At 57.7% G+C, this 57,671-nt stretch carries 46 protein-coding genes and 1 riboswitch (2 of these 47 cut by a window edge); of the genes, 31 read left to right on the forward strand and 15 right to left on the reverse strand.

Going from position 1 to position 57,671, the window contains the following annotated elements; translation table 11 throughout:
• From lnt to cmk, 5 genes are all read left to right on the forward strand, one after another.
• Positions 1 to 1,180: the 3' portion of an apolipoprotein N-acyltransferase gene (gene lnt, locus AC2FEB_RS08620; RefSeq protein ID WP_496676686.1), read on the forward strand. It extends 326 nt beyond the left edge of the window; only the last 1,180 of its 1,506 coding nucleotides appear in the window; the start codon falls outside the window, past its left edge; the stop codon is at positions 1,178 to 1,180.
• Between the two features lie 41 nt (positions 1,181 to 1,221).
• Positions 1,222 to 1,271, forward strand: a riboswitch (SAM-SAH riboswitch).
• Positions 1,272 to 1,276: 5 nt separating this feature from the next.
• Positions 1,277 to 2,458, forward strand: a complete 1,182-nt coding sequence (gene metK / locus AC2FEB_RS08625) for a methionine adenosyltransferase (protein ID WP_117869792.1) — start codon at positions 1,277 to 1,279, stop codon at positions 2,456 to 2,458.
• A gap of 96 nt (positions 2,459 to 2,554) precedes the next feature.
• On the forward strand, positions 2,555 to 3,265 hold the full coding sequence (trmB, locus tag AC2FEB_RS08630) for a tRNA (guanosine(46)-N7)-methyltransferase TrmB (protein ID WP_205511814.1): 711 nt from the start codon (positions 2,555 to 2,557) through the stop codon (positions 3,263 to 3,265).
• Positions 3,266 to 3,333: 68 nt separating this feature from the next.
• Positions 3,334 to 4,680 (forward strand): 3-phosphoshikimate 1-carboxyvinyltransferase, encoded by a 1,347-nt coding sequence (gene aroA / locus AC2FEB_RS08635; RefSeq protein WP_117869790.1) that lies wholly within the window; start codon positions 3,334 to 3,336, stop codon positions 4,678 to 4,680.
• Complete coding sequence (gene cmk, locus AC2FEB_RS08640; RefSeq protein WP_496883999.1) at positions 4,677 to 5,294, forward strand: (d)CMP kinase; 618 nt, start codon at positions 4,677 to 4,679, stop codon at positions 5,292 to 5,294. The genes aroA and cmk overlap by 4 nt, the downstream gene beginning before the upstream one ends.
• A 24-nt stretch (positions 5,295 to 5,318) precedes the next feature.
• Here the strand turns inward: cmk and AC2FEB_RS08645 are convergent, their stop codons facing one another.
• Positions 5,319 to 5,795 (reverse strand): YHS domain-containing (seleno)protein, encoded by a 477-nt coding sequence (locus AC2FEB_RS08645; RefSeq protein WP_496676515.1) that lies wholly within the window; start codon positions 5,793 to 5,795, stop codon positions 5,319 to 5,321.
• Positions 5,796 to 6,012: 217 nt separating this feature from the next.
• Here AC2FEB_RS08645 and AC2FEB_RS08650 point away from each other — a divergent pair, with 217 nt between their 5' ends.
• The 9 genes from AC2FEB_RS08650 (at position 6,013) to AC2FEB_RS08690 (ending at position 16,165) form a co-directional block, all read left to right on the forward strand.
• Complete coding sequence (locus AC2FEB_RS08650) at positions 6,013 to 6,549, forward strand: hypothetical protein (RefSeq protein WP_496676518.1); 537 nt, start codon at positions 6,013 to 6,015, stop codon at positions 6,547 to 6,549.
• 209 nt (positions 6,550 to 6,758) lie between these two features.
• Positions 6,759 to 8,444 (forward strand): tryptophan halogenase family protein, encoded by a 1,686-nt coding sequence (locus tag AC2FEB_RS08655; protein WP_496676521.1) that lies wholly within the window; start codon positions 6,759 to 6,761, stop codon positions 8,442 to 8,444.
• A gap of 128 nt (positions 8,445 to 8,572) precedes the next feature.
• The gene (locus AC2FEB_RS08660; protein WP_256369643.1) at positions 8,573 to 8,872 is read left to right on the forward strand and encodes a DUF6525 family protein; all 300 of its coding nucleotides are present in this window, start codon (positions 8,573 to 8,575) and stop codon (positions 8,870 to 8,872) included.
• 248 nt (positions 8,873 to 9,120) lie between these two features.
• Entirely contained in the window at positions 9,121 to 10,797 is a 1,677-nt protein-coding gene (gene rpsA, locus AC2FEB_RS08665) for a 30S ribosomal protein S1 (protein ID WP_117869783.1), read from the forward strand.
• A gap of 270 nt (positions 10,798 to 11,067) precedes the next feature.
• Positions 11,068 to 11,352 carry an integration host factor subunit beta gene (gene ihfB / locus AC2FEB_RS08670; protein ID WP_050603110.1) on the forward strand — a complete coding sequence of 95 codons (285 nt, stop codon included), beginning with the start codon at positions 11,068 to 11,070 and terminating at the stop codon, positions 11,350 to 11,352.
• Between the two features lie 7 nt (positions 11,353 to 11,359).
• The gene (locus AC2FEB_RS08675) at positions 11,360 to 11,710 is read left to right on the forward strand and encodes a lipopolysaccharide assembly protein LapA domain-containing protein (RefSeq protein ID WP_162896806.1); all 351 of its coding nucleotides are present in this window, start codon (positions 11,360 to 11,362) and stop codon (positions 11,708 to 11,710) included.
• Between the two features lie 11 nt (positions 11,711 to 11,721).
• The gene (locus tag AC2FEB_RS08680; protein ID WP_496676525.1) at positions 11,722 to 12,363 is read left to right on the forward strand and encodes a phosphoribosylanthranilate isomerase; all 642 of its coding nucleotides are present in this window, start codon (positions 11,722 to 11,724) and stop codon (positions 12,361 to 12,363) included.
• A gap of 234 nt (positions 12,364 to 12,597) precedes the next feature.
• Complete coding sequence (trpB, locus tag AC2FEB_RS08685) at positions 12,598 to 13,845, forward strand: tryptophan synthase subunit beta (protein WP_496676528.1); 1,248 nt, start codon at positions 12,598 to 12,600, stop codon at positions 13,843 to 13,845.
• A gap of 667 nt (positions 13,846 to 14,512) precedes the next feature.
• The gene (locus AC2FEB_RS08690) at positions 14,513 to 16,165 is read left to right on the forward strand and encodes an Ig-like domain-containing protein (RefSeq protein WP_496676529.1); all 1,653 of its coding nucleotides are present in this window, start codon (positions 14,513 to 14,515) and stop codon (positions 16,163 to 16,165) included.
• 52 nt (positions 16,166 to 16,217) lie between these two features.
• Here AC2FEB_RS08690 and AC2FEB_RS08695 read toward each other — a convergent pair whose 3' ends face one another.
• The 7 genes from AC2FEB_RS08695 to AC2FEB_RS08725 all read right to left on the reverse strand — a co-directional run bounded on the left by AC2FEB_RS08695 (position 16,218) and on the right by AC2FEB_RS08725 (position 22,245).
• Entirely contained in the window at positions 16,218 to 16,592 is a 375-nt protein-coding gene (locus AC2FEB_RS08695; RefSeq protein WP_496676532.1) for a DUF2237 family protein, read from the reverse strand.
• Between the two features lie 9 nt (positions 16,593 to 16,601).
• Positions 16,602 to 17,765: a serine hydrolase domain-containing protein gene (locus AC2FEB_RS08700; protein WP_496676534.1), complete on the reverse strand. Its 1,164-nt coding sequence runs from the start codon at positions 17,763 to 17,765 to the stop codon at positions 16,602 to 16,604.
• 83 nt (positions 17,766 to 17,848) lie between these two features.
• On the reverse strand, positions 17,849 to 18,529 hold the full coding sequence (gene pth, locus AC2FEB_RS08705) for an aminoacyl-tRNA hydrolase (RefSeq protein WP_496676537.1): 681 nt from the start codon (positions 18,527 to 18,529) through the stop codon (positions 17,849 to 17,851).
• Positions 18,530 to 18,669: 140 nt separating this feature from the next.
• A complete protein-coding gene (locus tag AC2FEB_RS08710) occupies positions 18,670 to 19,323 on the reverse strand; it encodes a 50S ribosomal protein L25/general stress protein Ctc (RefSeq protein WP_117869775.1) in 654 nt (217 codons plus the stop codon).
• A 249-nt stretch (positions 19,324 to 19,572) separates the two neighbouring features.
• A complete protein-coding gene (locus tag AC2FEB_RS08715) occupies positions 19,573 to 20,739 on the reverse strand; it encodes an alpha-hydroxy acid oxidase (protein WP_496676540.1) in 1,167 nt (388 codons plus the stop codon).
• Between the two features lie 147 nt (positions 20,740 to 20,886).
• Positions 20,887 to 21,678, reverse strand: coding sequence for a tryptophan synthase subunit alpha (gene trpA, locus AC2FEB_RS08720; RefSeq protein WP_496676542.1), 792 nt, complete (start codon positions 21,676 to 21,678; stop codon positions 20,887 to 20,889).
• 78 nt (positions 21,679 to 21,756) lie between these two features.
• Positions 21,757 to 22,245 carry an acyloxyacyl hydrolase gene (locus AC2FEB_RS08725; protein ID WP_117869772.1) on the reverse strand — a complete coding sequence of 163 codons (489 nt, stop codon included), beginning with the start codon at positions 22,243 to 22,245 and terminating at the stop codon, positions 21,757 to 21,759.
• Between the two features lie 202 nt (positions 22,246 to 22,447).
• Here AC2FEB_RS08725 and ychF point away from each other — a divergent pair, with 202 nt between their 5' ends.
• The 5 genes from ychF (at position 22,448) to fdhF (ending at position 31,812) form a co-directional block, all read left to right on the forward strand.
• Entirely contained in the window at positions 22,448 to 23,545 is a 1,098-nt protein-coding gene (gene ychF / locus AC2FEB_RS08730; RefSeq protein ID WP_117872830.1) for a redox-regulated ATPase YchF, read from the forward strand.
• Positions 23,546 to 24,187: 642 nt separating this feature from the next.
• Positions 24,188 to 26,092 (forward strand): autotransporter family protein, encoded by a 1,905-nt coding sequence (locus tag AC2FEB_RS08735; RefSeq protein ID WP_496884000.1) that lies wholly within the window; start codon positions 24,188 to 24,190, stop codon positions 26,090 to 26,092.
• Positions 26,093 to 26,344: 252 nt separating this feature from the next.
• Positions 26,345 to 27,226: a LysR family transcriptional regulator gene (locus AC2FEB_RS08740; RefSeq protein ID WP_496676548.1), complete on the forward strand. Its 882-nt coding sequence runs from the start codon at positions 26,345 to 26,347 to the stop codon at positions 27,224 to 27,226.
• Positions 27,227 to 27,311: 85 nt separating this feature from the next.
• Positions 27,312 to 29,015 carry an NAD(P)H-dependent oxidoreductase subunit E gene (locus AC2FEB_RS08745; protein ID WP_496676551.1) on the forward strand — a complete coding sequence of 568 codons (1,704 nt, stop codon included), beginning with the start codon at positions 27,312 to 27,314 and terminating at the stop codon, positions 29,013 to 29,015.
• 13 nt (positions 29,016 to 29,028) lie between these two features.
• Complete coding sequence (gene fdhF, locus AC2FEB_RS08750) at positions 29,029 to 31,812, forward strand: formate dehydrogenase subunit alpha (RefSeq protein WP_496884001.1); 2,784 nt, start codon at positions 29,029 to 29,031, stop codon at positions 31,810 to 31,812.
• Positions 31,813 to 32,387: 575 nt separating this feature from the next.
• Here fdhF and AC2FEB_RS08755 read toward each other — a convergent pair.
• The 4 genes from AC2FEB_RS08755 to AC2FEB_RS08770 all read right to left on the reverse strand — a co-directional run bounded on the left by AC2FEB_RS08755 (position 32,388) and on the right by AC2FEB_RS08770 (position 39,795).
• Positions 32,388 to 36,476: a translocation/assembly module TamB domain-containing protein gene (locus AC2FEB_RS08755; RefSeq protein WP_496676554.1), complete on the reverse strand. Its 4,089-nt coding sequence runs from the start codon at positions 36,474 to 36,476 to the stop codon at positions 32,388 to 32,390.
• Positions 36,473 to 38,236 carry an autotransporter assembly complex protein TamA gene (locus AC2FEB_RS08760; RefSeq protein WP_496676602.1) on the reverse strand — a complete coding sequence of 588 codons (1,764 nt, stop codon included), beginning with the start codon at positions 38,234 to 38,236 and terminating at the stop codon, positions 36,473 to 36,475. Before AC2FEB_RS08760 ends, AC2FEB_RS08755 begins: the two co-directional genes overlap by 4 nt.
• A 194-nt stretch (positions 38,237 to 38,430) precedes the next feature.
• On the reverse strand, positions 38,431 to 39,417 hold the full coding sequence (locus AC2FEB_RS08765) for a type I glyceraldehyde-3-phosphate dehydrogenase (protein ID WP_496676556.1): 987 nt from the start codon (positions 39,415 to 39,417) through the stop codon (positions 38,431 to 38,433).
• Positions 39,418 to 39,471: 54 nt separating this feature from the next.
• Positions 39,472 to 39,795, reverse strand: a complete 324-nt coding sequence (locus AC2FEB_RS08770) for a hypothetical protein (RefSeq protein ID WP_496676559.1) — start codon at positions 39,793 to 39,795, stop codon at positions 39,472 to 39,474.
• A 325-nt stretch (positions 39,796 to 40,120) separates the two neighbouring features.
• Between AC2FEB_RS08770 and AC2FEB_RS08775 the strand changes: the two genes are divergently transcribed.
• Positions 40,121 to 40,477 (forward strand): hypothetical protein, encoded by a 357-nt coding sequence (locus AC2FEB_RS08775; protein ID WP_496676562.1) that lies wholly within the window; start codon positions 40,121 to 40,123, stop codon positions 40,475 to 40,477.
• 15 nt (positions 40,478 to 40,492) lie between these two features.
• Here AC2FEB_RS08775 and AC2FEB_RS08780 read toward each other — a convergent pair whose 3' ends face one another.
• A complete protein-coding gene (locus tag AC2FEB_RS08780) occupies positions 40,493 to 41,428 on the reverse strand; it encodes a 2-hydroxyacid dehydrogenase (RefSeq protein ID WP_496676564.1) in 936 nt (311 codons plus the stop codon).
• 366 nt (positions 41,429 to 41,794) lie between these two features.
• On the opposite strand from AC2FEB_RS08780, the gene AC2FEB_RS08785 reads away from it, so the two are divergent.
• The 3 genes from AC2FEB_RS08785 (at position 41,795) to AC2FEB_RS08795 (ending at position 44,241) form a co-directional block, all read left to right on the forward strand.
• Positions 41,795 to 42,601, forward strand: a complete 807-nt coding sequence (locus tag AC2FEB_RS08785) for a thioesterase family protein (protein WP_496676566.1) — start codon at positions 41,795 to 41,797, stop codon at positions 42,599 to 42,601.
• 72 nt (positions 42,602 to 42,673) lie between these two features.
• On the forward strand, positions 42,674 to 43,321 hold the full coding sequence (locus tag AC2FEB_RS08790; protein ID WP_117869761.1) for a DUF1007 family protein: 648 nt from the start codon (positions 42,674 to 42,676) through the stop codon (positions 43,319 to 43,321).
• Positions 43,306 to 44,241: a nickel/cobalt transporter gene (locus tag AC2FEB_RS08795; protein ID WP_496676568.1), complete on the forward strand. Its 936-nt coding sequence runs from the start codon at positions 43,306 to 43,308 to the stop codon at positions 44,239 to 44,241. Before AC2FEB_RS08790 ends, AC2FEB_RS08795 begins: the two co-directional genes overlap by 16 nt.
• Before the next feature lies 1 nt (position 44,242).
• On the opposite strand, the gene truA is transcribed toward AC2FEB_RS08795, so the two are convergent.
• Positions 44,243 to 45,010 (reverse strand): tRNA pseudouridine(38-40) synthase TruA, encoded by a 768-nt coding sequence (truA, locus tag AC2FEB_RS08800; protein WP_496676570.1) that lies wholly within the window; start codon positions 45,008 to 45,010, stop codon positions 44,243 to 44,245.
• Between the two features lie 107 nt (positions 45,011 to 45,117).
• On the opposite strand from truA, the gene AC2FEB_RS08805 reads away from it, so the two are divergent.
• The 8 genes from AC2FEB_RS08805 (at position 45,118) to ileS (ending at position 56,472) form a co-directional block, all read left to right on the forward strand.
• Positions 45,118 to 46,533 (forward strand): YcjX family GTP-binding protein, encoded by a 1,416-nt coding sequence (locus tag AC2FEB_RS08805; RefSeq protein WP_496676573.1) that lies wholly within the window; start codon positions 45,118 to 45,120, stop codon positions 46,531 to 46,533.
• Positions 46,530 to 46,985: a GNAT family N-acetyltransferase gene (locus AC2FEB_RS08810; protein WP_298849836.1), complete on the forward strand. Its 456-nt coding sequence runs from the start codon at positions 46,530 to 46,532 to the stop codon at positions 46,983 to 46,985. Before AC2FEB_RS08805 ends, AC2FEB_RS08810 begins: the two co-directional genes overlap by 4 nt.
• On the forward strand, positions 46,978 to 47,967 hold the full coding sequence (locus tag AC2FEB_RS08815; RefSeq protein WP_496676576.1) for a YcjF family protein: 990 nt from the start codon (positions 46,978 to 46,980) through the stop codon (positions 47,965 to 47,967). The genes AC2FEB_RS08810 and AC2FEB_RS08815 overlap by 8 nt, the downstream gene beginning before the upstream one ends.
• Positions 47,968 to 48,027: 60 nt before the next feature.
• Positions 48,028 to 48,738 carry a VIT1/CCC1 transporter family protein gene (locus tag AC2FEB_RS08820; RefSeq protein ID WP_117872825.1) on the forward strand — a complete coding sequence of 237 codons (711 nt, stop codon included), beginning with the start codon at positions 48,028 to 48,030 and terminating at the stop codon, positions 48,736 to 48,738.
• Positions 48,739 to 48,813: 75 nt separating this feature from the next.
• Positions 48,814 to 50,130: an SDR family oxidoreductase gene (locus AC2FEB_RS08825; RefSeq protein WP_496676579.1), complete on the forward strand. Its 1,317-nt coding sequence runs from the start codon at positions 48,814 to 48,816 to the stop codon at positions 50,128 to 50,130.
• Positions 50,127 to 50,609: a DUF2269 family protein gene (locus AC2FEB_RS08830; RefSeq protein ID WP_496676582.1), complete on the forward strand. Its 483-nt coding sequence runs from the start codon at positions 50,127 to 50,129 to the stop codon at positions 50,607 to 50,609. The genes AC2FEB_RS08825 and AC2FEB_RS08830 overlap by 4 nt, the downstream gene beginning before the upstream one ends.
• Before the next feature lie 77 nt (positions 50,610 to 50,686).
• Positions 50,687 to 53,395, forward strand: a complete 2,709-nt coding sequence (locus AC2FEB_RS08835; RefSeq protein WP_496676585.1) for a DUF2339 domain-containing protein — start codon at positions 50,687 to 50,689, stop codon at positions 53,393 to 53,395.
• Positions 53,396 to 53,559: 164 nt separating this feature from the next.
• Positions 53,560 to 56,472, forward strand: coding sequence for an isoleucine--tRNA ligase (gene ileS, locus AC2FEB_RS08840; RefSeq protein ID WP_496676587.1), 2,913 nt, complete (start codon positions 53,560 to 53,562; stop codon positions 56,470 to 56,472).
• 42 nt (positions 56,473 to 56,514) lie between these two features.
• On the opposite strand, the gene AC2FEB_RS08845 is transcribed toward ileS, so the two are convergent.
• On the reverse strand, positions 56,515 to 57,671 hold the 3' portion of the coding sequence (locus AC2FEB_RS08845; RefSeq protein ID WP_496676590.1) for a lipase family protein. 802 nt of this gene lie beyond the right edge of the window; 1,157 of the gene's 1,959 nt are visible here — the last part of the coding sequence; its start codon lies beyond the right edge, outside the window; it ends in the stop codon at positions 56,515 to 56,517.

Raw genomic sequence — 57,671 nt, forward strand, 5'->3', positions numbered from 1 at the left:
TCGACTGTCACGACATTTCGGCGCAACGGCCATGCGACAAAGCAATTTTCTGGTTGTGACGCTGTCTCTGGCCGAACTGGCTCGGGGTTACGTACTGACCGGGTTCCCATGGGCCGGTGTGGCGCAAATCTGGGTGGATACACCTATGGCGCAGTTGCTGTCTCTGGTGGGGCCGTATGGCCTGAATGCGCTGACATATGCCGTGGCGTTTCCAATAGGGGCCGCATTGGTTCAGGAAAGACGCTTGCAGGCGCTGGCCCGGCCACTGAGTTTTGCAGCTGTGATGGTGGTCCTGACGATGGGCTATGCGTCGATACGGCCAAGGGTTCAGGACGGCCCGCACACAGTTCGTATTGTTCAGCCTAACGCGCCGCAGCACCAAAAGTGGGACCCGGCGTATGCGCCTTTGTTCTTCGCCCGTCAGATTGAGTATTCCGCCGCTTTGCCCAGACCGGACCTGATCGTCTGGCCCGAGACCGCAGTTCCGGCCTGGCTGGGCAGCGCACAACCGTATTTGGCCTCCATCACGGATGCAGCTCAGGGGACGGCTGTGGTTTTGGGGATCCAGCGCGGAGACGGTCCGAGGATCTTTAACTCGATGGTCTATCTGGATGAAGCCGGGCGGCAGAGCGGTCTGTATGACAAACACCATTTGGCCCCGTTTGGAGAATATGTACCTCTTGGCGATTTGATGGGCCGTTTTGGGATTTATGGGCTGGCGGCCACAGCGGGGCATGGATTCAGCGCGGGGCCAGGGCCCGATCTCTTAGATTTTGGCAAAATGGGAAAGGCGTTGCCTCTGATCTGTTACGAAGCCGTGTTCCCGCAGGGTGTAAACGGGGCGCCGGGTCGGGCGGACTTTCTGTTGCAGATCACCAACGACGCATGGTTCGGAACTCGTTCGGGACCGTTTCAACACTTGGCACAAGCCCGGATGAGGGCGATTGAGCAGGGTCTGCCAATGATCCGCTCGGCCAATACCGGAATATCGGCGATGATTGACCCGCTGGGTCAGGTCACGGCCTCATTGGCTTTGGGCAAGGCGGGATACGTGGATGCGATCCTGCCGCAGCCACAACAGCCAACAGTTTATTCCCGCATCGGGGACAGCCCTGTTCTTGCGGCGCTATTGTTTCTTGCTGCGCTGGTGTGGTTCAGCATCCGTCGCCTGAGCAAATAATTAGAGATTGACCCCATCTTGAAGCGCGCGTATGCGTCTGTGACCTGTCACAACGGCTTCCTGGCGTGACGGAGAAACCCCTAATGGAGCGCATTTATGTCCCGACAGAACTATACATTTACTTCGGAATCCGTTTCCGAAGGGCATCCTGACAAGGTCTGCGACCGTATCTCGGATGCTGTCCTTGATGCATTTCTAAACGAAGAACCAGAAGCCCGTGTGGCCTGCGAAACCTTTGCAACAACCAACCGGGTTGTGATTGGCGGTGAAGTAGGCCTGACTGATCAAGACAAGCTGCACGATTACATGGGGCGCATCGAACAGATCGCTCGTGATTGTGTGAAAGACATCGGTTACGAGCAGGACAAGTTTCACCACGAAACTGTCGAGGTAACCAACCTGCTGCATGAACAATCCGCCCATATCGCTCAGGGCGTTGATGCTGCGGACAACAAGGACGAGGGTGCCGGCGACCAGGGCATCATGTTTGGTTATGCCACGACTGAAACTCCGGAGCTGATGCCTGCACCGATCCAGTATTCGCACGCTATCCTGCGGCGTCTCGCGGAAGTACGCAAGAACGGCACCGAACCCGCTTTGGGCCCCGATGCAAAGTCGCAGCTGTCAGTCGTTTATCGCGACGGCAAGCCGGTCGGCGTTAGCTCGATCGTTCTGTCTACGCAGCACCTGGATGAAGCGTTGTCTTCGGATGATATCCGCGCCATCGTCGAGCCTTATATCCGTGAAACCCTGCCTGACGGCTGGCTGTCGGCTGAAACCGAATGGCACGTCAACCCGACCGGCAAATTCGTTATCGGCGGACCGGATGGTGACGCGGGCCTGACCGGGCGCAAGATCATCGTGGACACCTATGGCGGCGCGGCCCCGCATGGCGGCGGCGCGTTCTCGGGCAAAGACCCGACCAAGGTTGACCGTTCAGCAGCATACGCAGCACGCTATCTGGCCAAAAACGTCGTGGCGGCTGGCATGGCCGAACGCTGCACGATTCAGCTGAGCTATGCGATTGGCGTGTCCAAGCCGCTGTCGATCTATGCCGACACGCATGGTACCGGCCAATTGGCGGATGCGGCAATCGAGAAAGCCGTGGGTGAGGTCATGGATCTGACGCCGCGAGGCATTCGCCAGCATCTTCAGCTGAATAAGCCGATCTACCAACGTACAGCGGCTTATGGCCACTTTGGTCGCCAGCCGAGTGAAGACGGTGGTTTCAGCTGGGAGCGCACCGATCTGGTCGATGCGTTGAAGTCCGCGGTCTGATCTGAACAACACAAAGCGCGCCTTTCAGGGCGCGCTTTTACCTTGTGCGTACCGCGCCCCTTGCAACGTTCTCTGGCGCGCAGTATGGCGACGGCCATGAGCACCGAGACTCCACAACGCCCGCGCAGAAATTTCTATGGCCGCTTCAAGGGCAAGACCCTGAAGCCCAGCCAAAAGACCTATCTGAACGAAGATCTGGCTGCTTTGTCGCCCGGCGCGGTGGACTGGGACACCAACCCTGAGCGCAGGCCGCTGGACTTGAACAAGTTGTTCGGCGGTAAGCCGGTGTGGCTGGAAATCGGCTTTGGCGGCGGCGAACATCTGATTCATCAGGCGCAAAGCAACCCCGACATCGGCATCATCGGGGCGGAGCCCTATATCAACGGCGTTGCCATGCTGCTGGGCAAAATCCGACAGGCCGGGGTTGAGAACCTTGCCGTGCATCCCGGCGATGCCCGCGACCTATTCGACGTGCTGCCAGAGGCCAGTATATCGCGCGCCTTTCTTCTGTATCCCGATCCGTGGCCCAAAACCCGGCATCATCGTCGCCGTTTCGTGACACCGGAACATCTTGAGCCGTTGGCGAAGGTATTGAAACCCGGATCGATCTTCCGGGTCGCTACGGACATCCCCGACTATGTGCGGCAGACACTGGAGGAAGTCCCCCGCGCCGGGTTCGAGTGGTTGGCCGAACGCCCCGCAGATTGGCGCGAGCCGTGGGAGGACTGGATTTCCACGCGCTACGAGCAGAAGGCCTTGCGCGAAGGTCGCACGCCCCATTACCTGACCTTCCGCCGCAAAGACTGATTGCCGCTGGACCAACCGGTGCCAATTCGCTAATCGGCTTGAGCACTGATAGCGCAAAAGGAGCCCCCATGTCCGGACACGGAACGCCCATCCCGATGACCTCGCATCCCTGCGGCCCGCTGACCGGCACGGCAGAGGTGCCCGGGGACAAGTCGATTTCGCACCGGTCGCTGATCCTCGGCGCGATGGCGGTGGGCGAGACCAGGATCTCGGGTTTGCTCGAAGGTGAGGACGTGTTGGACACCGCAAAGGCAATGCGGGCCTTCGGGGCTGAAGTCACAGATCATGGTGGCGGCGAATGGACCGTGCACGGCGTGGGTGTCGGCGGGTTTGCCGAACCGAATCAGGTGATTGACTGCGGCAATTCCGGCACCGGGGTGCGGCTGATCATGGGTGCCATGGCGACCTCGCCGATTGCGGCGACGTTTACCGGGGATGCCAGCCTGAACAAGCGTCCCATGGCGCGGGTGACAGATCCGCTTGAGTTGTTTGGTGCGCAGGCCGTGGGCCGCTCGGGTGGGCGTTTGCCCATGACGATCGTCGGTGCGGCGGACCCGACTCCGGTTCGGTACGAAGTTCCGGTACCCTCAGCTCAGGTGAAATCCGCCGTCCTGCTGGCGGGGCTGAATGCCCCCGGTAAAACCGTGGTTATCGAGAAAGAGGCGACCCGCGATCATTCCGAGCGGATGTTGTCCGGGTTCGGTGCCGAAGTTACGGTGGAAGACACTGATGAAGGCCGGGTCATCACTTTGACTGGGCGCCCCGAATTGAAGCCGCAAGTCATCGCCGTTCCCCGTGACCCGTCCAGCGCGGCCTTCCCGGTTTGTGCGGCGCTGATTACGCCTGGCTCCGATGTGCTGGTGCCCGGCATCGGCCTGAACCCCACACGGGCAGGCCTATTCACGACGCTGCGCGAGATGGGCGCGGATCTGACCTATGAAAACGAGCGCGAAGAGGGCGGCGAGCCGGTTGCCGATCTGCGCGCGAAATACTCGCCAAACATGAAGGGCATTGATGTACCGCCAGAACGCGCGGCCTCGATGATCGACGAATATCCGGTTTTGTCCGTGGTTGCCGCAAACGCCACGGGTACGACGATGATGGGCGGAGTGAAGGAACTCCGGGTGAAAGAAAGCGACCGCATCGATGCCATGGCGCGCGGTCTGCGAGCCAACGGCGTCACGGTCAACGAGGGTGACGACTGGTGGTCGGTCGAAGGGTTGGGTATCGGCAAGGTTTCGGGCGGCGGAACGTGCGAAAGCTTCCTGGATCACCGCATTGCCATGTCGTTCATGGTGATGGGCATGGGCGCGCAGAACCCGGTAAGCGTGGATGATGGTGGCCCGATCGCGACATCCTTCCCGATTTTTGAGCCGTTGATGGCGTCGCTTGGGGCAAAGGTAGAGCGCAGTTGAGCTTCACTGTCGCCATTGACGGACCTGCGGCTGCGGGCAAGGGCACGATCTCCAAGGCCGTGGCGGCGCATTTCGGGTTTTCCCATCTGGACACTGGCTTGCTGTATCGGGCCGTCGGACGGCGTACCCTCGAAGGGGTTGGCGCGCTTGAAGCCGTGCAGTCCCTGACGGCTGAAGAGCTTGAGCAGGGTGATTTGCGCACGGCTGAAATCGCGCAGGCCGCATCCAAAGTGGCGGTGATTCCCGAGGTTCGCGCCGCCTTGGTGGATTTTCAGCGCGCCTTTGCCCGAAGGTCAGGTGGGGCCGTCTTGGATGGGCGCGACATCGGGACGGTGATTTGTCCCAAAGCCGAGGTGAAGCTGTTTGTAACGGCCAGCCCAGAAGTGCGAGCCGAACGCCGGTTTCTGGAGCTTAGTGCAAAAGGTGCTGACGTGACGCGCGAACGGGTTCTGGCGGATGTCAAAGAGCGGGATGCGCGGGACGCAGAGCGCAGCGCTGCGCCGATGAAGCCAGCTGAGGATGCGGTGCAACTGGATACAACAGATCTCAGCATCGAGGCTGCATTGGCCAAAGCGCTTGAAATCATCAGCGTAAAACTGCCCGCGACGCGCTGACGTCGCAGGCAGAGGGGGCAGAACTTACAGCTCGCCTACGGCGATGCTCTTGATATTTGCCCACTGTTCGTCCGCCGTTTTTGCGGTGGCGGGAACGTCCTTCAGGAAGGCGGCGCGGGTTTCGGCGTTCAGGAACAGGTACAGTTTTCCATCTACTACCAGGTACTGATCCGGGTCTCCGTCAAACTTCTTGCCGACCGATACGCCGAACGAGCAGAACCCACCATGCTGCGGCAGGTAGGCCGCCGGGTTCGCCTCGAACGCCTCGAGGTTGGCGGCGGTGGTGAAGTAATAGGATGCACCATCGTAGGTCGCCGAGTGGGTGGCGAAGCCTTCGACCGGATTGCCATCATTGACCAATGCAACCAGATCGACCCCATGTGCGGCAAGCGGGGCACCTGCGGCCGAGATGCCGTTTGACACGTTGATTTCGTCGGCGGCAAAGGCCGGGGTGGACAGGGCGATGGCGGCTGCCAGGGCGGTGAAGACGATAGTTTTCATTACACGCTTCCTTTCGGTTCTGGGTTCGGGTCGACTGGATCGTCGACCGGCAAAACATAGATAGGGGATGAAAGCTGGACGTATAATCGCAGATAGGCCATCAGATATTGCAGATCGTTCAAGTATCTGAATGATAGTAAGGTGCGTTCACTAAGCTTTGTTTGGTCAGTGCGGGTTTTTGTACATATGCTGAAAGAATGCCCGCAGGAGTGTCATCATGATCCGATTAGCCCTCATTCTTGTCTTCACTGCCGGAAGCCTTGCCGCGCAAGAGACAGTGCAAAGCCCACCAGTAGCCGAACCGCCGATGACCTACGAACGCCTGGGCAACATTCTTTTTGCGCTTGACCCCGAAGCAGAGCCGAGCGGTCCCGGGTTCCAATTGGCGGTCGCAGGCGTACAGGTTTTGGTCATCACCGACGTCAATGCGGATCGGATGCGGGCCATGGTCCCGATCCGCAGCGCCGAGGCCCTGTCGGAGGAAGATTTGATCCGAATGATGCAGGCCAATTTCGACAGCACGCTGGATGCACGTTACGCAATCGCCAATGGCACCTTGTGGGCTGCATTTATCCACCCGTTGTCCTTGCTGGAAAAAGACCAATTCATCTCGGGACTGGCCCAGACTGTGAACATCGCCAAGACGTATGGCAGCCTGTATTCCGGAGGTGCAGCAGAGTTCGGAGGCGGCGACAGCACTGATCTGCAACGCGCTCTGATTGAAGAACTGCTGAAGAAAGGCGAGGAAATCTGAACTGCACCGTGAATACGTGTTTGGCGTGACACCAACCGATTGGCAGGCGTTGCAAGACCACGCGTTCATGCGGGTTCGTCATAGACCCTAGATGGATGCAGGAAAGCTGCTATAGTTTCTCCCCAGCGAAAAGGGAAAGCTGCGATACAACCCGGTAAAAAACAGGGACGCAGCTAAAAAATTTCCCAAGCCAACAGGGACAAAACTACATGAGCAATCGTTTGAACAAAATCACCATCGTGGGTGGCGGTACGGCTGGATGGATGACCGCACTGATCCTGGACATGGTGCTTTCACGTACGTCAGGGCCCAAGGATCGACCGAGAATCTGCCTGATCGAAAGCCCGAATATCTCCACCGTAGGGGTGGGTGAGGCTACTGTTCCACGCATGCCTGTCACGCTGCGCCAGGCGGGCATTTCGGAACGGAGTTTCTTTCGCGAGACCAACGCATCCTTCAAGCTGGGTGTGAAATTCTGCAATTGGAACAACGACGCCAAGGGCAATCGCATCGATTACATGAACCCCTTTGCCCACGGCCAGATGCTGGAGGGGCTGGAGGCCGCCGAATTTTTCCTGCGCTTCGGCAACGGAGACCGGGATTTTACACAGTCCATCTCGCCGCATGATGATCTGGCCCGCCTGTGCAAAGGTGCGCGTCAGTTGGGTCAGCCGGAATTCGAGCAACGGTTTGGGTATGCCTATCACCTGGATGCCGTAAAGTTTGCCGGCATGCTGACCAGGGTCTGCACGAAGCGCGGAGTGGAGCATATCCAGGATGAGGTGCAAACGGTTGAACTGGATGAACAGGGCAATGTCAGTCATCTCATGCTGGAGGCAAAAGGCCGCCATGACGTTGAGATGGTCGTGGATTGCACCGGGTTTCGGGGGCTGATCATCAACAAGGCTCTCGGTGAGCCATTTTTGGACTACTCCGACTATCTGCCCAATGATCGAGCCATGGCGTTGCAGATCGAGCATCCGAATCCCGACAAGATCGAAAGCGCCACAAGATCCACCGCTTTGGGCGCAGGTTGGACATGGCGGGTGCCGCTCTATAACCGTGTGGGCACAGGTTATGTGTATTCGTCTGCGCATCGTACGGATGACCAGGCGGCGGACGAATACCTTGAATGGCTGGGTGACAGTGGCAAAGGACTGACACCGCGGGTAATCCCGATGCGCGTTGGTCGCGTGCGCAACGCCTGGGTCAAGAATTGCGTGGCGATAGGTCTGTCCGGCGGGTTTATTGAGCCGCTGGAAAGCACCGCAATCCATATGATTGACCATGCGATACGCTGGTTCGCCGAGCATTTGCCTACGCGAGACATCGAGCCTTCGCTGAGGGACAGATACAATCGGCAGATGGACAAGCTGTATAACGAGGTTCTGGAGTTCATCTGTTTGCACTATAGATTGGGCAACCGTACCGATGACCAATACTGGATCGACGCGCGCACCGAGATGAAGGTACCGGATCGGTTGGCTGAAAATCTTGAGCTGTGGCAGTATCGCCTGCCGATGGATCACGATATCGAGTTCGCCACACTGTTTGACAGCCGCGTTTATCAAACCGTTCTATTGGGCAAACAGGTCTATGATACAGGCTATGGTTCAGGCATCCGCGACCGTCTTCGGCCATTGAAGAAACCTCTTTGGTTCCAGGGTATGAAGAACGCGAAAGTGGATCTGGCGAAGATCATCAAGTCGATGCCGGATCACAAAACACTGTTGCGCGATATCCGGGGGGAACTTGAGCAACCTGCCTTTGGAATGGCGGCGGCAATGAAACCGACAGTGGCGATGCCGGGCGCGGCACCTGCTCCGGTTGTTGTCGAAAACATGCCGAACTTTGCTGAAATCCAAAGCGGTAAGAAGGATCTGCAACTGTTCTGAAGGCTCTCTGCCCGTCGCGCAGGGAGTATTATTAGGAAAGGCGGGGCGCAAAGGTCCCGTCTTTTCTGCTTCCGACCCGCTCATCGCAGTGTAATGTAATCACATATATCTTACGAAGGGCGAATGTGGTGCGACAACAGAAGAAACAAGGGCAAACAAGGGGTCGGAACTTGCAGAGCAACCTCAAACGCCGGAGACGACAGGCGGCACCAATGCAGGTTTACGATTCTTTGCCGTCAGGTTTGCGGCAGTGGTTGGCCACGGCAAGCTTGCCGTGGAGTCCCGTTTCGGCGCAGAAGATCTGGAACCGGGCTGGAGGTGCGCGCAACCCTTCCGCAGCGCTGATGAGACTGGACGCAATCGAACAGGCCATGCTACGGCGCGATGCCGGGGTTTGGACCTTCAAAACCTGCAACGAGCCCAGGTAAAGACCTTCCAAACCTTGAAAACATGGGCTTTGCCCTTGCACATAACGGGGAATCCGCTTATACGCGCGCTGTCTATACAAGGGCGGTCAACGTCCGGAAGACGTTTCTGAGCAGGGCCGGGTTACCTCGGCCCTTTGTGTTTGTTTGCTCAGGGGCGTACCGGGTCACGTCCGAAGACATCATGAATCAAGACCGGCGGAGACAACCGCTCGGCCAGTAAAAACGTATGTAAAGGAAAACACTGCCAGATGGCTGATACAACCATGGAGGAATTCGAAGCCCTCCTGAACGAAAGCTTCGAAATGGACACGCCCGAAGAGGGTTCTGTTGTCAAAGGCAAGGTACTGGCGATCGAAGCCGGCCAGGCCATCATCGACGTTGGCTACAAAATGGAAGGCCGCGTTGATCTGAAAGAATTCGCAAATCCTGGCGAAGCCCCTGAAATCGCTGTTGGTGACGAGGTGGAAGTCTACCTGCGCGCCGCAGAAAACGCCCGTGGCGAAGCCGTCATCTCACGCGAGATGGCCCGCCGTGAAGAGGCATGGGACCGTCTGGAAAAAGCATATGCCGACGACCAGCGCGTCGAAGGTGCAATCTTTGGTCGCGTCAAAGGTGGCTTCACCGTCGATCTGGGTGGTGCAGTTGCGTTCCTGCCCGGCTCGCAGGTTGACGTTCGCCCCGTGCGCGACGCCGGCCCGCTGATGGGTCTGAAGCAGCCGTTCCAGATTCTGAAAATGGACCGTCGTCGTGGAAACATCGTTGTTTCGCGTCGTGCTATCCTGGAGGAATCGCGTGCTGAACAGCGTGCCGAAGTCATTGGCAACCTGACCGAAGGTCAGACCGTCGAGGGTGTCGTCAAGAACATCACCGAATACGGTGCATTCGTTGACCTGGGCGGCGTTGACGGACTGCTGCACGTCACCGACATGGCATGGCGCCGTGTGAACCACCCATCCGAGATCCTGACGATCGGCGAAACCATCAAGGTTCAGGTCATCAAGATCAACAAAGAGACCCATCGCATCAGCCTGGGCATGAAGCAGTTGCAGGAAGATCCATGGGATCTGGTTGCTGCCAAGTACCCGCTGGGCTCGGTCCACCAGGGTCGCGTCACCAACATCACCGATTACGGCGCGTTCGTCGAGCTGGAAGCCGGTGTCGAAGGTCTGGTGCACGTATCCGAGATGTCCTGGACCAAGAAAAACGTCCACCCCGGCAAGATCGTTTCGACCAGCCAGGAAGTCGACGTCATGGTTCTGGAAATCGACGGCGCCAAGCGTCGCGTGTCTCTGGGCCTGAAGCAGACTCAGCGCAACCCATGGGAAGTGTTTGCAGAAACACACCCCGAGGGCACCGAGGTCGAAGGCGAAGTCAAGAACATCACCGAATTCGGTCTGTTCATTGGCCTCGAAGGCGACATCGACGGCATGGTTCACCTGTCGGACCTGTCCTGGGACGAGCGCGGCGAGGATGCCATCCAGAACTACCGTAAAGGCGACGTCGTTCAGGCGGTTGTCTCGGAAGTTGACGTTGAAAAAGAGCGTATCTCGCTTTCGATCAAAGCCCTGGGCGGTGACAAGTTCGCCGAAGCCGTGGGCGGCGTGAAGCGTGGTTCGATCGTGACAGTCGAAGTGACCGCAATCGAGGACGGCGGCATCGAGGTGGAATACGAAGGCATGAAATCCTTCATCCGCCGTTCGGACCTGTCGCGTGACCGTGCCGAACAACGCCCCGAGCGTTTCTCGGTCGGTGACAAGGTCGACGTTCGCGTCACCAATGTCGACAGCAAGACCCGCCGTCTGGGCCTGTCGATCAAGGCACGCGAGATCGCAGAAGAGAAAGAGGCCGTGCAACAGTATGGTTCCTCCGACTCGGGTGCATCTCTGGGTGATATCCTGGGTGCAGCGCTGAAGTCTGGCGACTAAGCCAAGGCCGCATCCCGAGTAAGGTTTTCGGCCTCGCATGACAGTGCGGGGCCGTTTTTGTTGCGAATCAATGTGTTCCGAACCGCGGGGTTAATGAGGGGATTGTTCGCGCAATAAGTGTGGAAATTGGCCTGACAAGCAAAATTTCGCGTGAGAATATGGCAAAATAAAGCCTCAATACGCAGAGTATCCGTTCCCCCTTTCCGGGTTTTTTCCTATACTGTCAAAACAGTAGACCTGTCACACCGGCTGCCTGGGAGGGTATCACGCATGATCCGTTCAGAATTGATTCAGAAAATCGCTGACGAAAACCCACATCTCTATCAGCGTGATGTCGAGCGGATCGTGAACACTGTATTCGAGGAAGTCACAGACGCCATGGCGCGCGGTGACCGTGTCGAGTTGCGGGGATTCGGTGCGTTTTCCGTAAAAAAACGCGACGCGCGAGTTGGACGCAACCCACGCACGGGTGAAACGGTGCAGGTCGAAGAAAAATGTGTGCCGTTTTTCAAAACTGGCAAGTTGCTCAGGGATCGATTGAACGGTAAAGCCTGACACTATGATGAGTTATCTTCGATATGCTTTTTTGGCAGCCCTCGGGATCGTCCTGATCTCAGTGTCTCTTGCCAATGTTCAACCCGTTAAGTTGAAACTGATGCCCGATGCTCTGGCCGAGCTTCTGGGCTTTAACCTCAGTGCGTCACTGCCGCTGTTTCTGGTGGTTTTGGGCGGTGTGGCAGCAGGATTGGTTATAGGCTTCCTGTGGGAATGGCTGCGGGAACACAAGCACCGCCGCGACGCGACCGTGAAGAAAACCGAAGTGCGCAAGCTTGAGCGAGAAGTCAAGAAGCTTAAGAAAAAGCAAAACGAAGGCAAGGACGACGTTCTTGCCCTTCTGGATGAGGCAAGCTGAGCCTAAACGCCATGCCTGACGTTCGGTTCAAAATCTGCGGTCTGACCGCGCCAGAGCATGTGCGTGCTGCGGCCGAAGCCGGGGCGGGTTATGTTGGATTTGTTTTCTTCCCGAAATCGCCACGCAATCTGGACGTTTCGCAGGCAGCAGAACTGGCGCATCTCGTCCCTGTTGGTGTTGCTAAGGTGGCTCTGGTCGTGAATGCCACTGACGAAGAGCTGGACGAGATCGTTTCGACTGTACCGCTTGATATGCTTCAATTGCACGGCAAGGAATCGCCCGAACGGGTGACCGAAGTGCGCGAGCGGTTTGGTTTGCCGGTGATGAAGGCTATCGGTGTGGCCGAAGCCGAGGATCTGGCGGCCATCGATCTTTACTCAGAAGTGGCTGATCAACTGCTGATCGATGCGAAACCGCCCAGAGAATCGGAATTGCCGGGCGGTAACGGGTTGGCTTTTGACTGGCGGCTGCTGGCCGGGCGGAAGTACTGGCGGCGCCCTTGGATGCTGGCCGGTGGCCTGACACCCCAGAATGTTGCCGAAGCTGTCCGGATGACGGGTGCCCGTCAGGTGGATGTCTCGTCCGGTGTTGAAAGCGCGCCGGGTGTAAAAGATGCGGGCTTGATCCGCGACTTTGCAACCGCTCTCGGGTGATCTGATACACAACTTGTTGCGTATCTCTCGAAATGGAGGGATGGAGTATGCTGGCAGCGGACCGCTTGGCCGATGTGAACAGTTTTCACCAATTTCCATGCATCGGCATCGCCAGCTCTGAGCAGGCGATCCAGGTTTGGCGTCAAAGCACGCAGGCGGCAGAATAATGTGTTTTGGCATGGCAAATCCCTTCGCCACCACCTATGAACATCGAATACGACGAGGGAGACACCCATGGCCAACGATCTTTTCAATTCCTTCATGTCCGGCCCTGACGAACAGGGACGTTTCGGCATCTTCGGCGGGCGTTTTGTCAGTGAAACACTGATGCCGCTGATCCTGTCGCTGGAAGAGGAATACAACAAGGCCAAGGATGATCCGACCTTCTGGGCCGAAATGGATGACCTGTGGGCAAACTATGTGGGTCGTCCTTCGCCGCTGTATTTCGCGGAACGCCTGACCGAACATCTGGGTGGGGCGAAGATCTATCTGAAACGTGACGAGCTGAACCACACCGGGGCACACAAGATCAACAACGTGCTGGGCCAGATCATTCTGGCGCGGCGCATGGGCAAGACGCGGATCATTGCTGAAACCGGGGCAGGGCAACACGGCGTGGCGACTGCTACCGTGTGTGCCAAGTTTGGCTTGAAATGCATCGTCTACATGGGCGCACATGACGTACAGCGTCAGGCCCCGAACGTATTCCGTATGCGTCTTCTGGGGGCTGAGGTGATCCCTGTGACCTCGGGTCGTGGGACACTTAAAGACGCTATGAACGACGCATTGCGCGATTGGGTGACTAATGTGCGTGACACGTTCTACTGTATCGGCACTGTGGCTGGTCCGCACCCCTATCCGGCAATGGTCCGCGATTTCCAGTCAATCATAGGCAAGGAAGCGAAAGAGCAGATGATGAAGGCCGAAGGCCGGTTGCCCGACACGATCATTGCGGCCATCGGCGGCGGTTCGAACGCGATGGGTTTGTTCTACCCGTTCCTCGACGACAAGGACGTCAACATCATAGGCGTCGAAGCGGGTGGAAAAGGTGTGAACGAGAAAATGGAACATTGCGCTTCCCTGACAGGCGGTCGGCCGGGCGTGCTGCACGGCAACCGGACCTATCTGCTGCAGGATGACGATGGCCAGATTCTCGAAGGTTATTCGATTTCAGCCGGGCTGGACTATCCGGGCATTGGGCCTGAACATTCCTGGCTGCACGAGATAGGCCGCGCGAATTACGTCTCGATCACAGACAAGGAAGCGCTCGAGGCGTTCCAGCTTTGCTGCGCCACCGAGGGGATCATCCCGGCGCTGGAGCCAAGTCACGCATTGGCACATGTGATGAAGATCGCACCGAAATTGCCCAAAGATCATCTGATCTGCATGAACATGTGTGGTCGCGGAGACAAGGACGTTCAGACCGTGGCCAAATATCTGAACTTCGACATGTCCGATACCGAAGGCCGTTCGGCAGATTGATTGGGAACCGGGGCCATGAGCCCCGGTTGTTCGTTCTCGGGCTCTGTAGCTGGAGAGAACATGAAAGAAATTGTTCCTGGGCGACGGGTCCCGTGCCCCGAAGGTGGGTCGTGCAGAATGGCCAGAGCTGTGACAAGTCCTTCGACAGCGGAATAACCTAAAAAGATTGTCACCAAGGCGCATTGAAGAACGATACAGAAGCCTGAGGATTCGCCGGCTGCCGTGAAATTGGGATCGACTTGCATGAATTTGTTTCCCAAAAAATACCAGTCGCGATCGTTATCTTCGATTGTTGCGATTGTTGCGGTTTTGCCGAGAATTAGTACCCTGCGCACCTTTAGCTTTTGCTTTGTACAGTCCTGGCTCGTTGAAAGGTTTCTCTGAGAAGACGCCTTGAAAACACAGGATTTCAGGATGCTTTCTGACTTGTTCCGCCTGTGCTTTAAGGTTTGTGCACCTCCATGTGACCCGCACGCCAAAGTTGAATCGTTTCCAATTCTATACAGCGTCTCAGAATTGATTTATCTATTTGGTAACTGGCGGTGTTGCGGCCGGTTCAGGGGAGTCTCTGCAGTAGATGGGACAATGGATGACGCTGTTCGGGACATAGTATCTTTGCCCCGGGCACCCTGGTGTTTAGCACCCTCGCGGTGCTGTAGGAGGTAAAATGGTTAGGTTCGCTATTTCGAGGCTGTTGTGCCTCTGTTTTCTGATTTCAGCACTCATGATCGGAAGCGCGAAAGAGGGCGCGGCCCTTGGGGGCGGCTTCATCATAACCTCGATTCCGACACCGAACGGGGGAAGCATCTTTTTTAACAATATCCCGCCTTCAGGCACTGCCTTTGTATCCCTGGGGGGCTCGGGGCAGGTTCCTGGCGGCAGTTTCTACTTTAACAACGGCATTCAGAACCTGACTGCGATCACGCCTGCCGGCCTGGCTTCCCTGGGCTATATCGGTGCGACCATTCTCAGTCAGGATGGCGCGAATTCCACCTATGCGGCAGATGGATATCTGGGGATTACGTTTACAGCGCGTGAATCCGTCGGCGGGCCGCTTTACCGCTACGAGATCGCATTGTCCGGAGTAGCGAATACCCAAATCGTCAACACGCGTGTTCTGGTGGATACCACGCAGCCAACCGCAACGATCGGAGCTTTGACACCGACCGGCAGCGGAACTTTTCAAGCAACCATTACTCTGAGCGAGCCAAGTTCCGACTTCACCGTAGGCGACCTGTCGGTCACGAATGCAACGGCTTCTATGACTGGGTCCGGCACCAGCTTTGTTGCCACTTTGACGCCTCAGAACAACGGAACCATCGAACTCTTCATTCCTGCAGGGGTGTTCTCGGATGCGGCCGGTAATCTGAACCTGGAATCAAACAGGGTCAGCACACTTCAAGCGGTGACAAATGCTCAACGTCAGATTCAGGCATTTCAGAACGCCCGGGCCAACAGCCTTGTGACGAACCAACCGAAACTGACCCAGTTTTTGCAACGTTCCGGGTCGGGTGTTCTGGACAGTTCTGTAACCCAGGGCTCAGGGTATCTGAATTTCGCCAGTGATCCGTCGCGTCCTGTCTGGTTCAGTTTGACCGGCAACTGGAGCTCGCAGGATGATTTTGATAGCTCCTATGCACTGGCTGTTGTCGGGGCTCATCGTCAGGTCAGTTCGAACCTGTTGATCGGTGCTATGCTTCAGTTCGACTATGCCGAAACGGAAAACGGCCCGGCCAGCGTGGATGGCACGGGCTGGCTGGTTGGTCCCTATGTGGTGGCAAAAATGCCCAATCATGCGGTTTTTTTCGAGGGGCGTGTTCTTTATGGACAAGCCGACAACAACATCTCTCCGTTTGGGACCTACGAGGACAGTTTCGACAGTGATCGCTGGCTGATCCAGTCGCGCGTGACCGGTGAGATAAAGCGTGGCGCCCTGACATTGATGCCATTGCTGGACGTGAGCTATGCCAGTGACGATCAGAAAGCTTATACCGATAGTCTGGGCAATCTGATTCCACAGCAGGATTTCAGTTTGACGACGGCACGGCTGGGTATGGATTTCAGCCACCCGCTGCAAGTGTCACGTGGAGAGATGATGCTGACGGGTGGACTGTCAGGGATTTGGAGCACGACTTCTGGAACTGGCACCGCTCCCGGCGTGACGCCGATTGGCGACACCGCCCGTGCCCGCGCGGATCTGGGCCTGGACTATCGGCTGGAAAACAACAGCTTGCTTGCAGCAAACGTGTTCTATGATGGTATCGGTGAAAGCGGTTTTGAAAACTACAGCATCAGCCTGATCTGGCAAATGGCATTCTGAACCGGGGGCGAGACTGGATCGCGGATCAGGTTTCGCCCGGGCGCAATGGCCGTCAGGCATTCGCCTTGTTCTGAAGCAAGATATCAAATGGCACAATCTCAAGCGCTTTTTGGTGTGTTGCTTCCAGGTGAACCTTTGGGGCACATCCTTCGTCATGGGCCTGTAGGAACCGGCTGGCACACAGACACCAGCTGTCACCGGGCTTGAGGCCCGGGAAATCGAATTCGGGCCGAGCCGTGCTCAGATCATTGCCGACGTATTTCGAGAATGCCAGAAACTCGGCCGTCATCACCGCACAAACGGTATGGCTGCCCTGATCCTCGGGGCAGGTATTGCACGCACCATCCCGAAAGAACCCGGTCAGAGGATCGCGTGAGCAGGGCGTCAGAACGCCGCCAAGTACATTGATACTGTCTTGCTTTTGCATGAAGGCACCTTACAGGCTTTCTGCGATCTTGCGGAACATTTCAATATTCTGGTCATTTACGCCAGTGTCGCGGAAATGCCGATCAGCGCCAGTAGACACAATCAGAACGCCGCGAGGTTGGTTGAAATAGATGTATTGCCCATACACGCCCCGGGCCAGAAACTCTCCCTCATGCGCGCCGCGTGGAATCCACCACTGATACCCATACCCAATCTTCCCCTGAGCGGTCGGTGCGCTGGGTTGAGTTGCCTCGAATATCCAGTCGGCGGGCACCACTTGCCGGCCGTTCAATTCCCCATCTTGCAGGATCATTTGCCCGAACCGTGCAAAGTCTCGTGTCGTGAAGTTTAAACCACCCAGAACAAAAGCGACCCCGGCGCCGTCGGTGACATAGTATCCGTCGCGCTCAAGGCCCAGGGGCTGAAGAATTCTTTCTGTCAAAAGATCCGCAACACTGCGACCGGTCGCCCCGCGTATCACCATGCCCAATACATGGGTGTCTATGGAAACGTATTGCCAGGTTTCACCGGGGGGGGCGAAACTGTCCTGCAATGAGGCCGCGAAATCGTCCAATTCACCGCCTAGGGCAATCACACGGCCCATCCTGTTGATGTCAGACTTCGGGTCCAGATAATCCTCGTCGAACGTGACGCCGCTGGCCATATTCAGAACGTTCCGTATTGTCGCCGTGTTATATGCGCTGTCTGCAAGTTTGGGGGCGTAATTGACGACGGGATCATCCAATGAATCGATTACGCCCTCTTGCAGGAGAATGCCGAAAAGCGCCGACAGATAGCTTTTTGCCACTGACCAGGAAATCCGGCGGTCATCGGGACCGGTGCCCAGATAGTATTCCTCGAACCGGATCTTGCCGTCCTGCATGACCAGCAAAGACGTGACAGAGCGTTCATTGATCCAATTGTCAGTGCCTTCAGGAAGATCGAAACCTTCGCCGTAGGGCAGCTCCCATGTTGGGGCGTTTCCACGCGGCAGATCCACGGTCAGAAATGCTTCATCCATGTGCGAAAAGTTGTGAACGATCGTGTCCTCGGAAAACAGAGAGTTCACCGCCATCAGGCGCTGTAACTCTTCGCGTTTCCAAAACCCAATTGCAGCGGCGGCCAGAGCCAACGCCAGCACAATGCGCAGAACCCATTTCAGTATGGATCGCATCGTAAAGCCTCCATTGTTTACAGGTATTTGAACGCGGGCGTCCCGTTTTCGCAACGCCGACGTAACGGAAACAGGGCACCGAGCTATTTGAACTTGTCCAACAGCTTTTGCATGGCGGACCGTTCGTCGACCGGTGGATCAGGAGGTGCCTTAGGCGCGGTTTCGGCTTTCGGCCCGGTCGTCTTGGACGACCGAGGTGGCGCAGTGCGCAGGGCAACCGCGTTCATGAATTTTCCACCATCATCCCGCGCCAGATGGGACGCTCCGTCCGAAACTCCCCGAAGGACGTCATCCAGCCAGTCAGCCTCCGATTTCGCAAAGTCGCTCAGGACATAAGCCGAGACCATTTCTTTGCGGCCCGGATGTCCGATGCCAAGTCGTACACGATCATAGGCAGCGCCAATATGGTCGTGGATCGAGCGCAATCCATTGTGTCCCGCGTGTCCACCGCCCGCCTTGACGCGCACTTTGCCCGGGGCGAGGTCCAACTCGTCGTGAAACACAACAACATCAGTGGAGTCGAGCTTGTAGAAACGCATCGCTTCACCCACGGATTGACCGGACCGGTTCATGAAGGTTTGCGGTTTCAGCAACAAGATTTTTTCAGAGCCCACGCGCCCTTCCGAGATCTCACCCTGAAACTTGGATTTCCATGGACCAAACCCATGGTCCTCTGCAATCCGGTCCACAGCCATAAACCCGATGTTGTGCCGGTTCCGGGCGTATTTCTGCCCAGGGTTTCCCAATCCGACAAAGAGTTTCATGACCATACTCCGCCTCTGTAGCCTTGAGGCTATGTGATGCCCGGAATTGCCAGGGAAATCCAGCCAGCGCCGAGCGTCTTGACCATAAAAAACGGGGCTCGTCAGAACCCCGTTTCAAAATCCAGGCGATTAATCCGGATTTATTCTTCTTCTTTGCCGACGACTTCGACTTCATCGACTGCAACTTCAGCCTCTTCATCTTCGTCGTCGTCGCTTGTTGCCAGACCTGTCGGAGCCGAGACGTTTGCAATCACGAAGTCACGGTCGATGGTCGGCTTGGTGCCTTCGGGCAGGACAACCGATGAAATGGTGACGACGTCGTTGATGTTCATTCCGGCTACATCAACGGTGATCTTCTCAGGAATCTCACCCGCGGTGCACAACAGCTCGACTTCCGGACGGACAACGGTCAGAACGCCGCCCTTCTTGATGCCGGGGGCTTCATCTTCGTTGATGAATTCAACTGGAATGTACAGCGCGATCTTCGTGGTCCGGCGCAGGCGCATCAGGTCCAGGTGGGTCGGCAGGTCTTTGACGATATCACGCTGAACATCGCGGCAGATGACACGAACGTCTTCATGGCCTTCGACCTTCAGGTTCCACAGGGTTGATTTGAAGCGACCGGCTTTCAGGCGCTTGAACAGTTCGTTGAACGGGATCTGAATTGCCAGCGGATCTTTGTCGCCGCCAAATACAACACCCGGAACCATGCCTTCGCGGCGTGTTTTACGAGCGGCGCCCTTGCCTGTCCCCGTCCGTTCCAGAGCTACGAGATCAGGAATCTCTCCAGCCATGATAATTCTCCAATGTTAGGGCGGGTATCCTCCAAGGCTGTATACCCGCGTGAAGCCGCGTCCTTATCTCGATTCACCACGTTTGGAAAGGGGTAATTCATACCTTGTCATTTTGCGGAGCTCAACCTCGCGCTCCGGGGTACTTCTCGCAAGATGAGTGATGGGTCCGCTGCTTCATCTGGCTCCAAATATCCTGGAGGAGGCGCCCGGAACGGGCGGCGGGGGCAGAGCCCCAAAACTCCCGCGGAATCAGCCTTGCCAACGACCGCCAAAACCCTCTGGTACCAGAAGGTTATGCGACCCCAGCGCGTCGACGGTTTTTTCACCGCACAGCGCCATTGTTGTGTCGAGTTCCTTCTGGATCACCTCCAGCGCGGTGGTAACGCCTTTCTGGCCCATGGCGCCCAGGCCATAAACAAATGCGCGGCCGATATACGTCCCCTTGGCCCCCAGCGCCAACACTTTGAGCACGTCCTGACCTGAGCGGATACCACTGTCCAGATGCACTTCGATTTCATTGCCAACAGCGTCCATGATCTCGGGCAATACCCGGATCGAACTAAGCGCGCCGTCCAACTGACGTCCGCCATGGTTCGACACGACAATGGCATCGGCCCCCAGCTTGGCCGCCATTTTGGCATCTTCCGCGTCAAGGATACCTTTCAGGATCACTTTTCCGCCCCACTGTTCCATCAGCTTTTCGACCTTGCTCCAGTCGAGGGTGGGGTCGAACTGTTCAGCGGTCCAGGCCCCCAGTGAAGACGCGTCCGAGATGCCTTGCACATGTCCCACTATATTACCGAACTCGCGCCGCTTGGCCCCCAGCATTTCAATGCCCCATGCCCATTTGGTCATCAGGTTTGCGATGGTCTTTGCGGTCAGCTTGGGTGGTGCGGACAGACCGTTCTTCAGGTCTTTGTGCCGTTGGCCCAGAATCTGCAGATCCAACGTGATCACCAGCGCCGAACACCCGGCGTCCTTGGCCCGCTGGATCAGACGGCTGACATAGTCAGCATCCTTCATCGTGTAGAGCTGAAACCAGAATGGTTTTTCGGTGTGCTCGGCCACGTCTTCGATCGAGTTGATCGACATGGTTGAAAGGGTGAAGGGAACTCCAAAATCTTCGGCAGCTTTTGCGGCTTTCATCTCTCCGTCCGCATGCTGCATCCCCGTTAACCCAACCGGAGCCAGCGCAACCGGCATCGAGACCTGCTGTCCAATCATTTCTGAGGCAGTTGAACGTCCAGACATATCAACGGCAACGCGCTGGCGCAGGCGAATCTTTTCAAAGTCGGAACTGTTTTCGCGGAATGTCTGTTCCGTCCAGCTGCCGCTTTCAGCGTAATCGTAGAACATCCGCGGTACGCGACGCTCATAGATGCGCCTGAGGTCTTCAATGTTGGTTATCACAGGCATGTCTCAGACCTCCGAACTTACTGGTTAGTTTTCCTTACCAATGCAAGTCAAAGGCTGCAATGATCTGGCCTGGTGTCGGGCGGTCAAAAAAGCCTGCCGCAGAGCACTCTGCGGCAGGCTTTTTATCGTATTGATTTATCCGCCGGATCAGGCGCTATGGGCGCCATCCGACAGGGACTTTACAAAATCCAGCACTTCGTCGACCGGCTTGCCTGCACCGATCTGGCTGACGATCGCTGATCCGACTACGGCACCATCTGCCACTGACGCGATATTGCGGGACTTCTCGGGCGTGTTGATGCCAAAGCCCACAATCACCGGCAGCTCGGTCGCGGCCTTGATGCGGGCAACCTCGGGCGCCACATCCGTTGCCTGCGCCTCGGCCGCGCCGGTGATGCCAGTGATCGAGACGTAATATACGAAGCCCGAGGTGCTCTGCAGAACCCGCGGCAGGCGCTGGTCGTCCGTGGTAGGTGTCGCAAGACGAATGAAGTTCAGACCCGCTGCCTGAGCAGGCAGGCAAAGCTCTTCGTCTTCCTCGGGTGGCAGATCCACGATGATCAGCCCGTCAATGCCGGCTTCTTTTGCATCTGCCAGAAATACGTCAACGCCCCGGCTGTAAATCGGGTTGTAATACCCCATCAGGACAATTGGCGTAGTGTCGTTTGTTTCCCTGAAGGCGCGCGCCAAATCCAATGTACGTTGCAACGTCATCCCGCCATCCAGCGCGCGTTGGCCCGCCGCCTGAATCGTAGGGCCATCCGCCATCGGATCTGTAAAGGGCAAACCCAGTTCGATGACGTCCACGCCTGCGCCGGGCAAGCCTTTGACCACGTCGAGCGAGGTGTCATAGTCAGGGTCCCCTGCCATGACATAGGCAACAAAAGCCTTCTTTCCTTCGGCTTTCAGGGCGGCAAACTTAGCGTCGATACGGGTCATCGGATGTCCTTGCACTCGGGTTTGGACCCGTGTGCAGAAACTTTGGCGGAAAATCAATCCCACCGATGCACGAGCAGGTCAGAAGCCCAGATGGTACCGCACCAGAAATGCATTTACGCCCGGGTTTTCGTGGTTTGTACTGGCATTGGACTTGTGTGTGATAGCAACGGACACGCTGTTACCATTGTTCAGGTTGTATCCCAGACCAAAAAGGCTACGGATTTGAAAATCGCCACCCAAGTCATTCAGGTCATTGCCAGCATTGTAGTATCCGGGCATGACACTGCCTTCGACGAACCATCGATCACTAAACGAATACAGCCCGATCAAACCTGCACCGATGTGGGTATCGCCGTCTTCATCTATGGACAAAGCCGCCCCCCAGCCCGCGCTGAACCGCTTGGCTTGGTGAAAGGGCCTGTGTTGATATTCAAGTGAGATCAGTGCCTGATCTTCGGACACGTCTTCGGAAAAATCAGCATACCCCGCGCCAAAAACAATAGTTTGAGCATGGGCTGATACGGAGGCTGTAGAAGCCAAAACAGCTGTAAGAAAAAGCGTTCTCATAGTTTCCCGCCAGTAAAAATTCGATCGTGCAATGCTAAGTGGTTATCGTAGGGCATTTTTTTCAGTTCCCACAAGAACACGTTTTGGGAACGTTTTTGTGATGTTGCGAAAGGGACTCAGCAAAATGCACCTCCAGCATTTGCTTGCGCATTGATGCGGACCTGCATAGAAGCTGCGTTCGTATTCTATGCAGGAGGCCGATATGGGCTTTAAAATGGGAATCGTGGGTCTGCCGAACGTGGGCAAGTCGACCCTGTTCAATGCGTTGACCAAAACCGCTGCCGCGCAAGCCGCGAACTTCCCATTCTGCACCATCGAGCCCAACGTCGGCGATGTGGCCGTGCCAGATGACAGGCTGGACAAATTGGCAGCAATCGCCACGTCAAAACAGATCATCCCGACGCGGATGACATTCGTGGATATCGCCGGTCTGGTGAAGGGGGCCTCGAAAGGCGAGGGGCTGGGCAACCAGTTTCTGGCAAATATTCGCGAGGTCGATGCCATTGCCCATGTCTTGCGCTGTTTCGAAGATGGCGACGTGACCCATGTAGAAGGCCGCATCGATCCGGTGGCCGACGCCGAGACCATTGAAACCGAGTTGATGCTGGCCGATCTGGAAAGCATCGAAAAGCGCCGCGCCAACCTGGTGCGCAAACTGAAAGGCAACGACAAAGAGGCACAACAGCAGGAACGCCTGCTTGCCGAAGCGCAGGAGATGCTGGAGGACGGCAAACCTGCGCGTCTGGTCGAAGTTTCGGACGAAGACGCCAAAGCCTGGAAGATGTTGCAACTGCTGACCACCAAGCCGGTTCTTTATGTCTGTAACGTGTCCGAGGAAGAAGCCGCTGAAGGCAACGAATACTCAGCGAAAGTCGCCGAAATGGCTGCCGCCCAGGGCAATTCTCATGTCATCATCAGCGCCAAGATCGAAGAAGAGATCAGCCTGCTTGAAGCGGACGAGGCACAGATGTTCCTTGAGGAAATGGGTCTGGAAGAGCCCGGCCTCGACCGTCTGATCCGTGCCGGTTACGACCTGCTCAAGCTGGAAACCTATTTCACAGTCGGCCCGAAAGAAGCCCGCGCCTGGACCATCCCTACGGGCACTGCTGCACCGCAGGCGGCTGGTGTCATTCATGGTGATTTCGAAAAGGGTTTCATCCGCGCCGAGACCATCGCCTATAACGACTTTATTGCCTGCAACGGCGAGCAAGGGGCCAAAGAGGCGGGCAAAATGCGGGCCGAGGGAAAAAGCTACATCGTCAAGGATGGCGATGTAATGCACTTCTTGTTCAATACGTAACAGCAGAGTGCTTCCGCTTGGCTGAGCACCTTACGGGTAGTGCTTTGGTGAGGCTAAGGGCCGGTGCGAGCCCAAGGCAGTCAATCGTTCGACTTTTCCGAAATACTCAAAAAAGTACTCTGCCTTAAAAAAAAAAGGGTGTAGCCTCACTTGTGGAGTTGAGGGAGAAAGCTATTGCAATCAAAGGACCCGAAATATTTGGTAAGATACGCTCAGCGTGTAATTGTCTCTAGCTCCACGTTGGGAGCCTTGGCGTATTTCCTACTGCCCGGCGATGCCTGGGCCCAAAGTTCGCAATCTTGCGTTGAAGTTGGTGCTCCCCGTGACGAATACACTGCTGGAACAGAGACTATTCTTAGCGGGCAGACGATATCTTCTACTGTGAAAACCTGCCTACCAATTCCAAACGGGCCTATCACGGCGCTTCTGATTGGTAATTCTTCCATAACGCCTTCTGGGGAAATTGAGCTTTATGTCCCGGGGCAGAGTCAAAATCCAGACAAAGCATCGGTACTGACTTTGTTGAACGTCGATGTCGCGGCTGGGAGCGGCGACTTTGTTTCACGGGAGGCCTTGACGACGCAAATCAACGGCAGACTACGAGTCAATATTGTAGGGACTTCGATTGGATCAGGACGATCCATGACATTTGCGCCCGCAAATGGGGGTGATGTTGACCCAACCGAGGTTTATTTCCAATCAGACACGCCGTTAACTTACGATAACTTGACAGTAACAAACGCAACGGAAATCGCGTTTGGTGTGCTCAATATTCAGACAAGAGTTGCTCAAGCGTCTGATTTTACTCTGACCAACAGTTCGATGTCGGCCACTAGCGATATGGTGATAGGTGGCGGCACAACGCTACGACTCGATGCATCCAGCAGTCTGACCACGGTCGATTTTGATAACTTTGGTACTCTGGCCGGCAACGGCACCGTGAACGCATTCAATTTCAACGTGAGAAATGGCGCTGTTCTTTCACCGGGCTCCTCGATTGGCACGTTGAATATTAATAGTGCAATTTCCTTCGATGCAGGGTCGACGATTTTGTCGGAAGTCGACCCCACAGCGACACAAAACGCGGATCTGGTTTCGTCAACAGACGCAGTCACTGGTATCAACAAAGCTACCATACAAGTCGAAGCTGCTCGGCCCGGCCTGACTGCGCAAGACTATGCTGCTGGCAACAATTACACGGTTTTTCAAGCTTCAAGTTTTGATGGAGACTCACCGACATTAGTTGCCGGGGGAACCCTGCCGGCATTGTCCAGTTTGAGTATTGCAAATACCCCTACCACAGACGGTAGAATTGATATTGCCTTTGCGACTCTTCCCGTCTCGAGTTTGCCGCAGAATCCAGCAGTTGTCGGATCACCCAATGCAAGCAACCTTGCTGGTGCGGTGGCCAACACCACAAACACAGCACCCGGAACCAATCTGACTAATGGCTCAACCTTGGGCAATGCCGTTAACACGCTTACCAATTCAGGTTTGGCTGGATTTAACCGCGTGCATGCGGAACCCTATTCCTCAAACCTGACGGTCGGGCTCGAGCAACTGGATCTAATAACCAACACAGTGCTGAGCCACGCTGACTGCCGCAAGTATCAAGCGGTCGGCTTCAGTAATGAGGATCAACCCGTTGCAGCAGGCGAAATCGGCGCGGCCCAGAGCCCCAGCGGTGCGATAGACTGCTCTGATCGGCGCTGGTGGATCGACACGGCCTATGTGAGCGGGGACGTTGATGGAAGTAACGGTCTGGGGACATTCGGCTATTCGCTCGGCACCATTTTGGTCGGTGCGGATGTCTTCAGTTCGGAAAGAGGGGTCGTTGGCGTGTACGCAGGATTCGGGACGTCCTCCATGGATGAGCACGATCAAGTCGATCAGGACTTTTCGACCGACAGCTATCACGCGGGCGTCTACGGGCGTACTACGACCGGAACATGGGAGTTCTCCGGGCTGATCGGTTACATGTTCGGTGAAACTGACGCCAAGCGGAATAACCCATCTGTAGATGGGTTTACGGGAGGCGAGGCAAAGTCGGATTTGGACCAAGAAGGCATTCACGCCGGTATCCAAGCACGGAAGCTGTTTAACCTGGACAGTGGCGCAAGAGTTTCCACGGTTTTCGGACTAAACTACGGGCGCATCCAACAAGGCTCTGGAACAGAAACCGGAGGCGGCGATTTCAACTATTCAATTGAAAAAGCGGATGCAGAGTCTTTGGTCGCTTCGATTGGCGTCGACTATCAACGGGACTTCTTGAGTGAAAATGGTGTGCTAACCCCAATTGCCTTTGCTCGCTACGAGTACGACTTTTTTGCCAACAAGGATGGTGAGCATGAAGTCACGGTTACAAGCCCGATATTTGGGACATTTACGCAGGTTGGGCAAAACCGAGGAGCCAACGGCTTCGTTCTCGGGGTGGGGCTAGGGTATCAAATATCTGAGCAAGCCAGACTAACAGCAGGATACGGCTATTCGGTGCGTTCAAATGGTCAAGAACATGGTTTGGGGGCAAATCTTAGTGTTCGATTCTGATTTCGTGACACAGTTGTTTCTTTTTTGACATCATACACGTTGACCACAGTTGTTGGGGCAATCATCGATGAGCCCTGTGGACGTCAGCTTTGTCCCGCATACCCGACTGCCGGAATGGTCCCGGAACTGCCCGGATTGGTATTCTGTATATGAGGTTGCAGCTGTTTTTCGACGTGTCAGTTAGCCATTCTTTCCTCTCCTGTCTAATTCCCCTTAATGTGGGTTTCGACCCGTCATTCGAGAAACGTCCAAATGATCGAAATCCGCGACCTGCAACTGCTCAGCGCCCTTGCGCGGCACCGCCATTTTGCCAAGGCGGCCGAAGAGTGCGGGATTTCGCAACCTGCGTTCTCGATGCGCATTCGTAATCTTGAGGATCGGCTGGGCGTCTCCATTGTCCGCCGCGCCAACCGGTTTCAGGGTCTGACGGAAGAGGGAGAGATGATCGTCCAGCGGGCGCGTCGCATTCTGGATGACACCAAGGCACTCGAGCAACAGGTACTGGCCGCCAAAGGCGAGATCACCGGCACGCTGATTTTGGGCGTGATCCCGACGGCCATCGCCTTTACCGGGCGGCTCACCAAACGGTTGAGACAGGCGCATCCACGTATCATTACGCGCATCGAAACCATGTCAGCGACCGCCATTCAACACCGGCTGGACGAAGGCAGCCTGGACGCTGGGGTAACGTATGGCGACAGCATCGGGACCGACCTGCGGCAGGTGCAACCTTTGTACGAGGAAACCTATGTTCTGCTGGTCCCGTCGCACATGACGGACGAAACCGGTCCGATACCTTGGGCGCGCGTGGCCGAATTCCCGCTAAGTCTACTCGAGCCGCAGATGCAGAACCGGCGTATTCTGGATCATGTATTTGAAGATCAGGGTTTGTACCCGGACGTGGTTGCCGAAACCAGCGGGTTTACCGCTTCGATGGTGATGGCACGCGAGGGGCTGGCCGCCACGGTTGTGCCCCGTGTCCTTATTCGGGCATTGGGCGAGTTGAAAGGGACAAAGGTTCTGCCGCTGGTCGAGCCCATTGTCAGCAAACCGATTTGTCTGGCGACACGAAGCCGCGATCCAGAACTGCCAACTGTACGGGCGCTGCGCGCCGTGGTGACGTCTTTACGGTGATAAGGTGTCGTTATCGTGCAATTGCCAAAAGCGATTTGACGATATGTTAGCCTGATGAGACACGGGGCCTGAATCGGAGGGCATCATGGCACCATTAGACACCAAGCCATCAGTCGCACCCAAGGGCGTCTGGAAGTCAGGTAAAGGCAAGGGGCGACACACGCCCAAAGGTCGTCAATTCACGGATGAGGCGCAGGCTGAAATTCACCGCCTGCTGGGCGACCGTCCGCGCCGCCGCGATCTGCTGATCGAATTCCTGCATTTGATTCAGGATGAACACGGCCATATCAGTGCCGACCATATTGCCGCGCTAGCGGTCGAGATGCGGATCGGTCAGGCGGAAATCTACGAGACCGCGACGTTCTACGCTCATTTCGACGTGGTGAATGAAGGCGAGACTCCTCCGCCTGCGCTGACCATTCGCGTCTGTGATTCCCTGTCCTGCGAAATGGCGGGTGCCCAACAACTGCAAAAGGCACTGAAAGACGGTCTGGACCCAACCGAAGTCCGTGTGGTCCGCGCGCCCTGCATGGGCCGCTGTGACACAGCGCCGGTGCTGGAGATCGGTCACAACCATATCGACCATGCCAACCCCGATAAGGTGCAGGCCGCGATTGCTGCGGATGACACCCATGCCCATCTGCCCGACTACGAAGCTTTCGCAGCGTATGAGGCAAATGGCGGTTACGCCACGCTGAAAGAACTGCGTGACGGCGGCAATTGGGAGAATGTACAGGAAGATGTCCTGTCCTCGGGCCTGCGCGGTCTGGGCGGAGCGGGCTTCCCGTCGGGCAAAAAATGGGGCTTTGTTCGCATGAACGAAGGTCCGCGCTATCTGGCCGTCAATGGCGACGAGGGCGAGCCCGGCACCTTCAAAGACCGCTATTACCTGGAACGCACACCGCATGTCTTCCTTGAAGGCATGTTGATCGCCGCCTGGGCGGTCGAGGCCGAGACCTGCTTTATCTATATGCGCGACGAATACCCTGCGGTTCTGGAAATTCTGCGCCGCGAGATCGCCGCGCTGGAAGATGCCGGAACTGTTGAGCCTGGCTATATCGACCTGCGCCGTGGCGCTGGCGCCTATATTTGCGGTGAAGAATCCGCGATGATCGAGTCGATCGAAGGCAAAAAAGGCCTGCCGCGTCACCGACCGCCCTTCGTGGCGCAGGTCGGCGTGTTTGGACGCCCGACGCTGGTGCACAACGTGGAAACGCTCTACTGGGTGTCCAAGATCTGCCGGGAAGGTCCGGAAATCCTCAATTCGGTTGAAAAGAATGGCCGCAAGGGGCTGCGCAGTTATTCGGTCTCGGGCCGGGTGGCGAAACCCGGCGTCTACCTGCTGCCGGCAGGGTCGACCATTCTTGACGTGATTGATGCCGCCGGGGGCATGGCCGAAGGTCATGTGTTCAAGGCGTATCAACCGGGCGGGCCGTCGTCAGGTCTTCTCCCCTCCAGCATCGACGACATCCCGCTCGACTTTGACACCCTACAGCCGCTGGGCACGTTCATCGGGTCTGCTGCGGTTGTGGTTCTATCCGGTCAGGACACGGCCCGCGATGCGGCGCTGAACATGCTGCGATTCTTCGAGGACGAAAGCTGCGGCCAGTGCACCCCCTGTCGGGCGGGTTGCGAAAAAGCGGTCAAGCTGATGCAGGCCGACAAGTGGGATCAGAACCTGCTGGAAGATCTGTGTCAGGTCATGGGCGACGCCTCGATCTGTGGTCTGGGGCAGGCGGCCCCGAACCCGATCCGTCTGGTCATGAAACATTTCGCTGACGAAATCTGAGGGAGACAGAGCCATGCTTGATGCAAGCCCAACCAAGACCGTCACCTTCAACCTGAATGGCGATGACGTCACCGTGCCCGAAGGCACCACCATCTGGGACGCGGCCAATGGCCGTGGACTGGTTATTCCGCATCTGTGTCACAAACCGGCACCGGGTTACAAACCCGATGGCAACTGCCGCGCCTGTATGGTCGAGGTGGAAGGCGAGCGTACTCTGGTCGCCTCGTGCATCCGTCCGGCTGCTGACGGGATGGTCGTCAAGACTGACACCGACCGCGCCGAGAAATCCCGTGCGATGGTCATGGAACTGCTGGTGGCTGACCAGCCCGAGCAACCCCATGACGCATCCAGCCATTTCTGGGACATGGCCAGGCTGAACGATGTCAGCGACAGCCGCTTCCCGGCAAAAGAGGCCGAGAAGATCCTGCTGTTGGATGACAGCCACGTTGCGATGCGCGTCAATCTGGATGCCTGCATCAACTGCAACCTCTGCGTCCGTGCCTGCCGCGATGTGCAGGTGAATGACGTGATCGGCATGGCTGGCCGCGGCCACACCTCTCAGGTGGTGTTCGACCAGAACGACCCGATGGGCGATTCAACCTGTGTCGCTTGTGGTGAATGTGTTCAGGCGTGCCCGACCGGCGCCCTAATGCCTGCAACCGTGCTGGACGACCAACAGCAGGGGGACAGCAGAGATTACGACTCTGAGACCGAAAGCGTCTGCCCGTTCTGTGGCGTAGGCTGCAAGGTTTCGCTGAAGGTCAAGGACGGCAAGGTCAAGTATGTCGAGGGCATCAACGGCCCGGCAAACGAAGGCCGTTTGTGCGTCAAAGGCCGCTTTGGGTTCGACTACATCCACCACCCGCACCGCCTGACCAAGCCGTTGATCCGGCGCGAGGACGCGCCCGAGAAGGGGCTGAACGTCGATCCCGGTAACATCGGCACCCATTTCCGCGAAGCGACATGGGAAGAGGCGATGGATCTGGCCGCAACCAGGCTGATGGCCCTGCGCGACGAAAACCCGCTTTCGATTGCTGGCTTTGGTTCGGCCAAATGCACCAACGAAGAAGCTTATCTGTTTCAGAAGTTCATCCGTCAGGGGTTCAAGCACAACAACGTCGATCACTGCACCCGTTTGTGTCACGCATCGTCTGTGGCCGCTCTGATCGAGAACGTCGGCTCGGGCGCCGTGACCGCGACCTTCAACGAGATCGAAAACGCGGATGTGGCGATCATCATCGGGTCGAACCCGATCGAGAACCACCCCGTTGCCGCGACCTATTTCAAGCAGTTCGCCAAACGCGGCGGCAAGTTGATCGTGATGGACCCGCGCGGCGTTGGTATGCGCAAGTTTGCCGACGAAATGCTGCAATTCCGCCCGGGCGCGGATGTCTCGATGCTGAACGCGATCATGAACGTGATCGTCGAGGAAGAGCTGTATGACAGCCAGTACATCCACCGCTGGACCGAGAACTGGGAAGCCGAGAAAGAGCACCTGCGCCAGTTCACGCCCGAGGCGATGGCGCCGATCTGTGGCATCGAACCGGATCAGCTGCGCCGCGTTGCGCGCACCTTTGCACAAGCCAAGGCTGGTCTGATCTTCTGGGGCATGGGCGTCAGCCAGCACATCCACGGCACAGATAACTCACGCTGCCTGATCTCGCTGGCTCTGATGACCGGGAACGTCGGCAAACCCGGCGCGGGTCTGCACCCTCTGCGGGGCCAGAACAACGTGCAGGGCGCGTCAGACGCGGGTCTGATCCCGATGTTCCTGCCGGATTACAAAACGGTTACGGACGATGGCATTCGTGCGCAATTCACCAATGTCTGGAAATCGGATGATTTCTCGAACGAGAAGGGCCTGACCGTCACAGAGATCATCGACCAAGCCTATGCGGGCAACATCAAGGGCATGTACATTCAAGGTGAAAACCCGGCTATGTCCGATCCGGATGTTGGCCACGCACGTGAAGCGCTGGCCAAGCTGGACCTGATGATCGTGCAGGACATCTTCCTGACCGAAACCGCGAACTATGCGGACATCATCCTGCCGGCCTCGGCGCTGTATGAAAAGAACGGCACGGTGTCGAACACCAACCGTCAGGTTCAGCGTGTCCGTCCGGCCGTGGCACCTCCGGGTGAGGCACGCGAGGATTGGAAGATCACAGTCGAACTGGCACAGCGGATCGGTCTGAACTGGGATTACACCGACGTGTCTGAGGTCTTTGCCGAGATGAAACTGACTATGGAATCGCTGGACAATATCACGTGGGAACGGCTGGAAACCGAGACGATCACCTATCCGTCGCTCAGCGAAACCGATCCCGGCCAGTCTATCGTGTTCGGTGATGGTTTCCCTCGTGCGGGCGGCAAGGCAAGGTTCACACCGGCCAGCGTGATCCCGCCCGATGAGGCGCCCGATGACGAATACCCGATGATTGCCACCACTGGCCGTCAGCTGGAACATTGGCACACCGGATCGATGACCCGCCGCGCCAAGGTTCTTGACGCGGTTGAGCCCGAGGCCAACTGCTCGATGAACCCGCGCACACTGAAGCTGATGGGAATCGAACCGGGTGAAATGATCCGCCTGACCACGCGTCGTGGTTCGATTGAAATCATGGTGCGCGCCGACCGGGCAATTGCCGAAGACATGGTGTTCATTCCGTTTGCATATGTCGAAGCGGCAGCGAATATCCTGACGAACTCGGCCATCGACCCTTACGGCAAGATCCCCGAGTTCAAGTTCTCGGCCATTCGTGTCGAAAAGATCGAGGATGCGATCGCAGCGGAATGAGATCGCTGCCAGACTGAATAAAAGCGGCCTCGGAGGGGGCCGCTTTTTTCTTCGCCACGCTATAGTCTTACCGACTGCTTCATTTGACTGGCCCTTACGACTCGTTCGCTACATTTTTCTGAGGTCTTAGGCCGTGACCTCGGAGCAGGTGACTCGTCAGCAGCTGTGTTACAGTGACATGGAACGCCATGCCGCAGCGATAGAATGGCTGAAGGCACAAGATAATCAGAAGCTATTCGCGTTCCCAAGGGCGCCGAAAATTGCTGACAAACCAGGGAAAGGTGAGAAGACAAGCTGACAGGTCATGGAGTGAGATGTCGCGGTGTCTGTACAATTTCCCTGTTTCTAAATTTGCGAAAAAACCCGGATGTACTGGTGAATTACTCACTGGACACCGGTGAGTCTTATTGTCGTCTGGGATACCACGCTGGTTTCGGCACTTGAATCTTTCTGAAACAACGTTTCCCGACCACCAATGAAATCGGAATGAGCCGTCTAAAAGGCGTTTTGAACACCCTACACCTGCTCGCGCGACACGAAAGGGCGGCTCAATTTAGCTTCTTTTTGACAGTTGGTTAGTAATCGCGTTCGAAGAATAAACCCACGCCTGTCTCGCCACGACCATCGACGGTACCACGTACTGTGAAACTGTCGGTAACATCGAGATTCAAGTTCACTTCGGTGTCGCCTTCGGTGTTCACAGTGAAGTCTGTATAAAGGTTTTCACCCAGATACGCGCCAGCGCCCAAACGGCCCGCGCCGCCTTCCGAAGCACCGATGTCAACCGTATCCACTCCGGTGGAATCGCGCAGGCCTTTCGTTGCATCACCTCCCGCACCGCTAAGCTGCGCCAGTGATGCCGCCATCTGCGCGATCAGGAACGGCGAGATTTCTGAAAACCGGTTCCCGAAAAGCAGCATCGCCAGCGCTTCTTCAGCCGGACGTTCGGGATCGGAAAACACATTGACCTCAGGTGAATCCAGCGGGCCTGCAATTTCGATTGTCGCTGTGCCGTCGGACGTGCTGGCCGAAGACTCGAACTCGATATACGGTGTCAGGTCACCCTGTAGTGTGACAATCCCCTTTGTCAGTGCCAACCTGCGGCCCAGAATGTCGAAATTCCCCCGGATCAGTTCGATCTGACCGGACGGAACAACAGAGGCTGTGGTGCCCCCGATGAGAATCCGACCGCCCAGTTCTGCATTCACGCCTCGCCCTGTGACAAAAACCGCCTTGGGTGCAAGCAGGCTAATATCCAGCGCAATCCGGGACGCGCTTTTCTCGGATCCTTCGATCACAACCAATCCGGCACGCTCTCGCGTGACGAAACCGGGATGACTTTCGTTGATGTGCTGGATATCCGGGATAGGTGCCGCGCCTACCGCGCCGGACGCGGCTGCAAGGTTGATGTTGGTCTCGTCAAACGTGATCTGCCCGGCCAAAGAACTGTTTCCGGCCAAAGCCCCGGTCATAGCAATCTGGCCGTTCAGGGTGGTTTCATACAGCAACTGATCCGTCAGCACGAGGTTGTTCAGGGTGGTGGTGATCTGGGCGTTGAACGGAGGGGTCAGGTCTACAGGTCCGTTGACGCTAAAGCTGCCGCCCGCCCGAACTCCGCCATTCAGTGTGATGGTTGCGCGGCTTTGGGCCAGATCCACCTGACCACTGATCCCGGTAATGGTTTGACCCGCACCCGGAATGGCAAGCGATGTGCCCGAAGTGGTGACCGATCCGCTCAGTGACGCCAGCGTAGGCGCGCCCTTGAGGGCAAGATTGAAGCGCGCCGATCCGTCGATCTTGTTGGGTGTGATAAATACATTCGCGATTCCAAGGTTGATGCCGCCCTGAGCTGTCAGATCCGCCTGACCGCTAGTTTCGTCAAAGGTGCCGGCCAACGTGGTGTCTATGTCCGCGGGCCCTTGCGCCTTGGCGTCGATCGTCCAGACTCCATTGTCGCGCTGGGCCGTCCCTGTTGCTGCAACGGTGCCGGGGAACTCTGGAACAAACCGCTCAATCTGGTTTAGTTTGGCGTCAAAGTCGACGTCGGCAGACCCATTCCGGTCAACTGTTCCCTGAAGGCTGGCGAATGAGCTGTCTGGTCCGTCCAGACGGGCAGTGCCTTCTAGCCCAGAACCGGTTGGAGCGACGTTCCCGCTCAGGCTAAGCGGGCCGGACAAGGTTTGCGACAGGCGGCCGAGGTCATCCAATTTGGCGGAAAAGTCCAATCCGCCAGCGTTTCGGTCCAACTTTCCTGATGCATTTGCCGACAGGGCGGTTCCAATCAGTTGGAACGTGCGGATGTTCAGGCCTTCGTCGTTATTCACCGCGTCCACGGTCAGATTCGTTCGCCCCTGGATCAGGTCGTCTACGGCATCGATTCCGGTTTTGATATCGTCCGCAGCCAAATTGCCTATTACGTCGAACGCCATGCTGCCGACCGCGCCCTTGCCGGCAACATCCGCACGGATCGCTCCTGCCAGATCGCGTTTGGCAAGGCCTGAAAACAGCGAAAGGTCCGGGATGTTCAGATTGGCTTGTCCGTCAATAGCCAAAGCACTCTTTGGGTCGTCTATGGTGGCAGAGGCTTTGGCGGTCAGGGCAGAACCGTTCACCGTCGCGTCGCGGATCACAATCCGTTCCTGGCTCAGCGCACCGTCGAACGTGATCTCGTTGCGACCGGCCAACAGCGGATCAATCTCGGCCAGGCCGGTTTTGATGTCCCGGCCGGACACGCTGGCTGTGCCGTCAAACTCCAGCGTCTGAACGGTTCCCTTTCCGTTCAGTTTCGCTTGCACTGCACCCCCAAGCTCGCGGTTGGCAAGGCCTGAGAACACTGAAAGGTCCCGGGAATTGACCGTTGCCTGACCATCGATAGCCACGTTGCCATCAGGTGTCGTTACCGTGCCATCGACCTGCGCGCGCAAGGTATCCCCGATCAGGGTAAAATCACGGACGGTTACACCATCTGCGCCGCGCTTGGCGTCGAGCGTAATCGTTGTTTTTCCCCGGATCACCGGATCGATGTCATCACGCCCGGAAGAGAGGTCAGTGCCCTCGACCTCCAGTTTGCCGTCGAAACTGCCTTCCAGTGGTGAACCCTGACCAGTCAGTCGGGCAGAGACCTGACCGCCCAGCTCCAGCTTGGCCAGTTCCGAAAATCGGGACAAGTCCGTGGCTTCTAGAGTGGCGGTGCCGTCGACGGCCAACCCGGTGGACAGGCCGCTGATCAATGCGTCGATGCCCAAATCGTAGTCCAAACCGACCAGTTCGAACCCGGTCAGGTTGAGGGATTGGTCACTGCCATATTCGAAGGTGCCATCCAGAGTAATGCGGCTGCCCACTGCTGCATTCAGCCCGGAGTCAGCCATTTTGATACCGTCCAGAGCGGCTTGCAGATCGCCGTCGAAGCTCAGGGCATCACCCTGTTCCAGGGTTCCCTGCGCCGAGACTTGCGCGCGCTGCACGTCGAGCTGTTCGGTTTTCACGGCCTTCGCGGTCAGGCTCAGATCCCAAAGGTTGCCGTTCTTTTCGTCGAACAGCGCGGAAATCTGTGCCGCTCCAATGGATGTGTCGCCGCCTGAGACAGGCAGAACAACGCTTTGCCCTTCTGGCGGAGTAATTCGCCCCTGAAGGGCCGCCAGTTGAAGCTGACCACCCGCTGCCAGTTCCAGCTGACCCTCAAGGTTCAGCGCTTGCGAGGTGAGTTCCAGATCACTGATGGTCAGCGCACCGTCGGGCAGCGTCCGCCCATCCACATACAGCCGTGTTTTGGCGCCGAAGAATGTATCCATATTGTCGGCTACAAATGGTGTCAGATCACCGCCGAGATCGGCGGTAAAGGCAATACCCTCTTCCGCGCTTGCCGCCGCAGTCGGGGCCGAGCGCAACCGTACCTGCCCTGTCACCCGAGGCTGACTATCGCTGCTGAGGCCGATATCTGCTGTGAAGTCGGTCACCGGTCCGGACCCTTTCGCGGTCAATCCAATCGGCGGACTGTCCGGAATTTTCAGAGCGGCCGAGATCAGACCGCCCGCTGCCTCTGTCACCTGAAGGTCAAGATCGATCTGGCTGTCTGAATTCTGAAAGCCCGCAGTCAACTTGATTTCATCACCGGCCCGATCCAGCCGGGTAATATCCAGATTGGTGTCCAGCGTCCCGTCGACAAGTGACAGGTTGCCATTGACCGCCAATTCCGCGGCCACTCCGATCAGAGGCTGGCCCAAAGCCAGCTCGTCGATGCGGATTTCGCCGATTTCGATGGCAACGGGTAGTTCAGGCAGTTGGAAGCCTTTTGTTTCTGCGGTCGGCGGCGGCGTATCCTTGGTGGTGGTGCCCGGCGCGCGGGCGACGTCGATCTCGTGCGCAGTCAAAGCATTGACCGAGAACCGCCCACGGATCAAAGCCAGTCGGTTCCAGTCCAGTTCGGCATCCTTGATGGTAAGCCAGACTCCTTCGTCATCTGCAACTGTGATCTCGGCAATCGTGGCGCGTGAACTTAGCGCACCTTGCAAGCCTTTGACGGTGACGTTCTGATCGTCGCCCGACAGGGTATCCTGTAGGAACCGCTCGATCATGCTGCCGCCTTCATCTTCCTGCGGATGTCCGGCCACCGGCACGAATGCCAGCGCGCCGATCAACAGAGGGTATGAAAGGTATCGTCTCAAAACGCCTGTCCGATCCCGATGTAGAACTGTAGCCCGTCCCCGGTGGGACCGCTGACAGGATAGGCCAGATCAAAGCGCAGGGGGCCAAACCCGCCCAGATCATATCTTACGCCAATACCAGCGCCAGAGTGGTCTTCTGCGCCGCTGCCGATAAAGGACGACGTGTCGACAACACCGTAGTCATAAAATCCGACCAATGACAGGCTGTCGGTTACCTTGCCACGGATCTCACCGGACAAGCCAATAAACGACTTACCGCCCGCGATGCCGGTCCCGACCGGAATGCCGAGACTTTCATACGGCTGCCCGCGCACGGTTCCCGCGCCGCCCGAGAAGAACAGAAAGTCAGGTGTGACGCCATCGGCGGGTGGGCCAATCACGGATCCCAGTTGCGCGCGACCGGCCAAAACGATCCGCCCCCCTGTCCCCAGGCTGGTATAGGCCCGCCCATCAAAGAAAAGGCGGATGCCGGTATCCGTACCGGAAATTCCGACAAAGGGCATGACTTGCGAGTCCAGATAGAATCCGCGCGTGGCGCTGACTTTGCTGTCGCGTTGGTCCCATTCGGATCGGAACGGCAGGATGAAATACCTGAACTTGCGCCCGCTGCCATATGCATCGTCCGCGTCCGACCACTGAAATCCGGCCGATGCCTCGGCGTAGAGACTGTCTGAAAACGTTCGGCGCGCACCATAGGCCAGCGAAGCCACCGTCACATTATAGTTTTCCGTGTTGCGGCGTTCCAGCAGGGTGCTCCAGAAGGTGTTGTCATCGGGGCCAAGCCGGTCAGGTTGATCCAGACGCAGCCCGATCCGGCCATCGATATCCTCGGCACCACCAATATTTCGAACCGCCGCTTCGAAGCGCAGACGTTCTGCGCGCCTGAACATGTTGCGATGGGTCCATGTCGCGGTCACATCAACACCATCGCGAGAGGCCAGTTCCACACCAAAGGTCAACCGACGTTTGGGCAAGTCTTCGAACGTGGCATCGAAATCCAGTGTGCCATCGGGGTTTGGGGTCTCTCGTTCCTGCAGCGAGACCACGTTGAACGTACCGGTCCGGCGCAATCGTGTTCCAACCTTCTGAATTTTCTCGGGCGAATATACCTCTCCACTGGGGAACCCGGCGATCTTTTCGATGGACCTGTGACGCACATCTGAATCGCCTTTGATTAACATTCTGCCAAATGTCAGCCTGCGTCCGGGATCAAGGTCGATCTGGGCATCCAGGCGGGCTTGTGCGTGGCGCGCGATGATTGTCTGACCCGCAACACTGGCTTTTGCATGACCAGCGTTCCTCCAGCCCTGAACACCGGCCGAGGAGGCCTGTTGAATGGCTCCGGTTGTCGCCAGTTTCCCAGAGGCAAAGTCTTCGGGCAGCTCCGTGTCGGGGGCCAGGGGCTGAACAATGGCGGTGCCGAATTTGAAGCTTGGCCCGGTTTCAACGGTAATCGCAGCACGGTTGATTTGTGCAGGCACCGTGAGAGAGCTCAGTTCGGCCGCTTCCAGTCCATCAAGCTTGATGCTGACGACCGGACTGAAATACCCATCGTCGTACAGGATTTGTACAATCGTTCGGTAATCCGACAAAGCCGCTGAGAGGATTTCAAGCGGGGTGTCGAGGCCACGTTCTTCAGCCGTCGTTACTGAGGATGTCTTTTCGAGTCGTTCAACCAGTTCTTTCGATGCGCCGGGGGCAGAGAGTGAGGTTTCCAGCGCCACCAGTGTGGTTGGGGCCAAAGTCACAACTGCGGCCATCAGCCAGCGCCCCAGACGGCATTGCCGCTTGCTCCTTCGCATGAATTGCCCCAAATGCCCCAATTCCAGTTCTCTTGCCCGCGCCATGCACGGTCGTTTGAATTCAGGTTAGAGCATCTGAATGCGGAAGAGGAAAGGAATTATGCATGAGACACGTTTTTTTTGGGCCTTATTGTGTTGACGTCACCGCCCGGCTATTCGGCTGCCATAAGGCGGGCCACGTCCAGCATTCGCGCCGAAAACCCCCATTCGTTGTCGTACCAACCAAAGACCCTAATCTGATTTTCACCCACCATACGGGTCTCAGGCCCGGCAATAACCAGCGATTCAGGGCGAGCCCGCAGGTCGGACGAGACCAGAGGCAAGTCAGTCCAGCCAAGCACAGGTGATGCAGCAACGGCCTGCTTCAGGGCGTGATCGAAGGTTTCTGCACTCATGCCGCGCTGCAATGTGACCACAAGGTCCACGGCTGACACACTTGCCGTGGGAACGCGGACAGCCGCGCCCGAAATGCGCCCGGCCAGATGAGGCAGGACGACATCGATAAGGAGCATCGCGCTCGATGTGGTCGGCACCATCGACAGTGCCCCTGCCCGAGAACGGGCCAGGTCGCCGCGCGGGGCATCGACCATTGGCTGGCTGTTGGTATAGCAGTGGATGGTGGTCATGTGCCCCGATGCGACGCGGCCGATATCGTCGATGGCCTTGACCAGTGGCGCCAGCCCATTGGTGGTGCAGGACGCGTTTGACACAATCCGGGCGTTGCCCAACTGGTCCTCGTTTGCGCCCAGAACGATGGTGACATCAGCGGCGGGGGATGGGCCTGAGATCAGTACTTTACCTGCGCCCGCGGACAACCCGCGACGCGCAACGTCCGAGCTGCGGGCGATACCCGTACAATCCAGCATGACGTCAACGCCCGACAGATCAACGCGGGACAGATCGGCGCTGTGGGTCATGGGAATCGCGCGTCCATCCACGATCAGCGCGGCGTCCCCCCCGAACACATCGCCGGGATAGGGGCCGAATGTGCTGTCGTATTTGAACAGGTATGCGCAGGTGTCCAGCGGCGCGATGTCATTGATCAGCACCAGCTCGATATCCGACCCAGCCGGCAGGGCCAGAACCTGCCGCAGGATCGTGCGGCCAATGCGGCCGAATCCGTTAATCGCGAGTCTCATGCGCAAGCTATGGCAGGCCGGTCGGGTGACCTCAATGCCTGATCTGACGCTGTGTCAGTTGCAACTGACCTGCGAGAAAAACTGGCCCGAGATGTTCTGATACATACTGGCCACGATCGGTTTGCACCCGGTTGCCTGCTGAATCGCGGCAATGGCCTGAACCGTACGCAGGCGCGGTGGAGGTCCGAAGGGGTTGAGGTTGTTGTTGTCGCGCGTGGCGCGATAAACGACCGGCGCGTCGGAAACCTGTGTCACCGCCCAGTTGCGGCTCATGACGAAGACGGATTTGGTTTCTTCCTTGGCCGATATCGGCGAGGTATATAGGGCCGCAGATGCAGCGAGTGCTGCGATGGCCATTGGGGCAGGGCGTAGTTTCATGGAACAATCTCCAGTGCTAAAAATCAGAATTTACTTGAATTTCAGCAAATTCAGGCCCGTCTGTGAAGCCCTAAGGTCATAAAATTGTGGCGCCACCTTGTCGGGCAGTTGTAACCGGCGAGGCGGGGGCAAAGGCAAATGTCGGTTGAAGCCCTTGTGCCACCAAAACCTGAATCGCCCCGGATCGCCTGTATTGCAGGCTTGCGAACAGAAATCGCGTAGATAGGCCAGTTCGGGATAATTTGAAGGTTCGCTTCGGGGCTTGGCCCCGCCGGATCAGGTGTATAACCTTGACCACAAATGATTTCAGTTCTGTGAGGCCGCCATGAATGCCCCGATTTTAACCGCCATAGCCGCATTCGGCATTCTTTTGATGACCAATGCGGTCGAGGCCAAGCCGCTATCTCGAATCATAGCCGAGATGGGGTTGTCTCCAGCAGATTTTGAAGTGGTCAACGCGGCCTCAAACGCGCTTTTGACCAGTGGCACGCCATCCGTGGGCCAGGAGCGGCCATGGAAGAATGACGACACGGGTTCAAAAGGAACAATCCGGGTGCAATCGGTGAAGGGAAATTGCGTTGGTCTTCAGCATGTGATTCAGCCGGACGGTGGTGATCAGAGCAGGGAAATCCGAACCCGCCGATGCAACGATGGCAATGGCAACTGGATCCTTACGCCCTGATCATCGGGTCAGGTTTCAATAGCCCTGATCGCGATTGACTTCATGTAGCAAGGGCGCGCCAGAACAGAGGCGTTGGAAGTTTTCAGCCACATCTGACAACGCATCGCCCAGATGCCAGCCCGAAACATGTGGCGTGATCGTAACGCCGGGGTGGCGCCATAGCGGGCTGTCTTGTGGCAAAGGTTCCCGCGACGTGACGTCCAACACGGCATGCCCCGGAACACTTGCGTCCAGTGCCGCGATGAGGGCGCCCTCATCAATCAGATTTCCGCGCCCCGCGTTCAGCAACTGACTGCCGGGTTTCATCGCCGCCAGCATCCGGGCATCAAACAGGCCAGCGGTTTGAGGGGTCGAGGGCAGGATTGCGCAAACGTGGTCGCATTGGCGAAGAAGCGCGGGCAACGCGTCCTGCCCATGCAAACAAGTTGCGCCTTCGATGGCTTTGGGCGTACGGCTCCAGCCCATCACCTGAAAGCCCACGGCGTGCAGCATCCGCGCGGTGCGGGCACCGATGTGACCAAGACCCAGAACGCCGACTACGGTGTCCGGCGTAAAAACCGGTGCGCGCGGGGACCACTCGGCGCGGGTTTGGGCCGCTTCGTGAAATGCCATGTGTCGCTGAGCGCGCAGGATATAGGCCAGAAACCACTCGGCAATGCCCTGCGCCGGTGCGTCAGGCTTCAGGCGGGCGATGCGAACGTGACCGGGCAAACCGGGATGACTGACAATGGTTTCCACCCCTGCACCCAGCTTTTGTACCAGTTTCAGGTTGGGCAGTCGCGTCGGGTGGTCACGTTGCATATCAACCACGGCCAGCATTGTTATGTCATCCGGATTTCCCAACGTATCGGCGGTGCGGATATCCGCATCCAGCAACACCGCCTGTAAACTGCGGGCAATGTCGTCATCACTTATCCAGTTGGACAACCCGGTTTCGATCAACAACGCCATGTACGGCTCCTGCTTAGGTTTGATGCGGTGACGTCCCGTCATTACGGTGGACAGGGCCCGGGCAGTTAAGCCATCCTTGCGGTAAAAGTATAGCCCGGACTGGGTGCTTGACAGGGACATTTCGGCAAACATGACAATCAGCCTGATGGATCAAAATCATGATCATCTGAAGGATGTTACCGCAATGACCGGGGCTGAGATCGTGCGGCTGGATGACACGTGTTTCCCTGGAAGCGAAAGCGAAACTGATTGCAAGGACGGTGTGTCCAACATGTCCGCCCCCCGACGTCAGAATAGCGAAAGTGGTTGAACACCTGGGCCCAGATGAATTGAAACGATTTGCACAAGAATAGACCCGAGGAACACATGGCGGAAGCGCTGGATTTTGCGGACAAGACCTACTTTCATCAGCGCGATGACGGGGCCTTTATTGGTAACGATGCCGCGCGCGGGCCGTGGTCTGCCGCTCATTGCCACGCGGGGCCGGTCAGCGGTTTGATTGTGCGGGCCGCGGAAACCGAAATCGGCCCCGAAAAGATGCTGACCCGTCTGACCGTTGATTTGTTGCGTCCACTTCCATTGGCCGGGCTCCGTGTCGCGGCAGAGACCACGCGCCATACCAAGACGCTCGGGACCACGCGGGTCACGGTACACGATCTTGATGACACGCTCTGCGCTACGGCCACCACAATGCATCTTTTGCGGCGCGATCTGGGGCAGGTGCCGAATGTCGACATAGATGCGCCGAGGATAGAGGATGTTGTAGAGGGCCCCTTTCCAATTGGTCAAATTCGCCACGATCTGCCCGGTTTCGCCCATTACAGCGATATTCGCTATCCGACAGGGGGAAAACAGGGTGCTGGGCCCAAAACAATTTGGATGCGTACTCCGCAGCTTTTGCAAGGCGAGGATCAGTCGCCCATTCAGGCGCTGTGTCCTTTGGCCGATTGTGGCAACGGTATCTCATGGAATGCGCCAACCTCGGAAATGGGGTTCATGAATACTGACCTGACCGTGCATATCCACCGTGAACCGGTTTCGGACTGGCTGGCCTCGAAGTCGGTTTCGCATTGGCAGCCTTCCGGTATCGGCATGTCTCAATCCGTGCTCTTCGATACGCAGGGTCCGGTGGGTACTGCGCTGCAAACACTGGTTCTGTTTCCGCCGACCTGATGTTTGGCCGGATTTCGCATAGGGATTGAAAATGTCGTTGCCGCCACGTGGAGGGACACCTATCTTGCGACTATGCGTTACCTTATAACCACTTTGATCCTTTGTTTGCCTATGCAGGCCAATGCCCACCCGCATGTTTTCATTGGTACCGGGCTGGAGTTCATCGTGGATGACGCTGGTCAATTGACCCATGTCCGCGTGACCTGGGCATATGACGAATTCTACTCGTTGCTGGTTCTGGAAGACATGAAGCTGGATCAGGATGCTGACGGCATTCTGACGGAAAGCGAAGAACAGTTCCTGACCGGGTTCGATATGCAGTGGGTTGAAGGATACAACGGTGATCTTGTCGTTACGGCAGACGGAAACCCGGTTGCACTTTCCGGTCCGATGGAGGCGCACGCGACAGTTGAAGACGGGCGCGTTGTCACCACGCATCTCAGGGCGGTGGAAGCTGGCGCCGTGCCAGCCACGGCATTGTCCGCAAAGGCATTTGATGAGACGTTTTACACCGCCTACGAGGTGACACGGCCCGTGACCGTAACAGGTCCTGCTGCGTGCCAGATGGATCGGTTTGACCCGGACATCGATGGACAACTTGCACAGATGCAGGCGTTCCTGCTGACACTGGACGCAGACTATGACCTCGAGGAAAACGATATTCCACTGGTCGGTGAAAACTTCGCGACCGAGATCCGTGTTTCATGTCCCGCTACCTGATTGTTCCGGTTGCTCTTGCCTGCGGTCTGCTGCTCTGGTTCTGGGGCAGCGGAGGCTTTGACAGTCTTGCGGCCTGGGCCGCGGGGGAGCAACGAGAATTCCAGAACCAGATTGCCCGGTCCTTGCGTGCCGCGCGTGCCGAGCAGCCCGAGGCGGTGGCAACGCTACTGACGGTTTGTTTCGCTTACGGGTTCTTTCATGCCATCGGCCCCGGCCACGGAAAGGTCCTGATCGGTGGCTACGGGTTGGGTCGGCGCGTCGCCTTTTGGCGGTTATCGGCGATCAGTGTATTGTCCAGCCTGGGGCAGGCGGTGACGGCCGTCGTACTGGTCTATGCCGGGGTGCTGGTGTTCCAGATGTCCCGTGAAAGCCTTGTTGGAACGACTGAACAGGTCATGGCTCCGATAAGCTACGGTGCAATCGCCCTTATCGGTCTTTGGCTGGTGGTTCGGTCTTTGCGCAGTTTCGCAAGTAGACGGAAAACCACATCGCCCCACGACCACCATCATGATGAAAACGATCACACGCATCATCACCACCACGATGGAGAGGTCTGTTCAGACTGTGGTCACCGCCATGGCCCAACTGCGCAAGAAGTTGCAAATGTTGGTTCACTGCGCGAGGCCCTGATCCTGATAGCTGGCATCGCGGCGCGACCGTGCACAGGTGCATTGTTCGTACTGATCCTGACGTGGCAGATGGGCATCGCGATGGTCGGTATCGCTGGGGCCTTTGCAATGGCATTGGGCACGGCGTTGGTGACGACCTTGGTGGGATGGACATCCTTTGGCCTTCGCGGAGGTCTGCTGGCCTCAGCCTCAGCAACGCGGTTCGCATCGGTGCTGGCCCCAACAATCGAACTGGTCGCCGGGCTGATCATTGCCGTGATCGCAAGTGGATTGCTTTTGCGGGCGATTTAGGTCAGTCGAACACTGGTTCCGGATATCCGACCCGCGCCAGATACAGCCCTTGCGGCGGACAGACAGGGCCGCAGGCCGCACGGTCGGCAGCTTCCAAGGCCTCACGCACCTCTTCCGGGGCCCACGCTCCGACGCCCACACGTTCCAGGGTTCCGACGAAACTGCGCACCTGATTGTGCAGGAATGACCGTGCCCGTACGTGGAAATGGACCTCGGGGCCGGAAAAGCCCTGAACCAGTTCTACCCGCAACTCATCCAGAGTTTTGACCGGGCTGGCGGCCTGACAAATCGACGACCTGAAGGTCGTGAAATCATGGCGACCCAGCAGCATGTTCGCCCCTTCCTGCATGGCCTCGACATCCAGCGGATGATTGATCTGCCAAACCTGCCCCCTGTCATGGGTTGCAGGCGCGCGTCGTATCAGGATGCGGAACAGGTATTGCCGTTCGACCGCCGAAAACCGCGCGTGCCAATCGTCAGTCACGCGCGCGGCGTCCACGATCGCCACCGGCTGCGGTTTGAGGTGATAGTTCAGCGCCTCGGACAGGCGGAACGGGTCCCATTCCTTGACCATGTCGCAATGGGCGACCTGGCCCAACGCATGAACCCCAGCATCGGTGCGCCCTGCGGCAGCAATCGTATGCGCACCCGGCTGGATACGGGACAGGGCCTGTTCGATTGCCCCCTGCACGGACGGTTGATCCTTCTGCCGCTGCCATCCGGCAAACGGTTCCCCCTGGTATTCAACTTTCAACGCGTATCTGGGCATGTGCCGCTGGTACAGCGCAGCGCGGGAACGGGCAAGGGGGCGAAAGCGCTGGTATGTGCCGTACCCTCTACCTATCTTGGGTGAAACGATAATTGCGGGGCGACAGATTGGTCATCTCATCACTGGCAGACAGCCTTATGCGCGGCGTCGAATCCATAGGCGACAGCGTATCCGAGACGTTTTTTGAGCCTGTCATCCGCTTGGGTGTCACGGGGTTGGCGCGGTCGGGCAAAACGGTTTTCATCACCTCGCTGGTGGCGAACCTGCTGGATCGGGGGCGCATGACCGGGTTGGTTGCGCAGCAGGAAGGTCGGATCAACGCCGCTTATCTGCAACCGCAGCCGGATGATACTGTGCCCCGGTTCGATTATGAAACGCACCTGTCCGCCCTGACCGGTCCGACACCGCACTGGCCAGACAGCACGCGCGCAGTTTCAGAACTGCGCCTGTCCTTCAAAGCCCGCCCAGCCGGCTTGCTTGCTGGCTTGCAGGGACCGCGCACCGTTCATCTGGACATTGTCGATTACCCCGGAGAATGGCTTCTGGACCTGGCTTTGCTGGACAAGTCGTATTCAGACTGGTCTCAGGAAACACTGACACGTATCGAGACCCGTTCGGAGGCTGCCGGGTATCTGGCCCAGGTCAACGCCGCAGACCCGTCCGGGGCACATGACGAGCCGACCGCGCAGGCGCTGGCATCGTCGTTTACGACCTATCTCAACCAGGCACGTGAAGCCGGGTATTACGACTGTACCCCTGGGCGGTTCCTGTTGCCGGGGGATCTGGCAGGTTCTCCGGTTCTGACCTTTGCGCCGTTGGTGGCGTCTGGCCCGTCGCGGCGCAGAACGCTTCAACGTGAGATGGAACGGCGATACGAAGCTTACAAAGCTCAGGTCGTGAAACCGTTTTTTCGGGATCACTTCTCGCGGATCGACCGGCAGGTGGTTCTGGTTGACGCGCTGGGCGCTATTCATAAGGGTCCGCAGGCGGTCGAGGATATGCGCCGTGGCATGGCTGATATCCTGTCGGCCTTTCGCCCCGGCCGAAATGCGTGGCTCAGCCAATTGCTGTTGGGAAAACGGGTCGAACGCATTTTGTTTGCGGCGGCAAAAGCCGACCATTTGCACCACACGCAGCATCCCCGCCTCACCGCGATCATTGAAGCATTGACGCGGGAGGCGCGCGATCGGGCGAATTTCGCCGGTGCCCGGACCGAGGCCCTGTCTCTGGCATCGCTGCGCGCGACGACCGAAGAATTGCGCAATCACAACGGGACAGAACTGCCATGCGTTCGGGGTACCTTGTTGGATAGTGGGAAACAGGCTGCCTTCTACCCCGGTGAATTGCCCGAGGATCCAGCGCATCTGTTGGGCCCGGCCCGAAATGGGGCTGATGCGTGGTTGGGCGAAGACTACGGCTTCATGGCCTTTGCCCCGGCCCAGTTGACCTTGAAACCCGGTGACGGCCCGCCGCATATCCGACTGGATCGTGCCGCCCAGTTTTTGATTGGAGATCGGTTGTGACGGTACTTCTGCGTCCCGCACGCCCAACGGATGCAGGCACCATCGGGACAATCCTGCATAGTTTCACCCTGGAAAACGACTGGATGCCTGAATTGCACAGCTGCGCCGAGACGATCGCCTTCTGTGGGCGAATGATTGATCAGGAATGGGTTACTGTGGCCGAAGCTGAGGCCGGTGTTGTAGGTTTTTTGGCGCTCAACGGTCGTGAAATCCATTCGCTTTATCTGGATGCACCGGTTCGGGGGCGGGGGATTGGTCAGCAATTGCTGGATCACGCCAAATCGGGCCGCTCAGAGCTGAGCTTGTCCGCGTTTCAGGACAATGCCCGAGCCTGTCGGTTTTATGAACGTAACGGTTTTGCCGAGGTGGCCCGCAGCGATGGGGCGGATAACGATGAAAACTTGCCCGACATACGGTTTGTCTGGCGCAGTGAGGGTGTGATCCATGGCTAAAGGCCCGGTTTTGATCGATCTTGAAAAGGATGAGCCCGCTGCTGATGTCGTGAAGGCCCCGCCGGTGCCGGACTTCTCGCAACCGCAAGGGCAGGCGATGCAAAGCGCGGCACGGCTGGCGGCGCGCAAACCATCGGCTCTTGCGCGCTGGTTCTGGGGGCTGGCCCTGGCAGTGGTCGGGGCTGCCATATCTGTGGCCGCGTGGGATTTTGCAACCTCGCTGGTGGCGCGCACACCTGTATTGGGTTGGATCGTTACCGGATTGATCGCCGCGCTGGTTCTTGTGGCGCTTATGATTGCTATCCGTGAACTGGCCGCATTGGGGCGATTGTCCCGCGTAGATGGCCTGCGTCGGGCCGCTGACACCGCATTGGCCGACGACGATCTGGCTCAGGCCTGTGCGGTCACCAACCGTATCATCGCATTCTACAAAGGGCGTGAAGACACACGCTGGGGCCGCGAACGATTAACCGAACGTATGGCGGATCAGTTCGATGCATCAGCGCTGCTGGAGCTTGCCGAAGATGAGCTGCTGGCCCCTCTGGACCAAGCCGCCAGCCGCGAGGTCGAAGCCGCGGCCCGGCAAGTTGCCACAGTGACCGCATTGGTGCCATTGGCGCTTGCGGATGTGATAACCGCGCTGGCAGCGTCGTTGCGGATGATCCGCCGGGTTGCGGAAATCTATGGCGGTCGCGCGGGCACGCTGGGCGGCTGGCGCCTGACCCGCAGTGTATTTGTGCATCTGGTGGCGACAGGAGCGGTGGCAGTTGGCGATGATCTGCTGGAGCCTGTTCTGGGTGGTTCCGTTCTCAGCAAACTGTCACGCCGGTTCGGAGAGGGTCTGGTCAACGGGGCGCTCAGCGCCCGTGTGGGTGTGGCCGCGATGGAGGTGTGCCGCCCGTTGCCGTTCTCGGACAGGCACAAACCTTCGACGCGGGGCATCATCAAACGCGCCTTGCAGGGCCTGTTTTCCAAGGGTTGATCCAAAGCAAGGCGCCCCGGCCTGCGCTTCGGCACACTGAATGTGTCGAAGGAGTCAGCCATGACGGATCACGGTCACAGCCCACAGGAAATCGCCGAACGGATCAACGCACCGCCCGGCCGAGGCGTGTTGCGCGACGTCGTCTATGGCGGCATCGACGGATCCGTCACCACGTTTGCCATTGTGGCAGGCGTTGCCGGGGCAGGTCTTTCCCCGTTCGTTATCGTGGCGCTTGGCCTGGCGAATGTTCTGGCTGACGGGTTTTCGATGGCTGCGGGCAATTATTCGGGCACCAAGGCCGAACTGGACAACATTCGCCGCATCCGCGCGGTCGAGGAACGCCACATCGCGTTGTACCCGGATGGCGAGCGCGAAGAAGTGCGTGAGATCCTTGCGCAAAAAGGGCTGACTGGCGACATTCTGAATGAGGCTACGGCAGAGATCACCTCGAGCACTGAAAACTGGATCAACCTGATGATCGAAGGTGAATATGGTCTGGGCAGTGTCGACCCGCATCCGATGAAGGCGGCGCTGGCCACCTTCTTTGCCTTTCTGGTGGCGGGGATGATCCCGCTGCTGCCGTTTCTCGCCTCGGTGCAGAATGCGTTTGCGATGTCTGCCTGGATGACCATGGGGGTCTTCTTTGCGATCGGTGCGCTCAAAAGCCGGTGGTCACTGGCCCCCTGGTGGCGGTCGGGGCTCGAGACGCTGTTGATTGGCGGGCTGGCCGCGCTGATCGCGTATCTCGTCGGGTCCCTGTTCCATCCGTAATGTCGCAGTCCGGCGGTCATAACTGTTCAATTGCACCCGGTTGGGTAGAGTGATCGAAAACGGGCGCATGGGCCAATGTCACGACACGATCTTTCTGGAAAACAGGTTTTGGTTCTGGGCGCATATGGGTTCATTGGTGCTGCGGTTACACGAGCTTTACAGGCCGAAAGCGCAACAGTTCAGGGTATGGTGCGCGATCTTGGGCAAGGGTCAAAAATCCTGCCGGGTGTTTCGCTGAAACAGGGTGATCTGCGTGAGTTGCTTGTCGCGCAGGACTGGCAGGACCTGCTGACTGATGTGGATGTCGTGGTAAACTGCGCCGGCGCGTTGCAGGACAATGCAGACGATGACCTCGAAGCAGTGCACCACACTGCAATAGCAGCCTTGGCTGACGGCTGCATGGATCATGGTGCAAGTGTCGTCCAGATTTCTGCCATTGGTGCAGGAGTTGCGGCGAGTACGCATTTCCTGCGCAGCAAGGCGGCTGGAGATGCGGCGCTGCGCGCGTCAGGTGTGCCGCTCTGGATACTTAAGCCCGGTCTGGTCATTGGACAGACGGACTATGGCGGTACCGCGTTGCTGCGTATGTTGGCCGCGGTGCCCTGGGTTCAGCCTCTGGCTTACCCTGACACGCCTGTTCAATGCGTCGGAATGCAGGATTTATGCAAGGCAGTGACCGACGCCGTTGCAGGTCACTTGCCGCAAGGCACATACGACCTTGTCGAAGATACCCCTCACAGCCTGGCTGAGGTGGTGCGCAGCACCCGGAGATGGCTTGGGTTTCCGGAAACGCGCTTCACTGTGGCCTTACCTCCTATCCTGACAAAAGCCGTTGCAGAGCTGGCAGATGGGTTGGCCCGGGTTGGCTGGAAATCCCCGTTGCGAAGCACGGCGTTGACAGTCATGGCAGATGGCGTGACCGGAGATCCCGAGCTCTATAGGGCGGCATCTGGGCTCCGGGTCGCTTCACTGACAGACATCTACGCCACGCTTCCGTGTGCCCGTGAACACAGGCTGACTGCGCAGATGACGTTGTTGATGCCGCTGGTCGTAGCGACACTCAGCCTGTTCTGGCTACTGTCAGGGCTATTTGGATTGGTCAGCTTGTCCATTGCCTCGGATGTTCTGATCGGAGCAGGGTGGTCAGCACCTATGGCTTTGGCCGGTGTTGTGTTCTGGTCATTGGGTGACATCGTTCTGGGTCTGGCTATTCTCTGGCGCCCGTGGGCTGCGCGGGCCTGTCAGGCTCAGATTGCTGTGGCCATGTTCTATCTGATAGCCGCCTCGATCACAGCGCCGGACCTGTGGTCTGACCCGATGGGGCCCTTGGTGAAAATCCTGCCTGCAATGATCCTGTCGCTTGTCGCACTGCCCATGTTGGATCGCAGATGACGGACCCTGACCTTGTCCTGCGTTGGCTGCATGTCATTGGTGCCTGCGTGCTGTTGGGCACGGGCGCGGGGATCGCCTTTTTCATGCTGATGGCCCATCGCAACGGCGATCCTCGCATCATTGCGCATACGGCAGGTATCGTTGTTCTGGCCGATCTTTTGTTCACCTCGACCGCTGTGATCGTTCAGCCCGTAACCGGCGCATTGCTTGCGTGGCGTATCGGGTGGCCCTTGAGCGAAGGGTGGATTGTGCTGTCTCTGGTGCTCTATGTTTTGACCGGCTTGTTCTGGCTGCCAGTCGTCTGGGTGCAAATCCGGTTGCGAAACTTTGCACGAAGGGCGGAAGAGAAGGGAACGCAACTGCCGCGGGACTATTACCGTTTGTTCCGGTTCTGGTTTGTCTGCGGAATTCCGGCGTTTCTGGCGGTTCTGACGATACTCTGGCTGATGATCGCGCGTCCGGAGATTTCCGTGTTTTAAGTCGGGTCACGGCTTTCCTGACTGTCACTTGCCGGCGGCTCAAGATAGCTTGACCTCCAAAAGGATCGGAGACTCAGTTGGAATCGCTGCTTGTTTTTGTTGGCCTGATTGTTCTGGCCATCCCTGTGACATTGATTGCACTTTTGGTCGGACAGTCCCGGTTGCGGCGCCGGGTGGAGCAGCTGGAAGCGCAAATCGACGCCTTGGCTTCAGGCGATGCGACGGTCCTGCCGCAACCGGAACAGGAAACGCCTGCACCGCAACCTGCTGCAGAAGAGAAGCAGAGCAGGCCGGCACCCTGGTCGGCTCCAAAACGGCAGGAAGACAACAGTGCCGACGCTCAGGATGCAGACGTTTCTTCACCGGCTGTAGTGTTTCGCCACGACAGGTTTGCGGCTCTGGGCGCGTGGCTGCGCGAGAACTGGTTTTATGTGGTTTCGGCCCTGTCTCTGGCATTGGCTGGCATTTTCCTTGTGCAATACGGCGTCGAAAACGGTTTGCTGCCTCCGGCGGCCCGTGTTTTTGCAGCCCTGGGTTTCGGCGCTGTTCTGATCCTTGCAGGCGAGGTGTTGCGTCGGAAGTTCGGGGATGATGAGGAGGCGGCCACTGCCTATTTACCCTCGGTCTTTTCCGGTGCCGGGCTGGTCACTTTGTTCGGGGCGATCTTGTCTGCCCGCCAGTTGTATAACCTGATCGGTGCCGAAACGGCACTGACAGGAATGGTCGTTGTCGCGATGGTGGGCCTTGTTCTGGGGTGGTTCCACGGTCCACTGCTGGCTGCGGTCAGTCTGATCGGAGCCTTTGCCGCTCCTTTCCTGGTCGGAGGCGCGTCCGACAATCCCTCTTGGCTGTATGCATATTTCCTTTTGGTTGCCGTTTTGGGGCTGTGTATCGATACGGTGCGGCGCTGGGCATGGATTTCGGTGCTGGCGCTGTTCGGGGCATATGCGGCGAACCTGCTCCTAGCGACCAGTGCCCCGAATACAGAACCTGGTTACTTGATCGCCGCAACGGTGCTGGCGCTTTTCGCAACCGCCATTCCGGTGCGGCGCATTTGGCCGGATCATGCGGGTCCCATGCTGTCTGAGATGATCCGCCATCCCAAGGTTCGCCCATGGCCCGAATTCCCAACCCGTCTGGCTGTAGGAGCCATTGCGGCAAGTACGGTGATCCTGTCCTGGCATTGGGCGGACACAGAGGCTGAATTCTGGTTAGGCGTCAGCCTGTTATCCGCCCTCATTCTGGCATTGCTCTTATGGACCAAGGATGCACCGGCGTTGCAAGACCTGACTGTTCTGCCCGCGGCCGGAATGGTGTTTTTTGTTGCCTCCCATGGGCTTGAGAATGGCGCCGCTCTGTACAGGTTCGCCGAGGCTTACGCAGAAACGCCCGAGGCGGACTATCCGATGGTGGTCACTGTGCTGGTCGCCTTGGGAGCGTTGATGTCAGCCCTGATGGCATGGCGGTCATTTACGGCGAGCCAGTATCGCGCCGTCTGGGCCGGAGGAGCCGCGCTTTTTGCCCCTGTGCTGGCCATCGCGCTGGAAATTGGCTGGCATCCGGCTTCGGTGATCGGAGCCTACCCCTGGGCGCTCCATGCGATCGCACTGGCTGTGCTGATGGTGGTTCTGGCAGAACGTTTTGCCCGTGTTGACGGTGATGACCGGATGCGAGCGGCTCTGGCCACTCTGTCCGCGTTGTCGTGTCTGGTATTCGCCTGCGTCATCGTGCTCAGTTCATCGGCGCTCACGGTTGCTCTGGTGGCCAGCGTTGTGGTTGCAGCAGCGTTGGACCGCAGGTTCATCTTGCCTCCGATGAGCTGGTTTATCTGGGCGGGTGTCTTTACTGTTACTGTGCGTTTGGTGCTTGATCCGGGTCTGGATTGGGCCAATTCCGCTCCGGTGCTTGAAATGGCGATGGTCTACGGCGCGGCCACAATGGGATTTGTCGCGGGCTGGTGGCTTTTGCGTCCGTTGAAACGCCCCCTGGCGGCGCTGCTGTTGGAAAGCGCGGCCTGGGCGACAGCGGGTATCCTGCTTTCATTGTTGCTGCTGCGTTGGCTCGAAGGCTTTGGAGAGGGCGGCGCTGACAACAGCCATTGGGGCCTGGGTCTGTTGGCCGTCATCTGGCTTTTGCTTGCGTTTGCGCAGGTGCAAAGGTTCGGGCTGGGTGGCAAGCTGAACTACCTTCGATACCTGCTGGCTCTGTTCTTTGCAGCTCATGGTCTTTTCTATCTGATGTTGGCATTGGCGGACCAGAACCCATTGCTGAATCCGAACGCAGACCCGGTGCTCGGGCCGCCGCTTCTGAATTCACTCGCCATTGCCTATTTGTTGCCTGCATTGGTTGTTTGGGGTTCTGCTTGGCGAATCAGGGAAATGCCGAAACAGATCATGCAAGGAAGCTATGCCGCCGCAGGGATGTTGGCCGCAGTTTGGTTGGGCTTGGCGATCCGCCACGTCTGGCAGGGCGCAGGGGGTATGTATGAAGGCAATGGCGTCACGCAGCCCGAGCTCTACACCTATACCATCGTTCTACTGATGATCGGGGCCGCTCTATTCTATCAATCTCTGGCCCGTAGGTCCGACGTAATGCGCAAAGCCGGTTTGGCCGTGATCGGGCTGGCCGTGGCCAAGGTCTTCCTGATCGACATCGCCGGTCTGGGTGGCCTGATCCGGGTGTTCTCGCTGCTGGCGCTGGGTCTTGCTCTGGCTGGTCTTGCGTGGCTGAACCGGTGGGCGAAACTGCGCCATTCTCTGCAACGGGCGGAACCTCTGGACCATTAGGTGCAGGCGTCATATAAGCGCGGCCATGCATGACCGGATGGCCATCATTATTCGAATTATATCCCCGGCGCTCTGATATCGCGAGACGCCGGGCAAAGGTGTTTGAGACTTCGCACCGACCGCTTCGATCCTAGTACGACCAGATCATCCAAAGGACGCCCCCAATGTGCGCCGACACGATCCAAACACCTGATTACAAAGACACGCTGAACCTGCCCAAAACCGAATTCCCCATGCGCGCTGGCCTGCCCAAGCGCGAACCCGCATGGCTGGAGCGGTGGGAGACCATCGGCGTCTACGACCGCCTGCGCGAGAAACAGGGCCGCACGCCCTTTACGCTGCACGATGGACCCCCCTATGCGAATGGCCATCTGCATATCGGCCACGCGTTGAACAAGACCATCAAGGACATGATCGTGCGCTCCCACCAGATGATGGGCTTTGACGCGCGATATGTCCCCGGTTGGGACTGCCACGGCCTGCCGATCGAATGGAAGATCGAGGAACAATACCGCAAGAAGGGCAAGAACAAGGATGAGGTGAACATCGTCGACTTCCGTCAGGAATGCCGCAAATTCGCCGAGGGCTGGATCGACATCCAGCGCGAAGAGTTCAAGCGTCTGGGCATCACTGGCAACTGGCCCGATCCTTATATCACCATGAACTATCACGCCGAAGCCGTGATCGCAGACGAATTCATGAAGTTCCTGATGAACGGCACGCTGTATCAGGGATCGAAGCCTGTCATGTGGTCGCCCATCGAAAAGACTGCGCTGGCCGAGGCCGAGGTCGAGTATCACGACAAGGAAAGCTTTACCATCTGGGTGAAGTTCAAGGTCGTCAACGCTGGCGATCTGGATGATGCCTATGTGGTGATCTGGACGACGACGCCGTGGACCATGCCGTCGAACAAGGCCGTCGTCTATGGCAAAGACATCTCCTACGGTCTGTACGAAGTTATCGACACGCCCGAGGAATGTTGGGCAAAAGTGGGCGACAGGTTCCTGTTGGCCGACAACTTGGCCGCCGATGTATTGGGCCGTGCCCGTCTAAACGACGATCAGTGGACCCGTGTGCGCGACGTGACCGCTGACGAATTGGAGAGCGTTCAGTTGCTTCACCCGTTGGCCGGGGCCGAAGGCGGCAACGGCGAATGGGACGACATCCGCGATTTCCGCGCCGCTGACTTCGTGACCGATACCGAAGGCACCGGTTTCGTCCACTGTGCGCCGTCGCACGGGATGGAGGAATTCGAGCTTTACCGCGATCTGGGCATGCTGGAGCAGGTCATCACTTACAACGTGATGGATGACGGCTCGTTCCGTGCCGATCTGCCGTTCTTTGGCAGCAAATACATCCTGTCACGCAAGGGCGGAGAAGGCGACGCCAACAAAGCGGTCATCGACAAGCTGGTCGAGGTTGGCGGGCTGCTGGCGCGTGGCAAGATCAAGCACAGCTATCCGCATTCGTGGCGTTCGAAAGCTCCGATCATCTATCGCAACACGCCGCAGTGGTTTGCATCCGTTGACCGCAAACTGGACGACGGTATGGGTGAGATGGGCGACTCCATCCGCGAACGCGCTTTGCGTTCGATCGACGAGTTGGTGAAATGGACGCCGCAGACAGGCCGTAACCGCCTATACTCGATGATCGAAGCGCGCCCGGACTGGGTTCTGTCGCGCCAGCGTGCATGGGGTGTACCGCTGACATGTTTCACCAAGAAAGGTGCTCTGCCCACCGATGCGGATTACCTGCTGCGCAATGAAGAACTGAACGCCCGCATCAAGGCGGCGTTCGAAAAGGACGGCGCAGACGTCTGGTATACCGAAGGCTTCAAGGAAAAGATCCTCGACGGCATCGTCAATCCTGACGACTACGATCAGGTCTTTGACGTGCTGGATGTGTGGTTCGACTCGGGTTCGACTCACGCGTTCGTTCTGCGCGATCGCGAGGACGGAACCGAGGATGGCATTGCCGATGTCTACATGGAGGGCACCGACCAGCACCGCGGCTGGTTCCATTCGTCCATGCTGCAGGCTTGCGGCACCAAGGGCCGCGCACCATACCGGAACGTGGTGACTCACGGTTTCACGCTGGATGCCAAGGGCAACAAGATGTCCAAATCGTTGGGCAACACCATCGTGCCGGAAGAGGTCATCAAGCAATATGGCGCCGATATCCTGCGCCTGTGGGTGGCACAGACCGATTATACCGCCGACCAGCGGATCGGGCCGGAAATCCTGAAAGGCACCGCCGACAGCTATCGCCGCCTGCGCAATACCATGCGGTTCATGCTGGGATCATTGGCCGATTTCACCGAGGCGGATCGGGTTGATCCCGCAGACATGCCGCGCCTGGAGCGCTGGGTTCTCAGCCGTCTGGCGGATTTGGATGAGCAGGTGCGCAAGGGCTATGCGTCCTTCGATTTCCAGGGCGTGTTCAGCGCAGTGTTCACTTTCGCGACCGTAGACCTGTCTTCGTTCTACTTTGACGTCCGCAAGGATGCGCTTTATTGCGATGGCGACAACCTGCGGCGTCGTTCTGCCCGCACCGTGCTGGACATTCTGTTCCATCGCCTGACCACATGGCTGGCCCCCGTTCTGGTCTTCACCATGGAAGAGGTCTGGCTGGAGCGGTTCCCGGGCGACGACAGTTCGGTCCATCTGGTGGACTTCCCGGATACACCCGCCGATTGGCGCGACGCTGAGCTTGAGGCCAACATGGCCAAGGTTCGTCGTGTGCGTCGGGCCGTAACCGCCGCGCTGGAAATCCAGCGTCAGGACAAGGTGATCGGTTCCAGCCTCGAAGCGGCACCGATTGTGCATGTCGAGGATGGTGACACCCGCGATCTGCTGGCCACGTTCGACGTGGACGACATGTGCATCACCTCTGGTCTGACGGTGACCGGCGATCCTGCCCCAGCCGAGGCGTTCCGTGTGCCGGAAATCGAAGGCGTTGCCGTCGTATTCGAAAAAGCAGAAGGCGAGAAATGTCAGCGCTGCTGGAAAATCCTGCCTGATGTGGGCCGTCACACCCACGCGGGTGTTTGCGGGCGCTGTGACGAAGCGCTTGGATAAGTCAAATCGCCCCCTCGGGTTCACTCGGGGGGGCTTTCCTGCCTATGTCTGCACTGCCTGCGGGACAGGATCGAACAGGTCAAAGCCAATGGCGGGGTCCGTCAGCGCTTTCCAAACCTGGTAATCTGTGAAGTAACCGGTATGCCCTCCGGGATCGACCGGGATGTTCCGGTTCGCAAAAATCAGCCCACCCTCGATTTCCGTTCCAACAAAATCGTCCTGCCGGAAGATGTTGAACCACGCGGCGTTCAGATGACTGGCCGCAAGGGTGAACATTTCGGGAAAATAGCGCTGATAGATATGCGTGACCGGGGAACCCATTGTAACGAGAGTCAGAGGTCGGCCGCCAATACGCTTTTGGACACGTGGGTCGGTAAGCATCTGTGTGGCAATCACGGTGCCCTGTGAATGGGATATCACCGTAACGTGATCTGCTGGAAAGATATCGAGAACATAGTACAACGTGCGATAGAAACGTTCGTCTATCGCCTTGCGATCCGGGTAGTTGCGTTGCCGCGTTTCCAGGTCTTTTCCCAGATAGCACTTGTCGCGAATGGCGTAGGTAACGATATCTCGTGCCACGCCCAATCCGGCGGAAACAAAATCAGAGAATCGATACATCAACGCAGTTGCACCAAGCACGATCAGGCCGATCTCGCCTTGCGAACAAGCCAACCTGTCCAGAGCCCAACTGATCAGGTTGGTATCCATTATGCCAACGTTGCATGCGGCTTCAAAATTTTGGTTGGCCGCGATCTCGCGGATCGTAACCAGAACCAGCACGATTGTGCCAAACAAAAAGACCCACTGCGCCAGCCGATTCACAATCGCCCGGCTGATCAGGCCATTGCGGGTGTGAAGGTTGGCTTTGTACGTCTTCCGGCCCGCAAAAAGCCCGACCCCAACGAAGCCCAGAAGGACGATGGCCACGAAAGCCACGCTGAGTGTTTCGATGGACTCGTTCAAATTGCTTTCAAAAAGACGTTGCAGTTGACCTCCGGACAACCACGAAACGGTCTCCAGCAATTGCTCAATGGTCAACCAAAGACCGGAAATGAAAAACATCCAGAAAACAAGCATGCCTGCGCATATGCTGGGGTAAAGCCGCCTGTGCTCTGTTAGCGTATCATTGATCTGAAGCTTTGCCAGAGACAGCGCGTAAAGAATGATCGTCAGGAAGATAAGTACAGCCCAGAAGA

The organism is Ruegeria sp. YTSC106, from assembly GCF_059609765.1.

Bases quoted from the DNA above. Each gene is read 5' to 3' on its own strand.
- AC2FEB_RS08830 (WP_496676582.1), top strand. From the start codon at position 50,127: ATGACGGACCCTGACCTTGTCCTGCGTTGGCTGCATGTCATTGGTGCC.
- trpB (WP_496676528.1), top strand. From the start codon at position 12,598: ATGGCCAACGATCTTTTCAATTCCTTCATGTCCGGCCCTGACGAACAG.
- AC2FEB_RS08725 (WP_117869772.1), bottom strand. From the start codon at position 22,245: ATGAGAACGCTTTTTCTTACAGCTGTTTTGGCTTCTACAGCCTCCGTA.
- AC2FEB_RS08795 (WP_496676568.1), top strand. From the start codon at position 43,306: ATGTCCCGCTACCTGATTGTTCCGGTTGCTCTTGCCTGCGGTCTGCTG.
- ihfB (WP_050603110.1), top strand. From the start codon at position 11,068: ATGATCCGTTCAGAATTGATTCAGAAAATCGCTGACGAAAACCCACAT.
- AC2FEB_RS08765 (WP_496676556.1), bottom strand. From the start codon at position 39,417: ATGAGACTCGCGATTAACGGATTCGGCCGCATTGGCCGCACGATCCTG.
- AC2FEB_RS08710 (WP_117869775.1), bottom strand. From the start codon at position 19,323: ATGGCTGGAGAGATTCCTGATCTCGTAGCTCTGGAACGGACGGGGACA.
- trmB (WP_205511814.1), top strand. From the start codon at position 2,555: ATGAGCACCGAGACTCCACAACGCCCGCGCAGAAATTTCTATGGCCGC.
- AC2FEB_RS08815 (WP_496676576.1), top strand. From the start codon at position 46,978: ATGGCTAAAGGCCCGGTTTTGATCGATCTTGAAAAGGATGAGCCCGCT.
- AC2FEB_RS08770 (WP_496676559.1), bottom strand. From the start codon at position 39,795: ATGAAACTACGCCCTGCCCCAATGGCCATCGCAGCACTCGCTGCATCT.
- pth (WP_496676537.1), bottom strand. From the start codon at position 18,529: ATGAAACTCTTTGTCGGATTGGGAAACCCTGGGCAGAAATACGCCCGG.
- AC2FEB_RS08690 (WP_496676529.1), top strand. From the start codon at position 14,513: ATGGTTAGGTTCGCTATTTCGAGGCTGTTGTGCCTCTGTTTTCTGATT.
- AC2FEB_RS08760 (WP_496676602.1), bottom strand. From the start codon at position 38,236: ATGGCCGCAGTTGTGACTTTGGCCCCAACCACACTGGTGGCGCTGGAA.
- AC2FEB_RS08655 (WP_496676521.1), top strand. From the start codon at position 6,759: ATGAGCAATCGTTTGAACAAAATCACCATCGTGGGTGGCGGTACGGCT.
- fdhF (WP_496884001.1), top strand. From the start codon at position 29,029: ATGCTTGATGCAAGCCCAACCAAGACCGTCACCTTCAACCTGAATGGC.
- AC2FEB_RS08675 (WP_162896806.1), top strand. From the start codon at position 11,360: ATGAGTTATCTTCGATATGCTTTTTTGGCAGCCCTCGGGATCGTCCTG.
- aroA (WP_117869790.1), top strand. From the start codon at position 3,334: ATGTCCGGACACGGAACGCCCATCCCGATGACCTCGCATCCCTGCGGC.
- metK (WP_117869792.1), top strand. From the start codon at position 1,277: ATGTCCCGACAGAACTATACATTTACTTCGGAATCCGTTTCCGAAGGG.
- AC2FEB_RS08825 (WP_496676579.1), top strand. From the start codon at position 48,814: ATGTCACGACACGATCTTTCTGGAAAACAGGTTTTGGTTCTGGGCGCA.
- AC2FEB_RS08780 (WP_496676564.1), bottom strand. From the start codon at position 41,428: ATGGCGTTGTTGATCGAAACCGGGTTGTCCAACTGGATAAGTGATGAC.
- AC2FEB_RS08820 (WP_117872825.1), top strand. From the start codon at position 48,028: ATGACGGATCACGGTCACAGCCCACAGGAAATCGCCGAACGGATCAAC.
- AC2FEB_RS08650 (WP_496676518.1), top strand. From the start codon at position 6,013: ATGATCCGATTAGCCCTCATTCTTGTCTTCACTGCCGGAAGCCTTGCC.
- AC2FEB_RS08700 (WP_496676534.1), bottom strand. From the start codon at position 17,765: ATGCGATCCATACTGAAATGGGTTCTGCGCATTGTGCTGGCGTTGGCT.
- AC2FEB_RS08680 (WP_496676525.1), top strand. From the start codon at position 11,722: ATGCCTGACGTTCGGTTCAAAATCTGCGGTCTGACCGCGCCAGAGCAT.
- AC2FEB_RS08775 (WP_496676562.1), top strand. From the start codon at position 40,121: ATGAATGCCCCGATTTTAACCGCCATAGCCGCATTCGGCATTCTTTTG.
- AC2FEB_RS08695 (WP_496676532.1), bottom strand. From the start codon at position 16,592: ATGCAAAAGCAAGACAGTATCAATGTACTTGGCGGCGTTCTGACGCCC.
- AC2FEB_RS08715 (WP_496676540.1), bottom strand. From the start codon at position 20,739: ATGCCTGTGATAACCAACATTGAAGACCTCAGGCGCATCTATGAGCGT.
- AC2FEB_RS08745 (WP_496676551.1), top strand. From the start codon at position 27,312: ATGGCACCATTAGACACCAAGCCATCAGTCGCACCCAAGGGCGTCTGG.
- AC2FEB_RS08645 (WP_496676515.1), bottom strand. From the start codon at position 5,795: ATGAAAACTATCGTCTTCACCGCCCTGGCAGCCGCCATCGCCCTGTCC.
- AC2FEB_RS08740 (WP_496676548.1), top strand. From the start codon at position 26,345: ATGATCGAAATCCGCGACCTGCAACTGCTCAGCGCCCTTGCGCGGCAC.
- trpA (WP_496676542.1), bottom strand. From the start codon at position 21,678: ATGACCCGTATCGACGCTAAGTTTGCCGCCCTGAAAGCCGAAGGAAAG.
- AC2FEB_RS08790 (WP_117869761.1), top strand. From the start codon at position 42,674: ATGCGTTACCTTATAACCACTTTGATCCTTTGTTTGCCTATGCAGGCC.
- AC2FEB_RS08785 (WP_496676566.1), top strand. From the start codon at position 41,795: ATGGCGGAAGCGCTGGATTTTGCGGACAAGACCTACTTTCATCAGCGC.
- ychF (WP_117872830.1), top strand. From the start codon at position 22,448: ATGGGCTTTAAAATGGGAATCGTGGGTCTGCCGAACGTGGGCAAGTCG.
- AC2FEB_RS08735 (WP_496884000.1), top strand. From the start codon at position 24,188: ATGACATTTGCGCCCGCAAATGGGGGTGATGTTGACCCAACCGAGGTT.
- ileS (WP_496676587.1), top strand. From the start codon at position 53,560: ATGTGCGCCGACACGATCCAAACACCTGATTACAAAGACACGCTGAAC.
- rpsA (WP_117869783.1), top strand. From the start codon at position 9,121: ATGGCTGATACAACCATGGAGGAATTCGAAGCCCTCCTGAACGAAAGC.
- truA (WP_496676570.1), bottom strand. From the start codon at position 45,010: ATGCCCAGATACGCGTTGAAAGTTGAATACCAGGGGGAACCGTTTGCC.